Annotated in this window: 50 protein-coding genes and 2 tRNA genes (2 of these 52 running past the window's edge); 17 read left to right on the top strand and 35 right to left on the bottom strand. The window is 50.6% G+C overall.

What is annotated here, in order from left to right:
• Nucleotides 1-918, bottom strand: the 5' portion of a protein-coding gene (gene pheA, locus QP938_08295) for a prephenate dehydratase (protein ID WIO73306.1). It extends 162 nt beyond the left edge of the window; the window shows 918 of its 1,080 coding nt (coding positions 1-918); its start codon is at nt 916-918; its stop codon lies off the left edge, out of view.
• A 60-nt stretch (nt 919-978) separates the two neighbouring features.
• Nucleotides 979-3,540 carry a DNA gyrase subunit A gene (gene gyrA, locus QP938_08300; protein WIO73307.1) on the bottom strand — a complete coding sequence of 854 codons (2,562 nt, stop codon included), beginning with the start codon at nt 3,538-3,540 and terminating at the stop codon, nt 979-981.
• A gap of 247 nt (nt 3,541-3,787) precedes the next feature.
• Between gyrA and QP938_08305 the strand changes: the two genes are divergently transcribed.
• The 4 genes from QP938_08305 to QP938_08320 all read left to right on the top strand — a co-directional run bounded on the left by QP938_08305 (nt 3,788) and on the right by QP938_08320 (nt 7,641).
• A complete protein-coding gene (locus tag QP938_08305; protein WIO73308.1) occupies nt 3,788-5,107 on the top strand; it encodes a TRZ/ATZ family hydrolase in 1,320 nt (439 codons plus the stop codon).
• 310 nt (nt 5,108-5,417) lie between these two features.
• Entirely contained in the window at nt 5,418-6,131 is a 714-nt protein-coding gene (gene ubiG, locus QP938_08310; protein ID WIO73309.1) for a bifunctional 2-polyprenyl-6-hydroxyphenol methylase/3-demethylubiquinol 3-O-methyltransferase UbiG, read from the top strand.
• A gap of 98 nt (nt 6,132-6,229) precedes the next feature.
• Nucleotides 6,230-6,889, top strand: a complete 660-nt coding sequence (locus QP938_08315; GenBank protein ID WIO73310.1) for an HAD-IA family hydrolase — start codon at nt 6,230-6,232, stop codon at nt 6,887-6,889.
• Nucleotides 6,886-7,641, top strand: coding sequence for a YciK family oxidoreductase (locus tag QP938_08320; protein ID WIO73311.1), 756 nt, complete (start codon nt 6,886-6,888; stop codon nt 7,639-7,641). Before QP938_08315 ends, QP938_08320 begins: the two co-directional genes overlap by 4 nt.
• Nucleotides 7,642-7,704: 63 nt before the next feature.
• On the opposite strand, the gene QP938_08325 is transcribed toward QP938_08320, so the two are convergent.
• From QP938_08325 to QP938_08370, 10 genes are all read right to left on the bottom strand, one after another.
• Nucleotides 7,705-10,059, bottom strand: a complete 2,355-nt coding sequence (locus QP938_08325; GenBank protein WIO73312.1) for a TonB-dependent receptor — start codon at nt 10,057-10,059, stop codon at nt 7,705-7,707.
• A gap of 208 nt (nt 10,060-10,267) precedes the next feature.
• Nucleotides 10,268-11,086: a pseudouridine synthase gene (locus tag QP938_08330; GenBank protein ID WIO73313.1), complete on the bottom strand. Its 819-nt coding sequence runs from the start codon at nt 11,084-11,086 to the stop codon at nt 10,268-10,270.
• Nucleotides 11,086-11,895 (bottom strand): SMC-Scp complex subunit ScpB, encoded by an 810-nt coding sequence (gene scpB, locus QP938_08335; protein WIO73314.1) that lies wholly within the window; start codon nt 11,893-11,895, stop codon nt 11,086-11,088. The genes QP938_08330 and scpB overlap by 1 nt, the downstream gene beginning before the upstream one ends.
• Nucleotides 11,892-12,764, bottom strand: a complete 873-nt coding sequence (locus tag QP938_08340; GenBank protein ID WIO75641.1) for a ScpA family protein — start codon at nt 12,762-12,764, stop codon at nt 11,892-11,894. The genes scpB and QP938_08340 overlap by 4 nt, the downstream gene beginning before the upstream one ends.
• Nucleotides 12,765-12,867: 103 nt before the next feature.
• Nucleotides 12,868-13,491, bottom strand: coding sequence for an L-threonylcarbamoyladenylate synthase (locus tag QP938_08345; GenBank protein WIO73315.1), 624 nt, complete (start codon nt 13,489-13,491; stop codon nt 12,868-12,870).
• A gap of 88 nt (nt 13,492-13,579) precedes the next feature.
• Nucleotides 13,580-18,055 carry an EAL domain-containing protein gene (locus tag QP938_08350; protein WIO73316.1) on the bottom strand — a complete coding sequence of 1,492 codons (4,476 nt, stop codon included), beginning with the start codon at nt 18,053-18,055 and terminating at the stop codon, nt 13,580-13,582.
• Nucleotides 18,055-19,026 (bottom strand): hypothetical protein, encoded by a 972-nt coding sequence (locus tag QP938_08355; GenBank protein WIO73317.1) that lies wholly within the window; start codon nt 19,024-19,026, stop codon nt 18,055-18,057. Before QP938_08355 ends, QP938_08350 begins: the two co-directional genes overlap by 1 nt.
• Before the next feature lie 52 nt (nt 19,027-19,078).
• A complete protein-coding gene (locus QP938_08360; protein WIO73318.1) occupies nt 19,079-21,226 on the bottom strand; it encodes a TonB-dependent receptor in 2,148 nt (715 codons plus the stop codon).
• A gap of 51 nt (nt 21,227-21,277) precedes the next feature.
• Nucleotides 21,278-22,228: a 3-oxoacyl-[acyl-carrier-protein] synthase III C-terminal domain-containing protein gene (locus tag QP938_08365; GenBank protein WIO73319.1), complete on the bottom strand. Its 951-nt coding sequence runs from the start codon at nt 22,226-22,228 to the stop codon at nt 21,278-21,280.
• Nucleotides 22,229-22,250: 22 nt separating this feature from the next.
• Entirely contained in the window at nt 22,251-24,059 is a 1,809-nt protein-coding gene (locus QP938_08370; protein ID WIO73320.1) for a thiamine pyrophosphate-binding protein, read from the bottom strand.
• Nucleotides 24,060-24,292: 233 nt separating this feature from the next.
• Here QP938_08370 and QP938_08375 point away from each other — a divergent pair, with 233 nt between their 5' ends.
• Genes QP938_08375 through rlmB form a run of 8 tightly spaced genes read left to right on the top strand, consistent with a single transcriptional unit; the run spans nt 24,293 to nt 29,972 of the window.
• On the top strand, nt 24,293-25,051 hold the full coding sequence (locus QP938_08375; protein WIO73321.1) for a VC0807 family protein: 759 nt from the start codon (nt 24,293-24,295) through the stop codon (nt 25,049-25,051).
• Nucleotides 25,052-25,053: 2 nt separating this feature from the next.
• Nucleotides 25,054-25,353: a YciI family protein gene (locus tag QP938_08380; protein WIO73322.1), complete on the top strand. Its 300-nt coding sequence runs from the start codon at nt 25,054-25,056 to the stop codon at nt 25,351-25,353.
• Between the two features lie 44 nt (nt 25,354-25,397).
• Nucleotides 25,398-26,078, top strand: coding sequence for a TIGR04211 family SH3 domain-containing protein (locus QP938_08385; GenBank protein ID WIO73323.1), 681 nt, complete (start codon nt 25,398-25,400; stop codon nt 26,076-26,078).
• 5 nt (nt 26,079-26,083) lie between these two features.
• Entirely contained in the window at nt 26,084-26,662 is a 579-nt protein-coding gene (locus QP938_08390) for a peptidylprolyl isomerase (GenBank protein WIO73324.1), read from the top strand.
• Nucleotides 26,663-26,665: 3 nt separating this feature from the next.
• A complete protein-coding gene (locus tag QP938_08395) occupies nt 26,666-27,418 on the top strand; it encodes a pyridoxine 5'-phosphate synthase (protein WIO73325.1) in 753 nt (250 codons plus the stop codon).
• Between the two features lie 58 nt (nt 27,419-27,476).
• Nucleotides 27,477-28,274 (top strand): hypothetical protein, encoded by a 798-nt coding sequence (locus QP938_08400; GenBank protein WIO73326.1) that lies wholly within the window; start codon nt 27,477-27,479, stop codon nt 28,272-28,274.
• Complete coding sequence (locus QP938_08405; protein WIO73327.1) at nt 28,271-29,164, top strand: DUF2520 domain-containing protein; 894 nt, start codon at nt 28,271-28,273, stop codon at nt 29,162-29,164. The genes QP938_08400 and QP938_08405 overlap by 4 nt, the downstream gene beginning before the upstream one ends.
• Nucleotides 29,165-29,204: 40 nt before the next feature.
• Entirely contained in the window at nt 29,205-29,972 is a 768-nt protein-coding gene (gene rlmB / locus QP938_08410) for a 23S rRNA (guanosine(2251)-2'-O)-methyltransferase RlmB (GenBank protein WIO75642.1), read from the top strand.
• Nucleotides 29,973-29,982: 10 nt separating this feature from the next.
• Here the strand turns inward: rlmB and QP938_08415 are convergent, their stop codons facing one another.
• The 8 genes from QP938_08415 to QP938_08450 all read right to left on the bottom strand — a co-directional run bounded on the left by QP938_08415 (nt 29,983) and on the right by QP938_08450 (nt 40,535).
• Nucleotides 29,983-31,191: an MFS transporter gene (locus tag QP938_08415; GenBank protein WIO73328.1), complete on the bottom strand. Its 1,209-nt coding sequence runs from the start codon at nt 31,189-31,191 to the stop codon at nt 29,983-29,985.
• Between the two features lie 66 nt (nt 31,192-31,257).
• Entirely contained in the window at nt 31,258-31,476 is a 219-nt protein-coding gene (locus QP938_08420) for a hypothetical protein (GenBank protein ID WIO73329.1), read from the bottom strand.
• A gap of 100 nt (nt 31,477-31,576) precedes the next feature.
• Entirely contained in the window at nt 31,577-32,017 is a 441-nt protein-coding gene (locus QP938_08425) for a hypothetical protein (GenBank protein WIO73330.1), read from the bottom strand.
• A complete protein-coding gene (gene ligA / locus QP938_08430) occupies nt 32,014-34,083 on the bottom strand; it encodes an NAD-dependent DNA ligase LigA (GenBank protein ID WIO73331.1) in 2,070 nt (689 codons plus the stop codon). Before ligA ends, QP938_08425 begins: the two co-directional genes overlap by 4 nt.
• Nucleotides 34,083-35,057: a cell division protein ZipA gene (zipA, locus tag QP938_08435; GenBank protein ID WIO73332.1), complete on the bottom strand. Its 975-nt coding sequence runs from the start codon at nt 35,055-35,057 to the stop codon at nt 34,083-34,085. Before zipA ends, ligA begins: the two co-directional genes overlap by 1 nt.
• 150 nt (nt 35,058-35,207) lie before the next feature.
• Nucleotides 35,208-38,711 (bottom strand): chromosome segregation protein SMC, encoded by a 3,504-nt coding sequence (smc, locus tag QP938_08440; GenBank protein ID WIO73333.1) that lies wholly within the window; start codon nt 38,709-38,711, stop codon nt 35,208-35,210.
• 118 nt (nt 38,712-38,829) lie between these two features.
• The gene (gene ccmI / locus QP938_08445; protein WIO73334.1) at nt 38,830-40,056 is read right to left on the bottom strand and encodes a c-type cytochrome biogenesis protein CcmI; all 1,227 of its coding nucleotides are present in this window, start codon (nt 40,054-40,056) and stop codon (nt 38,830-38,832) included.
• A complete protein-coding gene (locus QP938_08450) occupies nt 40,053-40,535 on the bottom strand; it encodes a cytochrome c-type biogenesis protein CcmH (GenBank protein WIO73335.1) in 483 nt (160 codons plus the stop codon). The genes ccmI and QP938_08450 overlap by 4 nt, the downstream gene beginning before the upstream one ends.
• Before the next feature lie 181 nt (nt 40,536-40,716).
• On the opposite strand from QP938_08450, the gene QP938_08455 reads away from it, so the two are divergent.
• Nucleotides 40,717-40,792, top strand: a tRNA-Val gene (locus QP938_08455).
• An 85-nt stretch (nt 40,793-40,877) separates the two neighbouring features.
• Nucleotides 40,878-40,954 (top strand) — tRNA-Asp (locus QP938_08460).
• Between the two features lie 292 nt (nt 40,955-41,246).
• Here QP938_08460 and QP938_08465 read toward each other — a convergent pair.
• The 9 genes from QP938_08465 to QP938_08505 form a co-directional block, all read right to left on the bottom strand.
• Nucleotides 41,247-43,394: an EAL domain-containing protein gene (locus QP938_08465; GenBank protein WIO73336.1), complete on the bottom strand. Its 2,148-nt coding sequence runs from the start codon at nt 43,392-43,394 to the stop codon at nt 41,247-41,249.
• A 259-nt stretch (nt 43,395-43,653) separates the two neighbouring features.
• Nucleotides 43,654-44,196: a DsbE family thiol:disulfide interchange protein gene (locus QP938_08470; GenBank protein ID WIO73337.1), complete on the bottom strand. Its 543-nt coding sequence runs from the start codon at nt 44,194-44,196 to the stop codon at nt 43,654-43,656.
• Complete coding sequence (locus QP938_08475; GenBank protein WIO73338.1) at nt 44,183-46,177, bottom strand: heme lyase CcmF/NrfE family subunit; 1,995 nt, start codon at nt 46,175-46,177, stop codon at nt 44,183-44,185. The genes QP938_08470 and QP938_08475 overlap by 14 nt, the downstream gene beginning before the upstream one ends.
• Nucleotides 46,170-46,667 carry a cytochrome c maturation protein CcmE gene (ccmE, locus tag QP938_08480; GenBank protein WIO75643.1) on the bottom strand — a complete coding sequence of 166 codons (498 nt, stop codon included), beginning with the start codon at nt 46,665-46,667 and terminating at the stop codon, nt 46,170-46,172. Before ccmE ends, QP938_08475 begins: the two co-directional genes overlap by 8 nt.
• Nucleotides 46,668-46,670: 3 nt before the next feature.
• On the bottom strand, nt 46,671-46,871 hold the full coding sequence (gene ccmD, locus QP938_08485) for a heme exporter protein CcmD (protein ID WIO73339.1): 201 nt from the start codon (nt 46,869-46,871) through the stop codon (nt 46,671-46,673).
• Nucleotides 46,872-46,873: 2 nt separating this feature from the next.
• The gene (locus tag QP938_08490) at nt 46,874-47,650 is read right to left on the bottom strand and encodes a heme ABC transporter permease (protein ID WIO73340.1); all 777 of its coding nucleotides are present in this window, start codon (nt 47,648-47,650) and stop codon (nt 46,874-46,876) included.
• On the bottom strand, nt 47,643-48,341 hold the full coding sequence (gene ccmB, locus QP938_08495) for a heme exporter protein CcmB (protein WIO73341.1): 699 nt from the start codon (nt 48,339-48,341) through the stop codon (nt 47,643-47,645). The genes QP938_08490 and ccmB overlap by 8 nt, the downstream gene beginning before the upstream one ends.
• Nucleotides 48,341-48,964: a cytochrome c biogenesis heme-transporting ATPase CcmA gene (gene ccmA, locus QP938_08500; GenBank protein WIO73342.1), complete on the bottom strand. Its 624-nt coding sequence runs from the start codon at nt 48,962-48,964 to the stop codon at nt 48,341-48,343. Before ccmA ends, ccmB begins: the two co-directional genes overlap by 1 nt.
• A 198-nt stretch (nt 48,965-49,162) precedes the next feature.
• Entirely contained in the window at nt 49,163-49,348 is a 186-nt protein-coding gene (locus QP938_08505; protein ID WIO73343.1) for a hypothetical protein, read from the bottom strand.
• Nucleotides 49,349-49,653: 305 nt separating this feature from the next.
• On the opposite strand from QP938_08505, the gene cobB reads away from it, so the two are divergent.
• The 3 genes from cobB to fnr all read left to right on the top strand — a co-directional run bounded on the left by cobB (nt 49,654) and on the right by fnr (nt 52,445).
• Nucleotides 49,654-50,370: an NAD-dependent protein deacylase gene (gene cobB, locus QP938_08510; protein ID WIO73344.1), complete on the top strand. Its 717-nt coding sequence runs from the start codon at nt 49,654-49,656 to the stop codon at nt 50,368-50,370.
• Nucleotides 50,371-50,442: 72 nt separating this feature from the next.
• Nucleotides 50,443-51,672, top strand: a complete 1,230-nt coding sequence (locus QP938_08515) for a hypothetical protein (GenBank protein ID WIO73345.1) — start codon at nt 50,443-50,445, stop codon at nt 51,670-51,672.
• Nucleotides 51,673-51,716: 44 nt separating this feature from the next.
• Entirely contained in the window at nt 51,717-52,445 is a 729-nt protein-coding gene (fnr, locus tag QP938_08520; GenBank protein WIO75644.1) for a fumarate/nitrate reduction transcriptional regulator Fnr, read from the top strand.
• 60 nt (nt 52,446-52,505) lie between these two features.
• Here fnr and QP938_08525 read toward each other — a convergent pair whose 3' ends face one another.
• From QP938_08525 to QP938_08550, 6 genes are all read right to left on the bottom strand, one after another.
• Nucleotides 52,506-53,204 carry an OmpW family outer membrane protein gene (locus QP938_08525; protein WIO73346.1) on the bottom strand — a complete coding sequence of 233 codons (699 nt, stop codon included), beginning with the start codon at nt 53,202-53,204 and terminating at the stop codon, nt 52,506-52,508.
• Between the two features lie 283 nt (nt 53,205-53,487).
• On the bottom strand, nt 53,488-54,849 hold the full coding sequence (locus QP938_08530; protein WIO73347.1) for a DEAD/DEAH box helicase: 1,362 nt from the start codon (nt 54,847-54,849) through the stop codon (nt 53,488-53,490).
• The gene (locus tag QP938_08535; protein ID WIO73348.1) at nt 54,842-55,156 is read right to left on the bottom strand and encodes a BolA/IbaG family iron-sulfur metabolism protein; all 315 of its coding nucleotides are present in this window, start codon (nt 55,154-55,156) and stop codon (nt 54,842-54,844) included. The genes QP938_08530 and QP938_08535 overlap by 8 nt, the downstream gene beginning before the upstream one ends.
• Nucleotides 55,157-55,204: 48 nt before the next feature.
• Nucleotides 55,205-56,026, bottom strand: a complete 822-nt coding sequence (locus QP938_08540) for a class I SAM-dependent methyltransferase (GenBank protein WIO73349.1) — start codon at nt 56,024-56,026, stop codon at nt 55,205-55,207.
• 5 nt (nt 56,027-56,031) lie between these two features.
• Nucleotides 56,032-56,682 carry an OmpA family protein gene (locus QP938_08545; protein ID WIO73350.1) on the bottom strand — a complete coding sequence of 217 codons (651 nt, stop codon included), beginning with the start codon at nt 56,680-56,682 and terminating at the stop codon, nt 56,032-56,034.
• A gap of 458 nt (nt 56,683-57,140) precedes the next feature.
• A protein-coding gene (locus QP938_08550; protein ID WIO73351.1) for an MBL fold metallo-hydrolase crosses the window boundary here: on the bottom strand, nt 57,141-57,671 show its 3' portion. Its footprint extends 225 nt past the window's final position; only the last 531 of its 756 coding nucleotides appear in the window; its start codon lies off the right edge, out of view — the gene reads right to left on this strand; the stop codon is at nt 57,141-57,143.

Genomic DNA, 57,671 nt, shown 5'->3' on the forward strand with positions numbered 1-57,671 from the left:
GCGGGTTAAGTCAATCTGGGCATTATGAAAAGGCAGCAACAGATCGTGAAGCGCACCGGGCCTGTTTTGCATAGTCACAATAATGGATGTCTTGTCATCACCACTGGCAGGTACAGTCTGCCGACCGATGATAAAGAAGCGAGTGGAGTTATCCGGTCGATCTTCAATCTTTTCGCGAAGCTTGGTAAGCCCAAACATTTCCGCTGCCATATCACCGGCAATTGCCGCTGAGTTCCACTCACCCTTCACGAATTTAGCTGCTTCGGCATTACTGCTGACAGCAACCCTTTCGATATTTGGATAGTGGGAGTCCAGCCACAAACGACACTGGGCAAGTGATTGGGCATGCGAGTAGACCCGGGTAATATTGTCTGGCTTGGTGTTTGGCCCGATCAGGAAATTCTGGTGAATGCGTAGCTCAACTTCACCCGCAATACAGACATTGGAGTCCAGGAAACTGTCCAGGGTATTGTTCACAACACCTTCGGTGGAGTTCTCCACCGGAACCACACCAAAGTCAGCGGCACCGGCGATTACTTCACGGAAAACGTCATCAATTGCAGCCATGGAAACTGTTACTGCAGAGTGGCCGAAGTGCTTCAGCGCCGCTTGCTGGGTAAATGTTCCTTCAGGCCCCAGGAACGCAACCTTTACAGGCTCTTCAAGTGCCAGACAAGCCGACATGATCTCCCGGAACAATCTGGCCATCTCTTCGTTATTCAGCGGTCCCTGATTCTGCTCCAGAATTTTGCGAAGAACCTGTGCTTCACGCTCAGGGCGGTAGAACACTTCACCGCTTGCGGATTTAACTTCCGCCACCTGTTTTGCACAATCGGCTCGCTGACTGATCAACTCAAGCAACTGCTTGTCGAGGGTATCAATCTGTTGACGCAATTTACCCAATTTTTCGTCTGTCATAACTTTTGATTCGCTATCTTGTTTCTCCCCCCTAAAAAAGGGGGGAAACTCAACCTGTTTTTACTCTTCAGAATCTGCCAACTCAGACTCTTCCTCTTCCTGCTCTTCGATACGAGCAAGACCCACCAGGCGCTCACCCTCTTTAAGGCGAATAACGCGCACGCCCTGGGTATTACGGCCGGAGGTGGAAATCTCCTCGCAACGAGTGCGAACCAGAGTGCCCTGATCAGAGATCAGCATCACTTCGTCGCCTTCAAATACCTGCTCGGCACCTACCAGCTGACCATTGCGATCGGAGCACTGAATAGCTTTCACACCTTGACCGCCACGACCTTTGGTTGGGAAATCCTCAACCGGTGTCTGCTTGCCGTAGCCATGTTCTGAAACAGTAAGGACTCGACCACCTTCTTGCGGGATAATCAACGACAACACTCGTTCACCATCCTTCATACGAATACCGCGAACACCCTTGGCTGTACGCCCCATGGAACGCACATCACCCTCACGCAAACGCGCGGCCTTGCCGCCAGAACTGAACAGCATCACATCACAACTTCCATCAGTAATTGCAGTACCCACCAAGCGGTCATCTTCTACCAGATCCAGGGCAATCAGACCGACACTGCGCGGGCGAGAGAAGGCGCTGAGTGGTGTCTTTTTCACGGTCCCATTGGCAGTAGCCATAAAGATAAATTTGTCATCGCTGTACTCATCCACCGGCAGGATCGAGGTAACGCGTTCACCCTCTTCCAAAGGCAGCAGATTGACCATCGGACGACCGCGAGACTGACGACCGGCCACCGGGATCTGGTACACCTTGAGCCAGTAAACCTTGCCAGCGTTGGTAAAACAGAGAATAGTGCTGTGGGTGTTGGCCACCAGCAGGTGTTCGATAAAGTCTTCGTCTTTTACCTGGGTCGCCGACTTACCCATACCGCCGCGGCGCTGGGCCTGATAATCGGTCAGAGGCTGGGTTTTGGCGTAACCGCCGTGGGAGATTGTCACTACCCGATCCTCTTCGTTGATCAGGTCTTCCACGGTCAGGTCATGCTTGGATTCAATGATTTCGGTGCGACGGGCGTCGCCAAACTCGGCGCGAACCGCTTCCAGCTCCTCGCGAATCACTTCCATCAATCGTTCCGGGTTACCCAGAATCCCCAGGTACTCGGCAATCTCCTGCAGTTTTTCCTGGTACTCGGCCAGCAATTTGTCGTGCTCCATGCCCGTCAGTCGGTGCAGGCGCAACTCCAGAATGGCTTGAGCCTGTTCCGGAGACAGGTAGTACTGACCGTCGCGAACCCCAAACTGGGGTAACAACCCTTCCGGGCGGCAGGCATCGTCACCGGCGCGCTCCAGGAACTGGGTAATATCGGAGGTATCCCAGCCGCGGGAAATCAGTGCTTCTTTTGCTTCCGCCGGAGACGGTGAGGACTTGATCAGCTCAATCACCGGGTCGATATTTGCGATGGCTACCGCCAGACCTTCCAGGATATGACCGCGCTCGCGCGCCTTGCGCAACAGGTAAACCGTGCGACGAGTCACCACTTCCCGGCGGTGACGGATAAAGGCTTCCAGCAACTCTTTGAGGTTCAGCAGCTTCGGCTGGCCATCCACCAGCGCTACATTGTTAATACCGAAAACAGTTTCCAGCTGCGTCTGGGCGTAGAGGTTATTGAGCACCACCTCACCCATCTCGCCGCGCTTGATTTCGATAACCACGCGCATACCGTCCTTGTCGGACTCGTCGCGCAGCTCGCTGATCCCTTCAATCTTTTTCTCTTTTACCAGCTCGGCGATCCTTTCAATCAGGCGCGCCTTGTTGAGCTGATAGGGAATCTCGTGAATGATAATGCGCTCTTTGCCCTTGGCATCGGTTTCCACCTCTGCCTTGGCACGCATGTAAATGCGGCCGCGACCGGTGCGATAGGCCTGCAAAATACCGGCTTTACCATTGATGATGGCACCAGTGGGAAAATCGGGTCCCGGAAGGTGTTCCATCAGTTCATCAATGGTGATGCCTTCATTTTCAATCAGGGCCAGACAGGCAGAGATCACTTCGCTGAGGTTGTGCGGCGGAATATTGGTAGCCATACCAACCGCAATACCGGAGGAACCGTTAACCAGCAGGTTCGGTACTCGAGTCGGCAATACAGCCGGAATCTGCTCTGTGCCGTCGTAGTTATCGACAAAATCAACAGTCTCTTTATCGAGATCAGCCAGCAGCGAATGGGCAATCTTGTCCATGCGAATTTCGGTGTATCGCATGGCCGCCGCAGAGTCACCATCAATGGAGCCAAAGTTACCCTGGCCATCTACCAGTGGATAACGCAGGGAGAAATCCTGAGCCATCCGCACAATTGTGTCATAAACCGCCGAGTCACCGTGCGGGTGGTATTTACCAATTACATCCCCCACCACACGGGCGGACTTTTTGTACGGCTTGTTCCAATCGTTTTTCAGCTCGTTCATCGCAAACAAAACCCGGCGATGCACTGGCTTCAGACCGTCGCGCACATCCGGCAACGCTCGGCCAACAATTACGCTCATGGCATAGTCAAGGTACGACTGACGCAGCTCGTCTTCGATATTGACGGGCAGGATCTCTTTGGCAATTTCACCCATGATACTGCTGATTCCTTTATTCGATTTTAAGGCTCGCGATCATTATGATTCGACTTTTGCGATGCCTCTTTAAAGTCCCGTATCACTCCGCTGGACGCACGTGACACAAGCTTGGCAGTGTAACATAAAAACCACACAGAACGCCCTTTGAACGGTACTTTAAAGCCAGCGAATGCCCCCTTGCGAGCCGGGCTATGTACTGTATCCTTTAACACCTTTATAAAAACCAATTTTCAGGGAATTCCTCATGTCTGCCATATCTGTCGACCTGATCATCAAACCGCGCTGGCTGATCCCGGTGGTACCCCACAATCAGGTTCTGGAAAAGTGTGCTGTGGTCATTGACCGGGGGGAAATTGTCGCCGTGGTACCCAATAGCGAAGCTGACAATCGCTACAGCGCCAAGCAGGAAATCGAGCTGCTTGAGCACGCCCTTATTCCCGGATTGGTGAACGCCCACGGCCACTGCGCCATGACCCTGTTGCGTGGCTACGCTGATGACTACCCACTGCACACCTGGCTCAACGAGCACATATGGCCAGCAGAGAGCAAGTGGGTCAATACACGGTTTGTGCAGGATGGCACTGAACTGGCCATTGCCGAAATGATTCGAAGCGGAACCACCTGTTTTGCCGACATGTACTTCTACCCGGAAATCGCCGCCGAAGTGACCAGCAAGGTGGGCATGCGCGCCCAGATTGCATTCCCGGTAATGGACTTCCCTACCAACTGGGCCGGTTCAGCCGATGAATATATTCACAAGGGACTGGCTGTTCGCGACCAGGTAAAAGGCAATGATCTGGTGCACATTGCCTTCGGTCCACACGCGCCTTATACCGTGTCCGATAAACCACTGGAAAAGATCGCCACTTACTCCGAAGAGCTCGGTACTCCAGTGCATATCCACCTTCACGAGACCGCAGGCGAAGTGGCGGAGCAGATCGAAAAAACCGGTGTGCGCCCCACTCAACGTCTGCAGTCACTGGGGCTGATGTCACCGCTAACGCAATGTGTTCACATGACCCAGATTGACAATACTGACATTCAAGTGCTTCGCGACAGTGGCGCACATGTAGTGCACTGTCCGGAATCCAATTTAAAACTTGCCAGCGGCTTCTGTCCGGTTCAAAAGCTGCTGGACAATGGCATTAACGTGGCACTGGGCACAGACGGCGCCGCCAGCAATAATGACCTCAGTATGTTTGGGGAAATGCGCACAGCCGCAATGCTCGCCAAAGCGGTTGCCAGTGATGCCGCCGCACTGAATGCTCACCAGACTCTGAGAATGGCCACACTGAATGGTGCTAATGCACTAGGCCTGGGTGACAAAATCGGTAGCATTGAAGCCGGCAAAGCTGCTGACCTTGTTGCGGTACAACTGAGTGAGCTTGAAACTTTGCCAATGTACAATCCGGTTTCACAACTGGTTTACACGGACAATAGCCACCGGGTAAGCCATGTGTGGGTCAATGGCAAAGCCCTGCTTAGTGACAGAAAGCTGACGACGCTGGATCAGGTAGAAGTGATGCACAAGGCCCGGCAGTGGGCAGGGAAGATTGCTGGCTAATTCTATTTTAAAACCCTTCGCTATGCTCTGAATGACAATATTCTGATCCTGTCATCCTGAGCGCCGCGAAGGATCTCAGTAGCTTGTTATATATGTTCTGAACAGCTAGCCCGCCCTTTCCCTGGCCAGACAGGCCACTCCTCATAATACTGACAAATCGTCGTGACCTGTCTGGCCAGGGAAAGGGCTACTTTGGGTGGAAGTGTCATCCTGAGCGCAGCGAAAGGTTTCGATCATTCCTAATTTCTAGATTGCTATCCAAGCGTCCTGTATCCTATTCACCAACTTAAATGAACGACTGCAAATTTCAATGAGCGAACACAGCGATATAAACGTAGACAACGCCGAAGTAGCCAAATTCGATGCACTGGCAAGCCGTTGGTGGGACCCTAACAGTGAATTCAAACCGCTGCACGACATCAACCCCCTGCGCGCAAACTGGATTGACCAGCACTCTCCCGTGGCCGAAATAAAGCTACTGGACGTGGGTTGTGGCGGCGGTATTCTGGCTGAAGCCATGGCGCAGCGAGGTGCCAAGGTAACTGGCATCGATATGGCCGAGTCCCCCTTAAAAGTTGCGCAGTTGCACAGCCTGGAAAGCGGCGTCGAGGTGGAATACCTGCGCATTACTGCAGAAGAGCTGGCCGAGCAACGCGCCGGTCAATACGACGTAGTCACCTGCATGGAAATGCTGGAACATGTACCCGACCCAGGCTCAGTGATTCGCGCCTGTACCAAGTTGGTAAAACCCGGTGGCCACATCTACTTTTCGACCATTAACCGCAATCCAAAGTCTTACCTGTTTGCCATTGTCGGTGCCGAATACGTTTTGAAAATGCTGCCTAAAGGGACGCATGAATACAGCAAATTTATTCGACCGTCCGAGTTGGGCAGCTGGATTCGCGACGCCGAGTTAAAACTCGAGCACATGACAGGAATGGTTTACAACCCGTTTACCAAAACCTATCGCCTGGATCCCCGCGATGTTGATGTAAATTACCTGGTGCACTGCCACAAGCCGTAACAACCTTCCGTCATCCTGAGCTTAGCGAAAGATCTCTCGGCAAGATCAGCTCCGAGATCCTTCGCTATGCTCAGGATGACACTAGAGAGACACTACCAATGCCTGCATTAAAAGCTGTACTTTTTGATCTGGATGGCACCCTGCTGGATACTGCGCTCGATTTTACCGATGTTGTAAATCGCCTGCTCAGCCAGGAAGCCAGACCTGCAATGAGTTACCAGCAAGTGCGTGGCTCTGTCACCCACGGCTCGCGAGGCCTGATTGAAACTGCCTTTAATTTGCCTGTCGATCACCCGGATTTTGAACGACTGCGCCAACAATTACTGGATGATTACCTGCAGTGCCTGACCAACAAGACCCGGTTATTTGAGGGTCTGGATGATGTACTTAAACTGCTGGCAGAACGCAATATTGCCTGGGGCATTGTTACAAACAAACCCGAGCTCTACACCACACCAATTCTCGAAGGATTAGCGCTGACCCCGATGACGGCGATATGTCCGGATCATGTCAGCCAGACAAAACCTCACCCCGAATCAATTGAGTTAGCCTGTCGGCAAATTGGCTGCCAACCTGTTGAGTCTGTTGTCATTGGTGACCATCTTCGCGATATCCAGGCTGGAAAAAATGCTGGCGCAAAAACGATTGCCGCCGCTTACGGCTATCTGCACGCCGATGAACGCGCTGAAGACTGGCAGGCCGATTTTATCGCCCACGACTCCCGCGATTTGAAAAAAATTCTGGAAAACATGCTATGAACCCAAGAGATTATCAGGCACCGGCCAACTGCCTGGAAAACCGTATTATTGCAGTAACTGGTGCCGGAGCCGGCATTGGTCGACAGGCAGCATTAACCTTTGCTGCTCACGGCGCAGAAGTGGTTTTGATTGGTCGAACTGTTCCCAAGCTGGAGCAGGTTTACGACGAAATTGTCGCCGCTGGCGGCAAGCAACCCGCCATCTACCCAATAGATCTGGAAGGGGCAAATGAGGATCAATACATCGAAATGGCGGACGCTTTGAACGCTGAATTTGGTCATCTGGATGGATTGCTGCACAACGCCGGGCAATTGGGACAGCGTACGCCAATTGCCAATTTTACGCTCAACAGCTGGAATAAAGTGATGCAGGTAAATGTCACCGCACAATTCCTGATTACCAAAGCCCTCTTGCCGCTACTGGAACAATCCAAAGATGCTTCTATCGTTTTTACCAGTTCCGGTGTTGGCCGAAAAGGGCGCGCCTATTGGGGCGCTTATTCTGTATCCAAATTTGCTACTGAAGGCTTTGCACAGGTGTTGGCCGATGAACTGGAAGGCACCAGTCGTATTCGCGTGAACTGCATCAATCCGGGAGCAACACGCACTGCGATGCGCGCAGCCGCCTATCCCGCAGAAGATCCAGCCACCCTTCCCACCCCTGCCGACATCATGCCGACTTATCTCTACCTGATGGGGCCGGACAGCAAGGGAATTTCCGGGGAAAGTTTTGATGCCCAGGTAAAAAAATAAGGCCCCAAATGGAGCCTTATTTTTTGTCATAAATACAATCTTATAATTTGATTAAACCAGGATTTAAAAATTGTATTTTGCCTGAATAGCCACGCTACGATCGCGGTTAATAAAGGCATAATAGGCGTTACCAAACCCACTGGTCAGCAGTGATGCCAACGGTGCATCTCCACCGTAGTTGACCACATCCTGATTGGTGAGGTTTTTACCTACCAGCGCCAACTCCCATTTTCCATCATTGGGCGCCAGACTGATACGGGCATTTACCTCGGTGTAACTGTCTTGCTCAGTGCGCGGATCCAGAGTCGGGTTCCACAGATAGTCATCCACGTAGAGAAGATCCAGCGAGCTGTGCAGTCCATATTGCTCGCCTATTGGCATGCGGTGGTCAGCTACCAGTGTCCAGCGCCACTCAGGCGTGTATTCTTTTCGCTCGCCACTTACATCACAAAGTCGGTCACCATCCAGATCCGGTTGTCCGAAGTAGCACTGACTGTTTGGGAATTTATCGTACTCAAAATCGAGATAGGAAAGCGATCCGGCAAAGGAGAGCTGATTGGTAGCCTGCCAGCGACTCTCGACTTCAAAGCCTTTGATGCTGGCCTCCGCTGCGTTAGTGACGTTAAACCCGAGAATGCCATCAAACTGCGAGACTTGCAGGTCTTTGTAATCGGTAAAAAAGGCAGCAACATTCAGTTCAGCTGAGCCATCGAGAAGCAAAAACTTTCCACCCAACTCGAGATTAGTAGCTTCTTCTTCATCAAACTCAAAAGTACCCACTAGAGACGGTGAAGTTCCCAGTGCTACATAAGCCGGGTCCGGATGGGCATTGGAGCGTACATCAAAGCCACCGGATTTAAAGCCTTTGGTCCAGGTGCTATACAGCATCGCATCATCAGTGACATCCCACTGCATTGTCACTAGCGGCGTAAAGGCATTTTCATCACGTGAATCACGAATAGTGTCGTATGCCTCGATGTTTACCACACTGATAACTGCGTTCAAGAAAGGGTTAGATGCCCCCTGCTCATTGCCTGATGCATCAAAGTGCGACTGACGACGGGATGCATCTTTCTGCTCACTGGTAAAACGCCCCCCCAGAGTAAGGCGCCAATCATCATTGATATGCCAGGTTCCCTGGAAGTACGCCGCCCAAAGATCAGAGTCCTGGGTAAATATGCGCTCTGAAGATAAGCCCACCAGAGCAGATGCCGGTGTAGCAACCAGAATACTGTCTGTTGGTACCAGCAAGCGATCCATAAAATCCAATTCGCTACTCTGGTAAAATAGCCCGCCCACATAATCAAATACCCCTCCCACAGGAGAGGTCAGGCGTAACTCATGGCTGACCTGTTCAAAATCTTCCGAGCCATCGGCAATAAAAATTTTCGCGCCGGTAAAGTCACAGTCACACAACTCGGTATGATCATACTCAACCAAACCAGAAATCCAGCTAAGCGTATGCTCGCCAAGTTGATATTTAAGCTCTACCGTTAAATTATCAACGGTATCCCGGCTGTTATCGCCATTGGAATCACGAACCCTATCCAGATTGCCATCCACCGGATCACGCCCAAGTACTCCCTGAATTGTATTCAAAACAGTCAGGTAGTCAGGACCACCGGGCAGTGCAACACTGTTAAACATTTCGATATTGCGACCATCAACATCAAATTCAGTGCGCTCGGCTTTTGCGAACAACAACCAATTCTCACTGATATCCCACTCGATAGATCCACGAATGACGCGTTCGTCTTCTTGTTTTTCATCGCGTCCCAAAGTGGTATTTTCAACGTAACCTTCCATGGAACGATCCAGCACTGCCAAGCGACCACGAACGCTGTCTGACAACGGTCCGGAAAGCACCAGGCGGAGATCCTGTTCATCATCTCCCGGCTCATATAATGCGGTAATACTGCCTTCAAATTCACTGGTCGGACGTGCGGTATTCAAACTGACCGCGCCGGCAATACTGTTTTTACCAAACAGTGTTCCCTGTGGTCCGCGCAACACTTCAATTTGCGACAAGTCGAGGAATGGAATGCGGCTTAATTGAGCACGGCCGTAATAAATACCATCAACATATTGCCCCACCGACTGTTCAAAACCCGGGTTAATACCGGAACTGATTCCGCGAACGGTCAATGTCGAACCAATACCGGTTTGGTTCATGCTGAAATTGGGAATGTAGGTAGTCAGGGTTTCAAGATCATTAATCTGTGCATTATCGAGTTTCTCACCCGATACGTTACTTACTGAGATAGGTACATCCCTTAGACTTTGAGGGCGTTTCTGGGCAACGGTGATAATTTCCTCCAGCTCAGTGCCTTCTGCAAGAACTGGAAACGCTGAAGCCGATATAACCGAGGCAATCGACAGAGACAGCAATCGACGAGGAATGACCTTGAATTTTTGCACTTAAACTACCCTCTTTATATTTTTTAGTAATTTTAGAGGACAATTACACCACCGGCAAACACTGTATTACCGATAGATTCCAAGGATTATCAGGAATGTTGCCAGCACAAAGCTAAATAAATAGAAAATGCAAAGCAGGTAGAAATATTGTTTTGAAGCGGTGTTCAGGCAACAAGGTTTTTACTGCCTGAACACGCTATTTGAAAAATCAGGAACGCCCGCGAGAACGCAGTCGGCTCTCCTTACGCTCCCGCTCAACACGCTCTTCTTTGGTTGGATTACCGAGGTTGACCGGTTTAATGCCAGCCTGCTGGCAAAGCACCTTGATGTCTCTCGGTTCCAGGTCGATCCACTGCCCCTCACGCAGAAAAGACGGGAAGAAAATCGGCCCGAATCTAACCCGCTTCAGTCGGTTGACCTCCACGCCCTGGGACTCCCAAAGACGACGCACTTCACGGTTGCGCCCTTCCATCAAGGCAACAGTAAACCAACGGTTTGTACCACTCTCCTCGCCAGGCACAATGTCAGTAAACTTCGCCATGCCGTCTTCCAGCAAAACACCTTCTTTAAGGCGTTTCAGCATGGCTTCGTCGACCTCACCATGAACACGAACCAGATATTCACGGTCAATATTGGAGCTGGGGTGCATCAGCTTGTTGGCCAATTCACCATCATTGGTAAACAGCAACATTCCACTGGTATTAATATCCAGACGCCCCACCGATACCCAGCGTTCGCCTTTTAGCACCGGCAAACGTTCAAATACTGTCGGTCTGCCCTGAGGATCAGAGCGGGTACAAATTTCACCAGTTGGCTTGTTGTACAAAAGCACCCTGGTGCGGGTACGCTGCGCCGGGCGATTCAGCGGCCGGCCATCTACCTGGATACTGTCCTCCGGACCAACCCGATCCCCAAGCTTTGCCACCTGGCCATTTACTTTGATACGACCATCGGTAATCCACTGCTCCATACCACGGCGGGAACCGAGTCCGGCAGCAGCCAATACTTTCTGTAATTTTTCAGACATCAGCGCGGCTCCGTCCAGTCTTCAGATTCATCCTGAGATTCGCGGCTCTCCACTTGTGGAGTTTCTTCCGGGAATTCAGCTTCCATATCTTCTTCGTCAGCTTCTACCAGCAGGGAAGCCTGCTCTTCACTTACATCACCTTCATCAACCCCGGTGTCCGCCGAACCTTCTTCAACCACAACCTCTTCATCTTCATCAACCGATTGCTGTTGATCTGTGATCTCAGTGGCCTCTGCAGAATCATCACCTATATCCAGCTCCATCTCCGGATCAATCTCATCGATATCACGCAGCTCACCCAGGGGCGGCAATTCATCAAGGCTTGAAAGGTTGAAATAATCCAAAAATTGACGGGTCGTTGCGTAAAGAGATGGGCGCCCCGGTACATCGCGATGACCAACTACACGAACCCACTCCCGCTCAAGCAGCGTTTTGATAATTTGCGAACTGACGGATACACCACGAATCTCTTCGATATCACCACGGGTAATAGGCTGGCGATAGGCGATCAATGACAGGGTCTCCAGTACTGCCCGCGAATACCTCTGGGGCTTCTCTTCCCAAAGACGATTAATCCATTGGGAAAGCTCCTGGCGTACCTGAAAACGGTAGCCACTGCCTACCTTTTTCAATTCAAAACCACGTCCTGCGCAATCAACAGCAACTTCTTCCAGTGCCTGACGAATGTCATCTTTTTCAGGGCACTGATCCTCTTCAAATAGCGCCTCTATGTGCTGTATATCCAGTGGCCGACCAGCTGCCAACAAGGCACCCTCGACAATTTGTTTAAGTTGATTCAGGTCTGTCATATTGTTTCCGCTTCTGAGCCGTCACGCGCCTTGACGTGTATCGGGCCAAATATTTCTGTCTGAACGATTTCCACCAGGGACTCTTTAATCAATTCCATCACGGCCAGGAAGGTGGTCACCACACCCAGCTTGCCCTCTGTGGCAGTAAACAAGCTAACAAAAGGTACAAACTGACGTCCTTTAAGCTTCTCCAGAACCTGGGTCATTCGCTCGCGCGTGGAAAGCTTTTCACGCTGAACCTGGTGGCTTTCAAACATTTCCGCACGCCGCAGCACATCAGAAAGCGCCAACAGCAGTTCCTTCATGCTCACTTCCGGGTGGGGACGTTGATGATTACGATCCGGCTCTTTGGCACTGGCCACAAATATATCGCGACCTACGCGAGGCAACTCGTCCACCTCTTCCGCAGCGCGTTTGAAGCGTTCGTACTCCTGCAAGCGTCGAATCAACTCAGCGCGCGGGTCTTCCTCATCTTCAATCTCTTCCTGACGGGGCAGTAACATGCGCGATTTGATCTCTGCCAACATCGCCGCCATCAGCAGGTATTCAGCAGCTAGCTCAAACTGCATGGCCTCCATCATCTCGACGTAGTTCATGTACTGTCGAGTAATTTCCGCAACGTTAATCTCAAGGATGTCGAGGTTCTGGCGCTTGATGAGGTATAACAGCAGGTCAAGCGGTCCCTCAAAGGCCTCAAGAAACACTTCCAGTGCTTCAGGGGGAATGTACAGGTCTTTAGGGAGCTCAGTAATGGCCTTGCCGTGCACCATAGCAAACGGCATTTCCCCTTGGCTGGGGCGTTCAGGCGTAGACTCTTCGGCCTGTTCTGGCTCGGCAACCGCAATCTCTTCGGTCTGCTCTGCGGATATATCTGTCACTACTAACCCCGTCGGCCTGTTCTATAAACGGATGATTATACTGGCATTGGGGGTATGTGCCTATCGACATCGCCCACTGTATAGAGGCGCGTGGTCACGCTTCAAAGTCGCTGACATCACCCATGCCAACCCTGAGGATTTCAGGCAACTCCCCGGTCAGATCCAGCACCGATGTAGGCTCAAGACCGCAATAGCCACCGTCTATCACAAGATCAATTCTGGACTGTAGGGAGTCGCGAATATCATAAGGGTCGGTTAACGGGTACTCGTCGCCTGGCATGTGCAGGGTGACAGACATCATCGGCTCACCCAACTCTTCCAGCAGGGCCAAAGTTATTGGGTTATCAGGGACGCGCAGCCCAATCGTCTTCCTTTTCGGGTGCATCAGCCTGCGAGGCACTTCAGACGTCCCTTCCAATACAAAGGTATAAGGACCTGGTGTGTGACTCTTCAACATTCGATAGACCACATTATCCACCCTGGCATAAGTAGCCAGCTCGGAAAGGTCGCGACACATCAATGTGAAATTATGCTTTTTTTCCAATTGTCGAATAGTGCGAATGCGATCAAGAGCCGACTTGTCACCAATGTGGCAGCCAAGTGCATAAGCAGAATCGGTTGGGTAAGCGATTACCCCGCCTTTGTGGACAACCTCAACTGCCTGACGAATCAAACGCTGTTGGGGGTTATCCGGGTGAATGGTCAAAATCTGAGTCATTTAAATGCCTGAATGAACGCCTATATTGATAGAGACTATTCAGTAATACCGAAGATTAATCAACCTCCTAACCCCCGATAAAACTGATCTAGGAATCTATCTGTTCAGCCCCTTCCATGATTTTTAGGAAGCTCTCTTCAAATTCATCAGGGGGAATCGCCTGGCTAAACAGGAATCCCTGAAGCATATCGCACCCGAGCTCTGTCAAAATGGTGCGCTGCATCTCTGTTTCTACGCCTTCTGCCACCGTTTGCAAACCAAGATTTTTAGCAAGGCCAACTATACCGGCAACAATCGCCTGGCTGTCCTCATCGCCGTCCAGATCGTGAACAAATATTTGATCCAGTTTGAGAACATCTACAGGCAAGTGCTTCAGGTAATTCAGGGATGAGTATCCACTCCCAAAATCATCAATAGCAAGAGTAACACCCATTTCTTTGATGCGCCCCAGATCCTCAATGATTCGATCATGGTGCTCCAGCAGCATACTCTCAGTGATTTCGATCTCTAATAATTCCGGTGGAATATTATATTCCCGAATCAGGTTATTCAGCCTGTGTACCAAACCTTCCGCTTGCAACTCACGTCCTGAGAAATTCACAGCTAACCTGAATCGATAACCCAGCTTCACCCATTCACTGAGTTGACGGCATGCTTCCCGCAGCACCCAATTCCCCAGATCATTAATTAAACCGGACTCTTCTGCCATCGGAATAAATTTACCTGGATACAACAGACCTCGTTCCGGATGCTGCCATCTAATCAATGCTTCTGCAGAGACCACTTCACCGGTTTTAGGGTTAACCTGTGGCTGATAGAACAGTCGGAGCTGATTTTCTTCCAGGGCAACCCTGAGCTCACGCTCCAATTCCAATACGCTGTATATCTGGTCTTCCATTCCGTGTTCGTAGAACTGGATTCGATTACCTTTTTCCTTGGCAGTAAACATTGCCGAGTCAGCATGCTTGAGAAGTGTTCCGACATCGGTTCCATCATGGGGATAAACAGAAATACCGACACTGGTAGTAACAAACATCTTTTGCTGTAAAAACACAAAAGGTTTGCTGATACTGTCCCGAATTTTTTCTGCCACTTTAGCAGCAAGGGCCGGGCTACTCAGCCCCTCCAGCACGATAGTAAATTCATCACCACCAAGGCGAGCCACAATATCGTTTTCACGCAGACAGCGCCTGATACGCTCAGCTACAGCTTTTAACAGCAGGTCGCCCGTATCATGCCCCAAAGAGTCGTTCACAACCTTGAAACGATCCAGATCAAGGAAGAGCACTGCAACCATTTCATCATTTAAAGCAGCACGACTGATGATCACCCGCATCTGCTGCAACAGGTTGGCACGGTTAGGCAAGCCTGTTAACGGATCCTGATAAGCAAGCTTCTTCACATGTTTTTCGTTTCGACTTGCCTGCAACATGCGGGCAACTCTTTGTTGCATTACAGAAAAGTGGACCGGCTTGGGAATATAATCACTTGCTCCCGCCTTAAATGCACGGTTGATTGAGTCTTCGTCATCAAGAGCTGTGATCATCAAAATTGGCACTTCGGAGCCGTTAGGCAAATCCCTGATTTGTTGACAGGCAGTAAAGCCATCAACCTCTGGCATCATGGCATCCATTAAAATCAGATCAGGTATCTTGCGCTGACAGATGGCAACAGCATGGACACCATTTTGAACTTCTTCGATCAGGTATTCATCGCTTTCCAACGCATTGCGCAATGCCATCCTCATGGTGCGGTCGTCGTCCGCGATCAAAATCGTGTATGTAGCGCCGGTCTGTTTGCCCATCGCTCCTTGCACTACTTGTGTCAATTCACCTTCAAGATCTTTTCTTAACCGGTCGAAAGCCTTCATTAAGTTGCTGACAATTGCCCCGACACCTTCTACTTCGCCACGGCTTCCACAATCTTCCAGTTCCTTGCTGATTCGGACAACTTCTATCGCACCAAAATTCGAAGCACTACCCTTGATCAGGTGCGCCAACTCTCTGAGTTGTTTGGCATCCTGCTCAGCAGCAGCGTATTTAACAGACTGAAGATAAACCGGTGTATCCTCAAGAAACGCCTCAATCATTGAGTCAACGACTTCACCGACACTGCTTCGCAACTCTTCCAATATACGTTGATCAAATGTTGTTGTATTGATTACTTCATAAGTGTTTGCTACTTCATGAACAGCTTGCTGATCAGTAACCTGTTCTTCAGATGCAAACCATTTAGCAAGATTCTTTTTAAGGCTTTCAAGGCGTAGTGGCTTGGGTAGGAATCCATTCATTCCAGCCTGAAGGCAACGCTGCTCCTCTTCTTCTGAAGCATTAGCTGTCATGGCGATGATAGGCAGCAGGTGATCTTCACCCTCAAACTTTCTGATTCGCGTAGTTGCTTCGTAGCCATCCATAACCGGCATCTGGCAATCCATCAGAACCAGATCGAAAGCACCTCTCAACACATGGTTGAAGGCTTCTTCACCATTTTCGGCGATGACAACTTCACAACCAAGGCGCTCCAACATACCAATAGCGACCTGTTGATTGGCCCTGTTATCATCTGCAACCAGAATACGTTTACTAAACGAATTGAGCGGGCGGCTTGGGGCTATATCAGTATTTGCGCTGACACTAACACCGGCTATGGATTGTAAAATTTCAAATAATGAGCCATTCCGCAATGGCTTGGTTAGGCGAACAACATGCTCAGGATACAGAGACTGATACTCGCTCCAGGGGCTCATCAACACCAAAACATTAATCCCGGCCAAGTCCGGTTCCTGAGCAATCAATTTAACCGCATCAACTGCCTTCAGACCCTCAACATGCTCATCCAGAACAACCAGGTCAAAAGCATCATCAGATTTAGCTCTCTCCCTCAATAGTTTCATCGCCAGGAGAGAGTTATCAAGAAATTCACTTTCAACTCCCCATCGCAGCAAGTGCGAGGAGAGGTAATCCCTAACAATTTCGCTGCTGCCAACACAGAGCAGCTTCATTGCTACCACTTCTGATGGTGTGACCCTGCGTGAAATAGTCTTCGATACAATTTCACTTTCCTTCAATGGGATCGTAAACCAGAACGTACTGCCCTTTCCGAGGGTGCTGCTTACTCCGATGTCACCGCCGAGCATGCTGACTATTCGTCGACTGATAGCAAGCCCCAAACCTGTACCACCATACTGGCGAGTAGTCGACGAGTCCGCCTGTGTGAAGGGTTCAAATATTTTCTGTTGGGCTTCGGGCGAAATTCCTATTCCTGTATCTGTCACAGAAAAGCGTAAAACAACGGAACCTTCATCAGGCGATTCGACCATCAGACGAATAGCCACTTCGCCCTGGGAAGTGAATTTGATTGCATTACCCACCAGATTAATCAATACCTGCCGCACCCTGGCAGAATCAATACTGATCAATTGCGGTACATCGTCAGCACAAATATACCCAAGATCCACCTTGGTCTTTTGAGCGCTACCTGACATCAGGCTGACCACTTCATCCAGAAGGTCTTCTATATAGGTATCTTCCGAGTTGAGAACCATGGCACCAGATTCAACTTTCGAGAAGTTCAGAACTCCGTCAATCAGCTCAAGCAACACTTCTCCTGATGACTTGGCTGTTTCAACATACTCTTTCTGTTTCTGGCTCAGCCCCATTGTCATTAACAGATCGAGCATCCCCAGCACAGCATTCATGGGGGTTCTCAATTCATGACTGACGTTTGCTGCAAATTCTCCTTTTATTCGTGCAGATTCAAGGGCAGCGTCTTTTGCCTGCAACAATTCCAACTCGCGACGTTCCAACACCATCATCATGGTATTAAAAGCATGCTGCATATTGGTAATATCACATGGCCCCGAAATATCTGCCCGTAGCTTTTTCTCTCCCTGCTCGGCACGATGCATTATCTCTGATAGCTGACTTAGAGGCCTTGAAACCCTGTTGGATAACAACAGCAGCAAAAACAACAGCATCATCGATATGCCGATTGAGACAATGACATTGCCTCTTAAGATGGCTGCCTCCATTTGATGCAGGCTTGCCTTACTGACCACCACCAGAACCCAGCCCAACCGCTCGGGTCCGGTGTCATCTCCTTCTGTATCAAAGGGGGAATCAGTATCATCTCCTTTAGAGATTAGAGGTGCGGCAAACTGCCAGTAGAGATCAGTCTCATAAACAATTTCTGCTGATGAACCACTATGGATTGGCAAATTTTCAATCCGGCGTATTAAATCGATATCACCACTCTCCAGTCGGACTGTGCCGTCCTGAAAATAGATGCCTGTGGCAACAGCATCATCAAAACCCAACACATGATCTGATGCCTTTTGAGCCGTAATAGGATCACCACTCAGAACCGGGTATGCGCCTGCATTGGCAAAAATGGCAGTATTTTGCCTGCCATGCTCAATCATTTGCTCCCGAACAATACCTGAAGAAATCCGGGTAATAGCCGTTGTAGTCGCTACCGCCAAAAAAATCACACCAACGGCAAATACCGTTGTTAGCTGACGACGGAAGTCCCATTGATTCCAAATAGAGAAGATTGTTTTTTTCATCAGTTTGCCGGAAATTCCATTAGGATCTTATCCCTGATTTCCTTACTGGGATTCAACCCCAAGTGATCACTGGTTCGCCAATTAATTGCAATATGAACGTTAACTACCGGCTCCACCTTGCAACCTTCACTTGAATTCATAGCCAAATATGCCATTTCTCCCAACCTTTCGCCCATACCGGCATAGTCCGGATAGAGTGCAAATAAGGCTCCCCTCTGGACATGGGTAGCAACTGACGAGAAAACCACCACATTTTTGGCCCAGGCCTTTTTGAGAACATCGGTTAAGATATCCTGATCAATTACCGATTTATTGGAAATTAACCAGATAGATTGCGTCTCAGGGTTATCGCTATCAATAATGGATTGGTAAGCCCTGATGGCTTCACCCAAGTTGTCCACGGGATAGCCGTGGACCTCCAGATCATACAAAGCACCGACACTCTTCGCTTCAGAAAATATATCAGCCTGTTTTTCCTGATCGTAAACTATGTGAACATCATTAACCTTTGAGGTCATTGAGCGGAGCGTCTTTAACACAAGGCCTGCTGGAGGGACCATTGTAATGCCGCAAGCCTTGTTCTCATCCAATGAGTTTACCGCCCCGAACAATACCGGACTTAACGGAGGCATTCCCTCAACCACGTTCAAGCCTTTATTGCCCAAGGCTACGGTAACGTCAACTCGCTCTTTTTGAAGCCTGTCATGGAGCTGTTCACTACTCACCATCTCATCCAGTTCAAATCGAAGGACTATTGCGTCTTTGCCATCCGAGGCCTTTTTGAACCCTCTTTCAATGCCCTCAACTATAGTATTAAAGATAAGTTTATAGGACTGCTTGCTATATTCCGGATACAAGACAGCCAAACTCGGTGCTTTTTCACTACCCCAGGAAGGACAAGAAAAAACAAAAAGCGCCCAACAAAGTCCCTTGAACCAAGACCTATTCTCTTTCGAATTGATCTTATTCATTCATTCAATTCCATTTTTCGCCTGCACCACAATAGATACTTTCAAACCCGACTTATTGCAGTCGCATGCGAATTTCAGCCATAACTGATCTACCCGCCATAGGCAAGTCACCCGGGATAGACGGAACCGGCACCCCGGCAGGAGATGGCTCATATATCTCTTCATCCAGCAAATTTTTGGAAATCAGGGCAACCTGCCATTTGTTATCATTTGTCTTAAATCGTAAAGAAGAGTCAAGAGTGATGTAATCATCGACTTCAGGGCGCATATCGAAAACCATTCGATTACGATCCCTCACCCAATTAGATTGCAGGTTAAAACTCCAGTTTTCCGAAAGCTGCATATCGGCGCGCAAATAGAGCTGGCTTCCAGGAGAATTCGCAGAATCTGAATCACTTTGCTTATCGGTACTATCAACACTTGCATAGTTACCTGAGAAAGAGAGCACTTCTGAGGCTTTCCAGACCCCTTCCAACTCAAAACCATGGCCCGTTTGCTCTCCAGCATTCTGGGCGGTGCGAGTTGTCCCGGTCGTGTCGGCAACAAAAGAGATAATGTCACTCCATTCGTAATAAAACAGGTTCAATTTCAGATTCAAGTTATGGGCTGGCCTATAGTCAAAAGCCATCTCGTAACTTTTAATTTCCTCGGGCTCCAAGTCAGGATTCCCTAGAACTGCCGGGTTATTCTGGTTACGCATTTCAGCAAAGGATGGTGCTCGAAATGCTTTACCGAAAAGAAGCTTGCTGGTCAGTGTCTGGCTTGTGGACCAGACCACTGCCATACGCGGGTTAATCGTCGTACCAAAATCGGAGTAGTCATCCACACGAATACCGGCTGTCAGCTCCCAATCGTTGAACATCTGCCAGGCGTCCTGAATAAAGCCATAATAATTTGTACGATCGCCTTCTGTAATAAAGCTGTAAGGAGTATCAGAGACATCAATCAGAGGATCTCCCGGAAGAATTGGAAGACCGGTTTGTGGATTTATTCCAAAATTCCTCTCGTCTTTAACACGATATTGGTCACCACGATAGTATCCAAAACCGGTTCGAATTTCATTACCTGGTACACCGCTATATAAAGCTGAAACATCAAGTCGATAGTGTTTTTCATACACTTCGGGATTTCCGATCATACCATCCGGGTATGTCATGATATTGCCGCTACCATCTACAAATAGTGGCACATTTGTAATGGGGTCAAAATTTGGCCCTGTACTCCCGGGTGGGAATAAAACCAGATCCTCTTTCATCTCCTGGGTGGTAGAAAGATAGCTGCCAACAACAGAAAATGTCAGTGCACCTTCCGCCAGCTGGTCATTGATATAGGATACCGACGTATTAAACCGATCACTCTGCGAGATATTATTGGGGTCTAGAATCTGTGCTGCTCCTGCACCACTTTGAATCTCCCTATGCTGAAGTCCTGACTGAATGCGCCAGAAGCCGGACGCTACATCCGCCCGTAGCTCGTAGGATTCGCGGCCAGTATTTACACCTCCCGGCGCATAACTTGTAGAAGTACCGGTCAGTGAGTCAAAAAAGCTCTGCAGATCACTTGCTATGATTTCGTCCTGACCATCCGTATCCTCGTACTCCAGGGAAAAGCCATATGTGAAGTTATCAGTCTCCCCACCATACTGGGCCCAACCCTGCACGGTGTTAAAGCTACCATAGCGAACACCTGAGTTAAGGCCATTCATCTCTTTACCATCTTTAGTAATGACATTGATTACGCCCGCGAATGCATCAGCACCGTACACGGCCGACCCTGGGCCTCGAATAATCTCAATACGGGAAATTGCTTCAACTGGCATGCCGCCCCATACCAAGCTTCGATTACCAAGGTAAATATTGGTAATAGGCACACCATTCACCAACATCAACACCTGGGGATTAAAATCCGAGTAAATTCCACGAAAAGTATAAATTGGACCATAACTTATAGGATTGATAGCGACATGCAAGCCAGGCACCGTCTCCAACACCTGATCCAAATCTGTCGCCCCCAACTTTTTAATGTCATCAGATGTAATTACCGATGCTACCGCTGGTGCTTTAGAAATAGGCTTTTTATAACCCGTGGCAATACTCACCAGCTCTTCATCACCAAAAACCGAGAGTAAATCCTCTTCCTCATCTGCAAATGCATTAAAACTTGTTATCAAAAGCAGGCTACTCAATGACAGGCATCTCATACCAACCCCCATTCAGATTTCAAATATTTGTTATTAAATCAGTTAATTACGTTAGTATTTCCACAACATGGAAATATAGTGACCACCCGCAGCAGGGGAGAAAAACAACACGGTTTCCCCTCGCTTCAACTCGCGCCTTTTCACCCAGTAGTCTAATGAGACTGGTATATTTGCCATTGTCATATTGGCATACAGAGGTAATGTATGCCGCACGATTGACATTGGCAGCCCCAATTTATCCATCCACATGGACATCATTTTTTCACCAGATTGATGCATGAAAACTTTATCAATCCTGATATCCGGGTTTCGTGCCAGCAGTTTTTTGCCAACTTTTATTGGGCCAAGGATCAAATCTTTTGCAGTTGAAACTCCCTCTGGCTCACTTATCTGGAAATACTCTTTCTGGCCAGAAAGTACGGGATTTTTCATTACCATGGAAGTAAAGACAGGCGGAATGGAATTATTGACTTCACAAACATCAATCAAGGATTGTGATTTATCATCAACAATTACAGCAGCAGCACCATCGCCGGCAAAGCCATAGTTAGGTTTTGATACATCTAGGATATTATTTACCCAGTTCACAGCAACAACTATCAATATCCGCGATTTCTTCCCTGATGCTATAAGCGAGTCCGCGAGATTGAGCGCTGACAGGAATGTTGAGCATGTTGTATTGATTGGCAGAACAGACGCATTAACAGCACCAATTTCATGCTGAAGCAGGTTGAGATCTTCACCATAAAGATATTCGTTCGGGACCACAACGCCGATAATTCCGTCTATATCGTCCGGGGTGTACTGACTGCTCTCAAAAGCATTTTTTGCAGCGGCGACAGCCATGGATAAACCGCTTTCTCCTGGAGCAGCATGTCGTCTTTGTTCGTATCCATCCAAAAATTCCGCGATAGATTCAAATATCGCGGAATCCTTGTCGAAAGCATCATTACTTACAACTTTCTCAGGTAAATAACTACCGGTGGCTTCTATCCGGGCCATCGTTTATCCCCACTTTTAATTATTAGTTGGCATCACTTTTTAAGGCGTCTGTACGCATACCAATAGGTGGTACCTCGGCTGGATCTATTCTTACATCCAAAAGCGTAGGTCCAGAACGCCGCCCCAGTGCTCGGCCGTCAATTTTCATCAATTCTTCTGGCGATTCAATCACATAACTTTCGACACCCATAGCTTTGGCCATGGCAGCAAAGTCCACTACCGGCAAATCCACACCAATTTGCTCAGCTCCTGTCAGTCGCTGGCCATGGCGGACCATGCCGTATCCCGAATCGTTCAAAATAATATATATAACGGGCAGCTGCTCCTGAATCGCCACCGTAATTTCCTGGCCACTCATCAACATACTGCCATCCCCGGTCAAGCAAACCACCGGGGTACCAGGCTCAGCCAACGCCACACCGACAGCACTGCCAATAGCCCATCCCATGGAAGCAAACTCCAGGCAGGCCCTAAACAAGCCTCCCTTGGCATCACGTTTACCCGCGATACGACGGTCAAACGGGTGCAGATAGTGTGTAGCCCAGGCAAAACTGGCCCCTGTATCGGCTAAATAACGTGTATGGGGCGGAAACAACTTTGGCAATTCCTCCATCAAGCGTTGAGGCTTTATTGGGGTCGCGTTAGAAGTGATTTTATCCGGCTCCAGAACTGTAAAATGACGCTTCAGCTCGGGAGACTCAACAGGAGTTTCAACACCCTCACTGCAACTCCCTTCAATCAAGGAAATGCGAGCAGACTTCTCCAGATTGGTTAATATGCGATCAAACACTGTTGATAAGCGCCCACGCACATGCAGCTTCGCCATGGGGGAATGAGTCAAATTACTCTCAACCGATTCAACATGAACCAGGCGATTATTCAACAGAGACACCGTATCCCAACCACCTGAGGCCCATTCGCTGAGACTGGTACCAAGTGCCACCACCAGATCAACCTCGGGATCCTGCAACACCTGCCTTGCACTGTAATGCCCAGCAAAACCAACAACCCCCCTGAAGAGCGGATGGTATGGGCTGACAAGCCCCTTTCCGTGAGGAGTTGTCAAAATCTGGGCATTCAACTTCATTGCCAGAGTCAAAACACTTCCGATAGCTTCACCCGCCTCTTCGCCAATAAGAAATATTGGCTTTTGTGCCTTGATCAGCTGTTCGTAAAGTTCATTAACAGCCTCATCATCTATATATGAAGGCCGTGCCAACAGGCGACTCATGTCAAAACTGGGGGATTTCACCGGGCTTATGGAGCGCATCACATCGAGAGGAACACTGAGATGTACCGGCCCCGCAGGTGACTGGAAAGCCGTCATAATTGCAGCAGCGAGCTTATGCTCAAACTGGTCCACATGGGAAACCAGCGAATTGTAGCGTGTGCAGTGGCTAAATAAGCCGACCGTATTAACGCCTGTACAGGAGGACTCCTGGAAAGCACCTCGCCCAAACGTGGAAAGAGCCGTCTGGGCGGTAATTACCAGCATTGGGACATTGTTTTCGTAGGCGGAAGCCACACCGGTGATCAGATTGGTCGCTCCCGGTCCTGTGGTTGCGCAACAGACGCCGAGTTTGCCACTGATCCGTGTATAGCCCTCTGCCATAAAGGCGGCGCCAGTTTCGTGTCTCGCCACTATTGATCGAATCGTACCTTTGCGCTCACTCCTGGCAAGGGCGTTGTACATGGGCTCGATTGCACCACCGGGAATCCCGAACACATACTCAACACCGAGCTGCTCGAGATACATCATCAAAAGATCACCAAGCTCCGGACTCTCCAGAGCCTTCTTTTGGCGGTGAAAGTTTAAATCCGCAAGATCCATCCATATCCCCAAATTGTTTTATTTTTCAACCAATTGGCGCACCTTTTTTAACAATTGGTTGTATTTCGTTCATTATCAGCCTATTTTGCCAGCATGTACAACAATTTCATACTTAGGGACTAGGCAATTTTGTCATAGCTCTCAACACCCCATATTGATACTCGACTATACAGGGCAAGCGGATACAATAGCCACTCCGACAATATTCTTACTAGTAGTGGCTGCGCTTATTCATGTCATCCGTAAAAACCCCAGCTAAATCACAGCATCATAGCTTACTCGCCAACCTGGCATTCAACATCATCATTCCCACCCTGATCCTCACCAAGCTGAGTGGCGATGAGTGGCTGGGAGTACAGTGGGCGCTGGTCGTCGCACTATCTTTTCCATTGATTTTTGGTCTTCGCGACCTGCTCAAGGCAGGTAAAGTAAACTACTTCTCCATTCTCGGGGTGTTGGGCGTTCTGATCAATGGCGGTGTCGGGCTGCTTAAACTACCCGCAGAGATCATTGCCATTAAGGAAGCAGCCATTCCCGGCCTTATAGGGCTTGCGGTACTCATCTCCATGCGCACCAAATACCCCTTGGTCAAAACCTTTCTGTTTCATGAACAAATCATCAACCTTGAACGTGTGAACCAGGCATTGAAAGAGCATCATGCTGAACAGGCCTTTGAGCGCCGCCTGGACGTTGCCAGCTACATGCTTGCCGGGGCCATGCTGCTTTCAGCAGTTCTCAACTACGGGCTGGCAGAATGGATTATTGTTGCCGAAACCGGCACTCCTGAATTTAATGAACAGCTGGGCAAGATGAATGCCCTCTCATTTCCGGTTATCGCATTGCCAGTCACAATTGTCATGATGAGCGCCCTGTTCTATCTGTTCAGAGGCATTACCCAGCTTACTGGCTTGCCGCTGGAAAAAATCATGAACATAGAAGAAAAGCCATCTCCTGACTCACCCTCTACTGATCACTCGACGACAGGGAAATAATTATGTGGTACGCCATTATCAGCCAGGACAAAGAAAACAGCTTGCAGCAACGTCTGGCAGCACGCCCTGCCCACCTTGAGCGTTTGGAAGCACTAAAGAATGAAGGCCGACTACTTATTGCCGGCCCCCACCCCGCCATAGACAGCAATGATCCGGGCGAAGCTGGTTTCACCGGCAGCCTGGTAGTGGCAGAGTTTGCCTCCCTGGAAGAAGCCCAAGGGTGGGCAGATGCTGACCCCTATATTGAAGCGGGTGTTTACCAAAACGTTATTGTTAAGCCGTTCAAAAAAGTACTTCCATAACGAACCACTGTTTTACCAGTTTAAACGTGCAGATAGAGAGACACATGAAAAAAACCATTGTTAGCCTTCTGCTGGTTGTAGCCAGCCAACTTTCCATTACTGAATTCGCTTTTGCACAAGAGGTTCGCTATATCTCTGACGAACTGCGTGTACCTCTGCGCACCACTCCAAGCAACAGAGGTAAGATTATTCATTTCGGTTTACCAGCAGGGACCAAGCTGAATGTAATTGAAGAAAATGAGGATGGCTGGAGTCACGTTACAACTGGTAACGATCTCGAAGGCTGGCTGCCGAGTCAGTACCTGGTACAACAACAGGTTGCTCGCATGCGCATTGGCAATGTTGAAAAAGAAGTTGCCAACCTGAAGACCAAAGCTTCAGAACTTAACCAATCACTCTCGGTAAAAGAGGCTGAAGTTACTGAGCTTCAACAACAACTGAACCAGCTTACCGAAGAAAATGGCACTGTTCGCCAGGAGTTGACCGAGATAAAACAGATCTCATCTGATGCAGTAAATATCCATGAGCAAAACATGGAATTGGCCAAAGAAAATAAACTCCTGCAAGGCGAAGTGAATCGATTAACCGCCGCCAATGACCAACTTAAAAGTGATGAAAGATTCACCTGGTTTATGTATGGCTCCCTGGCCGTGCTGTTGGGTGTACTGCTGGCGATTGTCGTACCACGCCTGAGACCCAAGCGTCGCTATACTGAATGGGGCTAATGCACATGCGCTTTCGGGTAGTCAAACTGATTTTGACATTGATGGTGGCCTTATCCACAAGAGTATTTGCGGAAGACGCCAGCAATGAACCTCAAGTCACTTTGCATACTGACCTGGGTGAAATAGTGATTGAGTTAAACCCGAAAGCCGCTCCGGAAACAGTAAAAAACTATCTTGCCTATGCAAAGGCCTACCATTACGACGGGCTGATTTTTCACAGGGTGATTGACGGCTTCATGATCCAGACAGGTTCATACTGCTTTGATTACGGTCGCAAGGAGCCGAAATTTGACCCGGTGGTAAATGAGTCAAATAACGGACTGAAAAATCGGCGTGGCTCTGTAGCTATGGCTCGCAATGATGACCCTGACAGTGCGCAGGCCCAGTTCTATATTAACTTGAGGGACAACCCTCACCTTGACTACAGCGAAGAGCAACCGGGATATACCGTATTTGGAGTCGTAATCAAAGGTATGGATATTGCCGATCAAATTGGCAAAGTCCCAACCCATCAGGTCAATAAATCTCTAACCGACGCTCCGATAGAGATTATTCAAATTCAACGGGTTTCGGTAAAGGAATAAAAAATGACTACTGCATTAAGCGTAAACCTGAACAAAGTCGCCCTGATTCGCAACTCCCGCGAGGGCAACTATCCAAGTGTGGTCACCCACGCCGAAATCTGTATCGATGCTGGTGCTGATGGCATTACAGTTCACCCGAGGCCAGACCAACGCCACATTCGCCCGGATGATGTCTATCAGCTGGCCGAATTGATGAAAAAACACCCTTCCCTTGAGTTTAATATTGAAGGAAATCCGTTCGCCGGACACATGGGTAGTTACCCCGGCTTTATGGCACTGGTGGAAAAAACCCTCCCCCATCAGGCCACTCTGGTTCCCGACACGGACGAGCAACTGACTTCGGATCACGGCTTTGATTTAAAACAGTCTGGCGACAAACTGAAGCCGATTATCGACCGGCTGAAAAAACTCGGCATTCGTGTCAGCTTGTTTATGGATCCGGATATCGAACAGATTGAACTGGCCAAACAGGTCGGCGCAGACCGCATCGAACTCTATACCGGTCCCTACGCTGCTGCATGGGGTACTGACAAACTGGATGGCATTTACCAGCAGCATTTTGAAGCAGCACAATTTGCCACAAGTATTGGCCTTGGTGTCAACGCAGGCCATGATCTAAACCTCGACAACCTTGGCAAGTTCGCTCAAATTCCCGGGCTTTTGGAAGTCTCTATCGGTCACGCTATGACTGTTGACGCCCTGTCGATGGGCTTCAGTGTGGCGGTAAAGGCATATAAAGACCTTCTAAACACGTAACCGTCAAAAAATTTTATAACGACAATAACAACTTCTAATAAATTAAGTGGTAATCAATATGGATAGAGTTCACTTGCTGGAGATTGAAGATCAATCTTGGTGTCCAAAAGTTCTTCGCTATGGCATTACTGACTTGCTGCGCTTCTATCTGAATGTGGGCAAGTTTTATCAGCCAATTACCCCTATATTAAACAGTGCCATTCAGGATTCAAAAGCAGACCAGATCATAGATCTTTGTTCTGGTGGCGGTGGCCCATGGTTAAGTATGTTGCCGCAACTCAACCAACACAGAAAAGTGCCAATCAAATTGCACCTAACTGATAAATACCCAAATCTAGAAGCCCTTGAAAGTATTCACGAACGATGGGGAGATAACGCAATCATCCATCAAGAAAGCTGTGATGCCACCCAAATGCCCGAGAACTTAAACGGTTTCCGCACCCTGTTTACCTCGTTCCACCATTTTCGACCGGAGCAATGCCAACAGATCCTTCAGGACGCAGTGAATAAAAACCAAGGTATTGCTATCTTCGAATTTACCCAAAGAAGCTTTCTATCTATATTTATGATGCTGTTTGCACCCATCATGACACTGCTGGTTATTCCTTTCACCAAGCCATTCCGGTGGTCCAACTTACTGTTTACCTACCTGATTCCCATCCTTCCATTAATTGCAATGTTTGATGGCCTCGTCTCATGCATCAGAACTTACTCTCCAAGAGAACTTCAAAAATTGGTTGATGCCCTTGAAAACAATAATCACGAATGGAAGATTGGAATAAAAAAAGGTGGTTTACTGCCTAACCCGATCACCTATCTAGTTGGCACCCCTCCAACTATTAAGAAACCTGAATGATGAAACCCAAATTGAGCCTAAATCTCATTGGCTGTGGCAAACTCGGGCGCACTCTCGCCAAACTGTGGTTGGATAATGGCGGGGTTGAAATTGGCGGTATTGTCACGCGCCATATGGAGTCTGCGCAGCAGGCAATAGGGTTTGTTGGCTCAGGGACGTATGCTCAATCCATTCAGGAGCTGCCAAAAGCGGATATATGGCTGATTGCGACGCCCGATAGTGAGATTGCCAATGCAGCCCAACAGTTGGCCGACGCGGCTGTGGTAACTAAAGGCAATGTGGTTTTTCATTGCAGTGGCGCGCTGCCTTCATCGATTCTGGCACCATTGGGTAACGCTGGCGCAAAAATAGCGAGTGCACACCCGATACACAGCTTTGCCGATCCACAGAGGTCATTAGGTACTTTTAAAGGCACTTTTTGCGCCGTTGAAGGAGATCAATCCGCACAGGATATTTTGATTCCCCTGTTTGAAAAAGTCGGCGCCCGCACGTTTAGCCTCAGTAGTGAAAATAAACCGCTTTACCACGCGGCTACTGCGGTAGCTTCCAATTATCTGGTAACACTACTGCACACCGCTGCATCCATGCTTGAAAAAGCAGGGATGCAACGAAAACAGGCACTGGAAATGTTAGAGCCAATCGTGTTGCAGACAGCCAGCAATACTTGCCAAAAAGACAGTGTCGATGCCCTGACCGGCCCGATTGCCCGAGGCGATGTTGGCACTATTGAACAACACCTCAAAGCCATTGCGAGCCAGTCCCCTGAGTTTGACTCACTCTATCGCCTGCTGGGTGAACACACCCTGCCACTGGCCGAAATACAGGGTGCTGCCAGTAAATTGGCTCTGACACAACTGGCAGAACTGTTATCATCGCCGCCCAAATCCTGATTCACCCTGCAGAGAACTTATAATGTCAGCCATGTCCACCATGTCCGATAGCCCCGAATACCAGGCCCGCAAGCGCTTTTTTGACAGCCTGCTTACCATCTATGGCCGTAAACCGGTATTAGAGGCTCTCCAGAATCCTGCAATCAGCGTTTATCGACTGCATCTGGCAGAGTCGAATCGCGCTGGAGGAATCATGGACGACATTCTCAAGCTCGCCGGCAGGAAAGGGATTGAGGTTCAGTACCACGACCGCAAGGCCCTGTCGCGCATATCCCGCAACAGCAAACAGGACCAGGGCGTTGCTGCCGACCTGCAGCTCAACAACTACCAGCATTTTCAGGATTTTCTATCTGAAAAAGGCAATAAACCATACTCCTTGATTGCCCTGGATGGCATAACCAATCCGCAGAATCTCGGCATGATCATTCGCTCTGTGGCCGCCAGTGGCTGTGACGGCCTGCTGCTTCCGCAAAAAGGCAGCGCAGATATTTCCCCACTGGTGATCAAGGCCAGTGCCGGCACCCTGTTTAATTGCCCGATCATTCGCTGCTCCACCCTAAGCGAAGCACTTAATGCCATGCAATCCACCGGCGCACAGGTTTGCACCCTGTCATCCCACAGCAAACAGAGCCTCAATGAGTTTCAACCCGAAGGCTCAGTAATTTATGTGTTGGGGAACGAGACCGAAGGTGTATCAAAATCGGTAATGGAACGCAGCGATGTGCAGGTCAAAATTCCGATGCACAATGGCGTGGAATCTCTTAATGTGGCAGTAACCGCTGCATTGGTAGCGTTTAAAAATAGCTGAAGAATATCAGTTAAACGTTGCGCAACTCGCTACGCCACAACATCCACAGCGCGGTGATCACCGTCAACCCACCAAACAGGGCAATAGCGGGCAATAAGTCTATCCAGTGCACCACCTGACCACATACCCAGGCGCCAACAGGTGCTCCGCCAAATAGCGCCAACTGATATACCGATACCACCCTGCCACGATGGGAACGGGGCGACATTTCGTGAGTCATGGTTCGACCTAACACCATTGACCAGCCCGACAGGACACCCCACAGCAACACTGCTGGAAATAGCGCCCACAAAGGCAATGCTGTGGCAATAATTGCCAAAAGAAATCCGCGTATCAGCAAACTGATCAGCATCAAACGCCCCGGAGCCCAATGCCCGCCAACACCCCTAATTACCAGTATATTGGCGATTATTACCCCGATAGTGAATGTAAGCTGCAGGAACGCATAGAAACCGGCATTGCCCTGGTACACCTCACGGGCAAGAAGAGGCATTGCAACCAGATAGACACCCAACCCAAGAAAGCCGGTAGCTGCTACCAGTCCGGTCAAATGACGAAGACGGGAATCACGCCACACCAGCGCCAATCCGTCTCGAATGCGGCTGCGTTCTCCCGGTTCAGCGCTCGTCTCCAACATCTGACTGGCCGGATAACTGCGTAGCAACAGATAACCCGTCGCCAATGCCAATATCAACTGACAACTGAGCAATGCCATTAAGCCAAATTGATCCATACGCCCGGCAAACAGAATACCGACACTCTGGCAGGCAAACTGTACCAGGCTGGAGCGGGCCACCGCTTGCTGTAGCTGCTCACTGGCAACGCGGGGCAACAGGGATTCACGGGCAGGTTGCACAAACGAGGTAATAAGGCCGTAACTGAATCCAAACAGAACCACGAGGCCGTAATTGAGACTGCCCTGAACCACCAACATCATCAGTAGTCCGTAGGGCAGAATGTAGAGTAGATACAAGCTGAGTAGCAGTTTGCCAGGATGACGACGTTCCGATACCGCCCCACCGATCAGGATAAATAACAGTGCTGGCAGCAGCGCCATCATCTGGGCAAAACCAACCCGGGTAGGACTTTCGCCAAGAACCCCGGTCACCAACCAGGGATAAAGAACCACCTGCAACCCACCCAACAGCGACCCGGTTCCGACACCTCCGAGAAAAAACCGAAAGCGGCGCGACGAATCACTGTCAGCAGGTGTTATCAAAACAGAATCACCCCAGAGTTGTATGAAAAATTGTGTGAAAAACTGGTTAAAAAGATATTAAGAAATTTAGCGACGACCAAGCAGGCGCTTTATACCCACCCAGGCGCTGGCCAGCAAAAAACCCAACACGACAAACGCCAGTAATCCGCCAACCAGCCTAATCAAAACCCCGGTAAGTGTATCGCTCGGTATTTCAAAAATAGACAACACGCCAATGACCAGAGCCAAACCGGCCACCATCCCCAAAATCAGGGTAATGCGGGATCTTTTAAAAAGTTTAGCCATTAATTTATTCCAGGGTCACAGTGAATGACCGGGTTAACAGAGTAACTGCCGCCGGGGTAAACCGGGGTTAACAACAACGCCATTAAGGCATGAGGGATTATTATCCCGCCGACAACCAGCCCTCGTGTGTCCATTCGCAGCGAATTTGAATATCGTCGCTGTTGGGACTGTGGTAATCGCCAGAAGCTTCCCAGATAAACGAGTGGGTACCGGACAATTCGGTTTCCAGATGCACTGTTGCTGAAACCCAATACATTTTACGCAGTAATTCTTCAAACTGCTGCATCCAGTGAGTCCACTCATATTCAATGCCAAGGTAGGATGCGCCAAAATGCATCACCTGGGTCTGCTGACCACCCGCCCCTACTTCCAGAGCCGGTACCGCAAACATTTCCCGACTCAGAATGGGCCAGCCTTCCTGATCCGGAAGGGCCAATATCGCCTCACGATTTATTCGCCGTCTCAGGGAGGCATCACCGGCGGCAATATCCTTGATACAACCGTAAACAACAGACTCCTGCCCTTGATCTACGCTGCTCATGATATCCCCTTCTCGTTCAGAAATTCCAAAAATTGCGCTTCGTCCATAACCTCAACACCAAGGTTCTGCGCCTTGGTAAGCTTGGAGCCTGCACCCGGCCCGGCAACGACACAAGTGGATTTGGCCGAAACACTGCCCGCCACTTTAGCACCCAATTGCTGTAACTTTTCCTTGGCTTCAGATCGACTCATCGACTCCAGCGTGCCGGTCAGCACCCAGGTCTGGCCAGCAAGAGGCAGTTCACTCTCGGCCCGAGGCGTAATATCGGGCCAATGCACACCGGTCTCCTGCAGTTGGTCAATTACCTCGATATTCCGAGTGTCAGCAAAAAATTCTTCGATAAAGTGCGCCACTACCGGACCAACATCATCCACTTCCTGCAAAGTATTCGCATCCGCCTGACGAATAGCATCCAGCGACCCGAAGTGCATGGCGAGTGTTTGCGCAGTGGCTTCACCTACTTCGCGAATACCCAGGGCGTACAAAAATTTGGGCAGTGTTGTTTCCCGGCTATTCTTGATCGCCTCAACCAGTTTGGTGGCAGACTTTTCGGCCATTCGCTCCAGATCGGCGAGTTGCTCCACAGTCAAACTGAACAGATCTGCAGGCGTATGCACCATATCGCGATCAACAAGCTGTTCAACCAGTTTGTCGCCAAGACCATCCACATCAAGCGCTTTACGAGATGCAAAATGCTTGATGGCTTCTTTGCGTTGAGCCGCGCAGATTAGACCACCACTACAGCGGGCGACTGCTTCACCCGGAACGCGCTCAACAGGAGAATCACAAACCGGGCAATGATCCGGAAATTCGACTGGCCGCGCATCGCTCGAACGACGCTCCTGAATCACACTCACCACTTGAGGAATCACATCCCCGGCGCGTCGAATTACTACAGTATCACCGATCATCAAACCAAGGCGTTCGACTTCATCACGATTGTGCAGCGTCGCATTACTCACCGTCACACCACCGACAAAAACCGGCTCCAGACGCGCTACAGGGGTTACCGCTCCGGTTCGCCCCACCTGGAATTCCACATCCAGCAATTTGGTCGCCTCTTCCTGCGCCGGGAATTTTCGGGCAATAGCCCAGCGCGGCGCACGGGCGACAAACCCCAGGCGCTTCTGCAAGCCGAGGTCGTTGACCTTGTAAACGATGCCGTCGATATCGTAATTGAGTTGATCACGCTGATCAGCAAGGCGTAAATAGTAGTCGAGACAACCGTCAATATTGGCTACCACTTCCGCCAGCGGGTTAATCAAAAAGCCCCAGGTGTTTAGCTGCTTCAAAACTCCCATATGGGTTTCCGGCAGTTCACCGCCTTCCACAACGCCAACGCTATAGGCACACATTTCAAGGCGGCGACTTGCTGTAATTTTTGAATCCAGCTGGCGCAGGCTTCCCGAGGCAGCGTTGCGCGGATTAACAAAAACCTTCTCACCCGCTTTTCGGGCCGCTTCATTCAGGGCTTCAAAACTGGCGCGAGGCATATAAATCTCGCCACGCACTTCCAGCAGTTCCGGATGACCATCGCCCTGGAGTTTTAACGGAATAGAAGAAATGGTGCGCACATTTTGGGAGATATCCTCACCGGTTGTGCCATCCCCGCGAGTTGCGCCCCGCTCAAGAACGCCATTTCGGTACAGCAGACTGATCGCGATGCCATCCAGCTTTGGTTCACAGGCGTACTCAACATCACCTTTAAAATTCAGGCGATCGCTGACCCGGCGATTAAATTCCAGCACCTCGTCATCGCTGAATGCATTATCCAACGACAGCATCGGCATCAGGTGCTCTACGCTCTCAAACGATTGTAAGGGCGCAGCGCCTACCCGTTGCGTTGGAGAATCCGGGGTTTTCAGTTCGGGAAATTGCGACTCAAGCTCCTGCAAACGGCGTAGCAGTCGGTCGTATTCAATATCGGGAACGGTAGGATCGTCGAGCACATAGTACCTGTAGTTGTGCTCGTTTAACTGGTCGCGCAGGGATTGAGCTTCAGCACTGGCGGCATTCACATCAGACGGCTGCTCTCCAGCGCCAAAATCAAATTCCTGTGGCTGCATCAGTAACTCTCAGACAGCGCTCTGCGTTCAAATTCACGCACCCGCTGCCAGTAGTGGTCAACAGTCTGCTTGGTTACTGCACTTCGAGTATCGTCTTTTAATTCACCGCCAACGCGTTTCATTACTTCGCCGATAGACTCCAGCATCAGGCCAAAGGCCTCTGATGGGTTACTGACCTGATCCAGTGCGATAAAAAAGCTCACGCCCGGAGTGGTGATAGTACCCATTGTATTCAGATCAAAAGTGCCCGGCTCAACACTGTTGGCCATGCTGAACATTACCGGCCCGGAGCCATCTGATTCGGTGTGGCGATGGAAAATTTTCATTGAGCCAAAGCGCATATTGGCCGCCATCAAGCCATCCAGCAGTCGCTCACCACAAAATGGTTTGTCCTGGGGGGCTCTCAGATGCATAACAATCACCGCACCTGGATCGGCCATCTTGCCATCTGACCCTGCTGTGTCACGACTCTGCGGAGAAGTTACTGGTGTTTCCGGCTGCTCGGATTCCGGCTCCAGCTGATCAATGGTGTTCATTAACACCGGCACTGGCTCATCAAGACCCAGGCTGTTCTGCTGAGGCTCAGCAACAGACTCGACAGCCTCATTTTCCTGTTCAGGCTCCAGCTGTTGTTCCGGCTCTTCACTTTGCTCTACAGCTGGCTGTTGAGAATTCAACGCCTCGCGGCTCGGAATATTTAATTTCGGTTTTTTCTTCTCGGCAGCCTGCAAAATTGCGGCGTGAACTTCTTCCACATCCTCATCTTCACGGCGCCCGATAACACGAGCACCCCCATTGGGCAGTTCACTGGGAAAATCATCACTGTCGGCATCGTCAAAAATCGGCTGTTTTCGACGGGACATACGAATGCGGTCGTGGCGGGAGCTGCGCACGCGGCGCACTCCGTCAAATAAAATGGCGACAATGATCAATACGCCGAGCGCTATCAAAATTACGTGTGTGCCAAATTCCATGATTTTGCGTCAACTGCTGCTGAAGATTGCTTGTTATTTTAGGGTCTGTTTAAGGAGACCCGGACAGCCGAACTGCTGCCCCTCTGGTTATGAGACCACATTGTAATGCATGGTTCCCTGTACCACTAGCGATAGAGGGAACCACAGTATTTATGCCTCCGCCAACTCCACTGCTTCGTTGACGTCCACGGTCACCAGTCGCGATACACCTGGCTCGTGCATGGTTACACCCATCAGCTGGTCTGCCAGCTCCATGGCAATCTTGTTGTGTGTGATATAGATGAACTGCACATGCTCGGACATCTCTTTCACCATGCGGATATAACGGCCAACGTTGGCGTCATCCAAAGGTGCATCTACCTCATCGAGCATACAGAACGGTGCCGGGTTGAGGCGGAAGATGGAGAATACCAGCGAAATGGCCGTCAGCGCCTTCTCACCACCGGAGAGCAGGTGGATGGTGGAGTTTTTCTTGCCCGGTGGACGCGCCATGATAGCCACACCGGTGTCGAGCAAGTCTTCGCCGGTGAGTTCCAGATAGGCGTGACCGCCACCGAACACTTTCGGGAACAATTCCTGAATACCGCTGTTAACCTGATCAAAGGTCTCTTTAAAGCGGGTACGTGTTTCCCGGTCGATCTTGAGAATGGCATTTTCCAGCGCCTGCAACGCGTCCACCAGATCCTGGTTTTGGGTATCCAGGTAGGTTTTGCGTTCCGACTCGATCTTGTACTCGTCAATGGCCGCCAGGTTGATCGGCCCCAGACGGGAGATGCGTGCCTCAATTCGCTGCAATGAATCCTGCAGTTGCGGCTCACCGGTGCCCTCTGGAAGCCCTTCGATCAACGCGTCGATATCAAAGCCCTGCTCCAGGATCTGCTCCTGAATAGTACCGCTGCGAGTCGCCAGCTCCTGAGCAGCCAATCGCTCCTGCTCCAGTTTGCTGCGCAACACCTGAATCTGCTGCTCCAGCTCGCCGCGACGACGCTCGTACTCACGCATCTCATGCTCAACTTCTTCGAGCTTACTACGTGCTTCACCCAGCTCGCGCTCGACCTTGAGGCGCTCTTCCAGTTTCTCTTCCAACTGAATACGCAGCTCTTCGCCGGGATTATCGATCTCTTCAAAGCTTGCCAGCAACTGTTCACGGCGCTCCTGCAAACGGGCCGCCTGTACTTCCAGTCGACCGATGCCCTCGCGAATGGACTGCAGCTGGGTGCGAATAGACTGCTCGCGCATTGCCAGTTCGTGCTGACGATCGCGATCATGGCGGGCCTGCTGTCTGGCCTGATCCAGTTTGGCGCGCAGTTCGTCGCGCTGACGCATCAACTCTTCACGGCGGTTGGTGTCGTCTTCCATCGATTCGATGGCTTGCTCCAGCAGATGACGCGCCTCTGAAAGGTGCTCTTGTTCCTGTTGCTGCTGATTGCGCACTTCTGCCAGATCGCTTTCGGAGCGCTCACGGCGGGCTGTGTACTGCTCAACCTGAACTTCGCTGGCGCTCAGTTTCGAACGCAGCTCACCGTATTGGCGCTGCTGTTCGTTGCGATCACGGTTGAGCTCTTCGCGGCGACGTTCCAGATCGGCCAGTTGCTCACTGTGTTGACGGCGCTGCTCTTCCAGCCCGGCAATGGTCTGTTCCTGCTCAGCAATTGCCGCAGTCAGCTCATCCAGCTCCTGCTTGCGCGCCAGCATGCCGACAGAGGCATCGCCTGCACGGCTGACTCGCAGCCAGTTGGCACCCAACCAGAGGCCATCGCGAGTAATGACCGACTCACTGCCGGAAAGCTTGCCGCGCAGCGCCAGCGCTGCCGGCAGATCGTCAACGGCATAAATTCCGGAAAGCAGCGAAGCGACTTTCTCGCCACTGGTAACCTTGCCAAATAAGGTGTCGGCTTTGCCGCCATCGCTGGCTTGCGCGGCAGCGCCGTCCATCAGGATCAGCTCACCCTGATCAAAACTTTTTGCAAGATCCGCAACCGCGTCAATCTGGTCAATGTAAGCTGCCTGCAGATAGCTACCCAACACGGTTTCGACGGCAGTTTCCCAGCCTTCTGCTACCTGCAGATCATCCGCCAGACGCGGGCGGTCGGCCAGGTCGTTGTTGGCCAGCCAGCGCTGGGCGCCCTCTTCGCCAGCCATCGCTGCCTGCTGTAAGGCATCCAACGAAGCGTGGCGACCGCGCATGGTTTGCAGCTTGCTGCGCGCCTCGTCAAGCTCTTTGACGCTGTCGTTACCGGCACTGCGGCTGACATCAATTTGTTCGACCAGTTCGTCTACCTGAACCTGTTGTTGCTCAAGCTCGGTCTCTTTTTCCAGCAGCTGCTCTTTCAGCAACTCAATCTCTTCCAGCATCGGACTGACACTGAAATCGCTGGATTCGTCGCGAAGTTTGCCCATGCGCTCGTCAAGACGGCGCAGCACTTGCTCCAAATGCTGTATGCGGGATTGCTGTACCTCTGCCTGCTGGCGAGGTGCTGCAGCAGACTGGTTGAATTCGTCCCAGGTAGCCTGCCACTCGTGCATGGCCTCCTCGGCTTCCTGCAAGGTTGCACCGGTGACCTCTTCGGTCTGGCGAATGGTTTCCAGCTGCGGCTGGATATCTTCCAGCTCCGCCTCCCAGGTGACCACTTTCTCACGATCCTGACTGAGGTGCTCGTCGGTTTCAGCAAAGTTGCGCTCGGTCTGTTCCAGATCCTGTTGCAGCTCCCGGGCACGGCTTTCGGCGTGGTGAATAGTCTGCTCGATACGTGCCACTTCGGCACCAATACCGTAGTAGCGCCCCTGAACCTCACCAAACGCATCGCCCAGGTCGGTGTAGCTACCGCGCAGTTTTTCGATGGAGGTGTCACAGCTCAGGCGCTCGGTGACCATTGCCTCAACACCCAGCTCGAACTCGCTGATGGCCTTTTTGCGGGTTTCGTTCTGCTCGTGCAGTTTGTGCCAACGCACCGCATTGAGTTGCGCTTTCTGCAGGCGCTCTTCTTTCTTGAATTCAGCGTACTGTTCGGCGGCCTTGGCCTGACGCTCCAGTCGACTGAGCTGGCGACCCAACTCATCGCGAATATCGGTGAGTCGCTCAAGGTTTTCCATGGTGCGACGCATGCGGTTTTCAGTGTCGCGGCGACGCTCTTTGTACTTGGAAATACCCGCTGCTTCTTCAATGTAAACACGCAACTCATCGGGCTTGGCTTCGATCAGCTTGGAGATCATGCCCTGTTCGATAATCGCATAGCTGCGCGGGCCCAAACCGGTGCCGAGGAAGATATCGGTAATGTCGCGACGACGGCATTTATTGCCGTTCAGGTAGTAGCTGTTCTGGCCATCGCGGGTCACTTTACGCTTAACAGAAATCTCCGCATAACTAGCGTACTCACCACCCAGTGAACCGTCACTGTTGTCGAATACCAGCTCAATAGAAGCCTGCCCTACCGGCTTGCGCCCACCAGATCCATTGAAGATAACGTCGGTCATTGATTCGCCACGCAGGTGCTTGGCGGAGGACTCGCCCATCACCCAGCGAACGGCGTCAATCACATTGGATTTACCACAGCCATTGGGGCCGACAACGGAGCACATATTGCTGGGGAAACTAACGGTGGTGGGATCTACAAAAGATTTAAACCCGGCCAGTTTGATACATTTAAGCCGCATGCTGTTCTCTATATCCGGTTTAGGGATTCATCGTTATTTTATGGCCGCCACCGGTATGCCAACCGATGGCGCAATAGAGCGATTCTACACACTCTGCCCAAAGGGGCAATCGCTAGGTTCAGTCAATTTGCTGATCTATCAGGATATCAGTGACCGCATCCTCGGCAATCACTACTCCGGCACGGGTTCCCTGGCGATCTCCAAGCTGAGCCTGCGGACTTCCGGTGCTGGATAACCGCACGATAATATCCACAGATTCCATATCGCCCAGCGAACTGCCGGGCAGCATCAGGTTGCTGTCATTAAGCTCAATCTCAATCGGCAATTTATCGACGGTGACTTTTTTAACCGCCAATGGAGGGCCGGCTGTAACACCGGGGCGGCGGGCTATGACAAACAATACATCGCCGTCATTCAAGGACAATGTATTGGCCAGAACTATCTTCAACTTGATAGTAGCCTGAACGTCACTTTTCCCGGATTCCGCCAATTTGGCACGAGCAGTTTCAACACCACTGGTAATCAAGCCCGACAGCTCATGATCTTTTGGCAACAGGGTCAGCGCCCTTTCCCAGCGAGCCAGCGCGCGCGGGTAATCACCCTCATCAAAGGCAAACCGACCACTCAATACCAATACCTGTAAATCATTGGGAGAAATCGTGGCCAAACGCTCCAGCAAAGAAACAATCTCGGGAGTTGGCAGGCCACCCGCTACCTGAAAAGCAACTTCAAAGTATTCTTTCAGTAGTGTTTCGTCGTTGGGAGAGAGCTTTTCCGCTTTGCGGTAAGCATCCAGCGACTTTTCCAGTTTACCTTCGTCACTGCTGAGTCTGGCGCTCAACACCCAGTAATAGAAGTTATCCGGATCCTGCTTCAATCGCTGGTCAATATTGGCAATCATCCGTTTACGCAGCACAGGCAGCTGTTCCGCATCCTGGCCCTCGAGCAGTTGATTAGCCTGCTGCAAGTCTTCGACAATGGCCAGATCACGACTGGCACCCAGCTGGTTGTAAGTCAACACGGCCGCCACCGGCAGCAAAATAGCCAGCACCCAGATCAACCAGTTGCCTCCAGCCACTTTGACTCCAATGAGCTCGGAGCCCCCTTTTTCCTCTTTCAATAGATTGCGCTGCAATTCGGCCTGCAGCGACTCAAACTGGCTGTTATCCAGTTCGCCACGCTGCACTTGCTGCTCCAGCTCTGCCAAATGCTCCCTGTACAGATTCAGGTTGGCTTTGTGGTGGGAGAGACCAGCGCCTTGTGCAGAGCGCCACAATAGCGGCACAACCAAAAACAGCAGCGAGATTGAAATCAGTGCCGCAAAAGTCCACCAGAGTATTGTCATGAGCGGGAGTTATCCTTGGTTTCGCCATTTAGGAGGGCATTCAAACGCTGCTGTTCCTGCTCGCTCAGCTGGCCATCACTATGTCGGCTGCGCTGACGGCGAACTACCAGAATCACCACAACAAGAGCTATAAGAAGCAACACTGCAGGCGAAAGCCACAGCAGATAGGTGGATTTCTTGAATCGAGGCAGATAGGTGATGAAATCACCGTAGCGATCAATCAGGTAGTCAGTGATTTCTTTATCTGTTTTTCCGGCTTCCAGCATTCGCACTACAGTACGACGCAGATCCTGGGCAATGGGGGAATCGGAGTCGTGGAGATTCTGATTCTGGCACTGGGGGCAGCGCAATTCATCCAGCAATTCAAGATAGCGCTCACGCAGCTCTTCAGAAGAAAATGTCTGAATTTCTACTGCGCTGGCCACTGAAGTAGCCATCAATCCTGTCACCAGCAAAAAAATTCGCAACAACGCTGTCACCAGCCATCACCTCTTAGGAAATAAGCTGCGGATTATAGCCAAATTCCCTTTCAGACTCCTCTTTTAGCCCTCTATTGACTAAAAAATCAGCACAAAACTGCGCCTGACCAAGATATTGCAAAAAAATTTCGAAAGACGATTGACCCGACGTCTGCGATATGTAGAATACGCAGCTCCCAAGGGGTGGTTAGCTCAGCTGGGAGAGCAACGGCCTTACAAGCCGTAGGTCACAGGTTCGATCCCTGTACCACCCACCAATTTCTGAAGCATTGCTTCTGAATAGAGTTGGCGCAAAGACATCAGTGAATGACAGGCCACTGATCGAGCTCCACTCAAAACTGCGGCCCGGTAGTTCAGTTGGTTAGAATGCCGGCCTGTCACGCCGGAGGTCGAGGGTTCGAGTCCCTTCCGGGTCGCCATATACGAAAAAGGGCTATCTCTTTGGAGATAGCCCTTTTTCGTATATGTGTCCCAATCCTCCACACACACCACCCATTTATCGAAACTGCCAAGTTTACTTGCTAGTTTCCTGTACGCATAACGCTTTAGTTTTGTGCCTCAAACCCAGAACTCCCCAGCTCTGTTTTCAGAACACGCTGCAAGCACATCCCTGTGAGCTCGACGACAGCATCCATGCTGTCGACGGTTCTGAAAACAAAGCTGGGGAGTTCTTCATTTCGTGCCGGAACAAGCCTTGACGCCACAGAAAGCTCAAGCCTTTATCGCCTCACTCTCACTGACAATACTGCTCCCCATCAAAAACTCTGTACAAGCCATACCATCCATTGGTTTTGCCAGGAAATACCCCTGCACAAAGTCACAACGATAAGCCTCAACCAAATCCAACTCCTCTTGTTCCTCAACCCCTTCCGCTACCACAGGAAGATTCAACGAGTGAGCCAGCTCGATGGTTGTGCGGGTAAGAACCCTGTTTTGCGAGTTATGGGGAGCATTGCGTATCAGGCTGCGATCAATTTTCAGGAAATCTATCGGCAAGTTTCGCAAATGAGTAATAGAGGCAAAGCCAGATCCGTAATCATCCAGTGCAATGGTCACACCCAGCTGCTTCAGCGCCTGAATGGTTCCCTGGCAAGCCTGCAAATCCTGGATCAGCTGCCCCTCGGTGATTTCCAGGGTGATATCTTCCGCCGGAATACAGTATTCAAGCAGGCAGCGGCGGATTGTGTGCACCAGCGTATCCGTATAAAGCTGCCTGACAGAAACATTAACCCCAATGGCAAGCTTCAGGCCTTTTTGGCGCCAGGCGCTTAACTGCCGGCAAGCCTGCTCAAACACCCAGATACCCAGGTTATTTATAAACGTACTTTTCTCGGCAATGGGAATAAATTTCCCTGGGGATATCGCCCCCTTTTCAGGGTGATTCCATCGCACCAGAGCTTCCACCCCCATCGGAGTACGACTTCCGGAAATGAAAATCGGCTGATAAACCAGGGATAACTCCCCCGCCCCCAAAGCCTCCGGCAACTCACGTTGCAACTCCAGGTTTTCCGCATGCTGAATGCTGAGCTCCCGGGTATAAAGCTGGTAGCGGGATGTTTCGTTGGATTTCGCTTCGTACATCGCCACATCGGCGTATTTCACAAGATCCGCCACACTCTGCGAATGGGGAAATGAAGAGATACCAATACTGATCGGTACATCCAGCTCGCCTTTACTGGTGTGCACCGGTGGCTGCAGCACCTCCATAATTTTCTCAGCTACAGAGCCCAGCTCTTCAGATTGACCAACATTTTCAACCATCAACACAAATTCATCGCCACCCACACGAGCCAGGCAATCCTCTGTGCGTGTCACCCCTCTAATTCGCTCGGTGACGCAACAGAGAACTTCATCGCCAACACTGTGCCCGTAGGTATCATTAACCTGCTTGAACTTGTCGAGATCAATATAGAAAAAGCCGACGCTGTGGTTGTTCCTCTGTGCTCGAGCAATAGCCCTTTCCGCTTCCTCAAAGAAAAACTCGCGATTGGCGACCCCGGTCAAATGGTCATGACTGTTTGCATGACGCAAACGCTCATTGGATCTGGTCAGGGTTTCCAGCGCCACATCCAGTTTTTTCTGGTTAATTACCAATTCACGTTTTGCCCCTTCAACAGCGTGATAGGTTTTAATGAATTGAATAATCAGTGCAGCCATCGGCACCAGTACCGCACCAGACTGAAGCACAGAGACCACCAAATAATCTGAAATCAATAACTGGCCAGACCCAAATAAAAGGTTTGTCTCTATAAGCAACAAAGGCAACAGCATCAATACAACTGCAGCCGAAATTTGCGTCTGCGCACGCAAAGCTGTAACAACCAGCAACGGGGATGAAAGCAGTAAACAAGTGAACGGGAAAATCAGTTGCAATGTCTCTGGCAAAGCCAAAATAATTCGGGGAATGGTCGAAAGTACGGAGAAAAAAACGGCCAGAAGCACCATATAAATGACGACCACAGAGCCAGGCTCACGATCACTCAACCAAGCCTGCCCCCATAGCATCATTACTACACTGTGAACCCCTATCAATAACAGGGTCGCTGGCAATAAATACCGACATGCCATCCAGCAATTCACCATAAACTGGCCATCACTTCCTGCAATAGAGTTTTGGAGTACGGCAAAGCCTTCAACAACACAAAATGCCAAAAGACCGATACCAATTAATGGCGTTACGTAGTCATCGGGATCTATGCCGAAGTGAGTCAGCGCAAGAATTGAGGTTAGAGCTACCGCCATCACGCCAGACCAGGCAATCAAGGTATGTACGATGTCAGCATCAACATCCAAAGAGATACTGGCAGCCTGCAGTAACAAAGGAGATATGCATACAAAAAGAGTCATGACTGCCAACATCAGGAAGCACCTGAAACTGCAGATTCCCTGACTCTTAAAACTGTCGGCTACCCGGCTGTGGAAAGCGAGAGCTAATGCGGCTTCTTTCATAGTTTTTAATCGTGACCGCCCAGGTTTGAAGCACTTTACCCGCCCCAACCTTGGTTATTATTCTGAAGTCGAGAGCCTACCCACACTCGATCCATGCTCGACAAAGATTCAAGCATAGACATATATCGACCAGGTCACAAAAAACTTAAGGGCACTTTTAGAAGTGCCCTTAATGATTTTCTGAAAGTAACTTTTTATAGAGGGGTTCAATTTCTGCCGCCCACAGCTCAGGCGTGAGTTGGCCGACGTGTTTGTAGCGAATAATGCCCTGTTTATCGACCAGAAAGGTTTCCGGCGCTCCATACACGCCCAGATCAATTACAAACTGCCCGCTACGTTCCGCCATAACATTACTGTATGGATTTCCGCGCTGCTCCAGCCAGGCAAGTGCATCGCTATCTGTATCGTCGTAATTTACGCCGATAATATTGATGCCACGCCCGGCCAGATCATTGAGAAAAGGATGCTCATCAATACAGACCACACACCAGCTTCCCCAAAAGTTGAGCAGGCTGACACGCCCCTCAAAGACGCTGTTATTGAGCTTAGCCTCAGAAGTCTGCAAGGATGGCAGCTCAAACGACGGGACCGGTTTACCAATCAGCGGCGAAGGTATTGCCTGAATATCCCGCTCAGAGGTGAGTGCCCACCACAACAATAGGCCAAAAGCGGAAAACGCAATGAGTGGAATAAAGCGTTTAAACTGCTGCACCTGTCACCCCGTCAATGACTTCATTTTTTGCTTTGGCGCGACGGTAACGCTTATCGAGCGCCGCCAACATTGCACCAAGCGCTACCAGAATGGCTCCAAGCCAGATCCAACGCACAAAGGGTTTTACCTGAAAACTCATCTGCCAACCCCGGCCTTCAGTCGGTGTCGCCATGGTCGCCATCAGATCACGCCAGAAACCGGCTTGCAGCCCAGCCTCAGTCATCCACTGATCCCGAGCCGAATAAAGCCGTTTTTCCGGCTTCAGCAAGGCAACAGTTTCACCGTCTTTTTCCACTCTGGTGAGAGCCCGGTAGCCGCTGTAGTTAGAACCTTCCACCGGCTCCAGTCGTACGAATTCAAAGTGGTAACCGGAAAGCTCAGCACTTTCTCCCGGCTCCAGGTTAACGTCGATTCGGGTTTCATAAATAGACGTCAGCGCCACGCCTAATAAAGCCACGGCCAAGCCACTGTGGGCCAGGGTCATGCCGTAGTAGCTGCCTTTTAAACGCCGCAGACCTTGCCAACGTGATTTACTGTTAGCACTTTTGCGCCACAAGTCGTCGACAGTTACAGCCAACACCCAAACACCAACCGCTACCGAAAGCGCCGCCAGCCAGGAGTACTTATCGCCATACAGCAGCGGGAACAGACCACCCACTACAACACTGAACGGCAGAGGCCAGCGAATTTGTGCCATCAAGCTGGCTAAATCGTGCCGCTTCCAACGCAATACTGCACCAATTGGCAACAGCGTCATCAACAGAAGAAATACCGGGCTGAACACCAGGTTAAACCATGGCGCTCCAACAGATGCCCTACCCAATCCCATCCACTCGTACACGAGCGGGAACAAGGTGCCGATAAAAACAATGGAGAGGGCAATCATCAACAGAATGTTGTTGAGCAGTAAAAACATTTCCCGGGAAAGCCACTCAAATTTGGCAACCCCTTCAATCACATGGCTGCGCAGGGCAAACAGCAGCAGCGAGCCGCCGATCACCACACCCAGAATGGCGAGAATGAAAATACCGCGTTCGCTGTCAAGGGCAAAGGCGTGAACCGAAGTCAGCACTCCTGAACGCACCAGGAAGGTACCCAGCAAACTCAGCGAGAATGCCAGAATTGCCAATAACAGTGTCCAGGTCCGGAAGATCCCGCGCTTTTCCGATACCGCCAGACTGTGCACAAGGCCAGCGCCAGCAAGCCAGGGCATAAAGGAGGCGTTCTCCACCGGATCCCAGAACCACCAACCACCCCAGCCGAGTTCGTAATAAGCCCACCAACTGCCAAGGGCAATACCGATGGTCAAAAACGCCCAGGCAGTGTTGGTCCAGGGTCTCACCCAACGAGTCCATGCAGTATCAAGGCGGCCACCAATGAGTGCCGCCATAGCAAAGGCAAACGCCACAGAGAATCCCACATAACCCATATAGAGAACCGGTGGGTGAATAATCATCCCCACATCCTGCAGCAATGGGTTTAGATCGTTGCCGTCGCCGGGGAAAACCGGAAGGATTCGCTCAAACGGGTTGGAGGCAATCAGTAAAAACAGCAGGAAACAGACATTGATGCCGCCCATCACCGACAGCACTCGCGCCATAAGGGTTTGCGATAAATTGCGACTGAACAGCGCCACTGCAAGCGTCCACCCTGCCTGCATCAATTCCCACAGTAAAAACGAACCTTCGTGAGAACCCCATACAGCGGTGAATTTGTAGATGTCCGGCAACTGGCTATTGGAGTTGGCAGCTACATAGGCAACCGAAAAGTCATCGTGCAGAAAAGCGTATGCGAGGCACAGAAAACCGAGGCTCACAAACACCATCTGGCCCAACGCCAGCGGACGCGCCATAGCCATCCAGCGCTGATTACCCAGCGCTGCACCCCAGATTGGCACAACCGTCAGAACGGCGGCCAGCAACAGGGCAAGGATAAGTGCAAAGTGCCCTAGTTCGGGGACCAGCAGCAGACTATCACTCATAAACTTGTTCCAATTCCTTCAAGCTAGGCTGCTGCTTTTGAGGACGGTGTTTTTCGTGCGCCTCTTCCATGGCACCTTCCATCGCTTCAGCGACTTCCGGTGGCGTGTAGTTTTCGTCGTGTTTGGCCAGCACTTCGTCAGCCTGGAATACACCGTTGTTATCCATGCGCCCCGCCACTACAGCGGCCTCACCTTCGGCAAACAGGTCCGGCAGAATACCGGTGTAATTCGCCTCCAACTGGGCTTCGCCATCGGTAATTTTAAAGCGTACAAACAGCGATTCGCTGTCGCGCTCAACACTGCCTCGCACCACCATTCCGCCAGCGCGGATTCGGGCATCACTCGGCGCCAGGCCGGCAAAGATTTCTTTCGGGGTAAAAAACAGGTTCAGGTTAGTACTCAGAGAGGACATGATCAGCGCCACACCAGCTGAGGCCACCGCAACGATAAACAAAACCAAAATCAGGCGTTGCTTGCGTACTGGATTCATCACTTACACCTCTTTACCGGTATGCATAACCGCTTCTTCGCGGCGCACCTGACGGTCTATCTGTTGCAACAGTGCTCGCTTGCGACGCAAAGGTGCTACCACCAGAAAAACCATTAACAGCAGTGAAATAACTACCGCCGACCACACATAGGGGCCGTGGCCGCCCATGTTCAAAAAGGCACTGAAACTGTCGAACTGAAACAACCTTATTCCCCTCTCTTCAATCGTGCAGCTGATGGCAACAACTCGCGAACCCATTTGGTGCGTCGCTCGCGGAACAGGATTTCACTGCGAGTAGCCAATATCAGCGTCAGCGCATAAAAACCGTAGAATCCCAGAATACAGACAATCAGCGGGTGAAACATATCCGGATGCATGGATGGCGCTTCGGTCAACTTGATGGTGGCGGGCTGGTGCAGGGTATTCCACCACTCAACCGACATATAGATGATCGGTATGTTAACCGTGCCCACCAGCGACAACACTGCACTGGCCTTGTTGGCCGAGTCCGGGTTGTCAAAAGCTTCCTGCAGGGCAATCACCCCCAGGTATAGGAAAAACAACACCAGCATCGAGGTAATACGCGCATCCCAGACCCAATATGTACCCCAAGTCGGTTTACCCCAGATCGCACCGGTAATCAGGGCGATGGCGGTCAGCACTGCGCCGATAGGGGCAGCTGATTTCATTACCATATCTGCCAGCTTCATCTTCCAGATCAGTCCAACCGCTCCAGAGATGGCCATGATGTAATAACCGGCCAGCGCCAGAAATGCTGCCGGCACATGAATATAGATAATGCGGAAGCTGTTGCCCTGCTTGGCGTCCATCGGTGCAAATGCCAGCCCCCAGGTCAGCCCCACCAGCAGCAGCAGCGCAGTGATAACGGCAATCCAGGGCAGCCATTTGCCGCTGTTCTGATAAAACCATTTGGGCGAACCGAGTTTATGAAACCACGCCCAATTTCTAGCATTACTAGCCATGCATACTCACCTTAAGCGCACCCGATGTGGCAAACGGAGAAATCAAAAGAGACAGAGCCAACAGCGCGCCAACAACACTCAGTGTGCCACCAACTGCAAAGCCATCAACCGCGCGCTGAACACTGCCAGCGCCAAAAATCAGAATCGGTAGATAAAGAGGCGTTACTACCAGCGATAACAACAAGCCACCTCGACGCAGGGAAACCGTCAGCGCCGCACCTATGGCACCGATCAGACTCAATGCCGCAGTTCCCATTAACAGACTGACAATCATCGGCAAATAACCAGCCTCAGGCAACGACATCATCACCCCCAGCAGCGGGGAAAGAATGGTAAGTGGCAGACCGGTCACCAACCAGTGCGCCAGAACTTTCGCCAGCACCAATAACCACACCGGCTGAGGGCTAATCAACAATTGCTCCAGCGAACCATCCTGATAATCGCTTTGAAACAGGCCATCAATCGAGAGCAGCGTCGCGAGCAGCGCCATCACCCAGATTATGCCAGGAGCGATCTTGGCTAACTGCTCTGGTGACGGGCTGATTGCCAGCGGAATCATGGTCAGAACGATTAGAAAAAACACCAGTGGATTAGCCAGCTCTCCACGGCGCCGAAACGCCATCAGCAGGTCTCTTTTGAGCACCGCCGTGAAGCCACTGTGCAGCGGGCGAACCGGTAGATCGAAATTCATCAGGCAGCCAGCTCCAGAGTTCGAACCGAGTCGATATTGAGTGGCTGGTGAGTGGTTAACACCACTGCCCCGCCCCGCTCAGCGTGCTGGCGAATCAACTGCTCCAATTCGACCACCCCCTGCTTATCAATGGCGGTAAAGGGCTCATCCAGAATCCACAGCGCGGCACCACTCAAGTGCAACCTCGCGAGTGCCACTCGACGCTGCTGACCGGCAGAAAGGCTGTAACAAGGCACATCCTCGTAACCAGCCAAACCCACCTGCTTGAGAGCTTGGGAGATTGTGCAGTCTGTACGGGTAAGACCGGTTTGAGTCATCCAACCCAGATTCTCTTCCGGCGTCAGTACCGCCTTGATGCCTGACTGGTGCCCCAAATACAACAGGTTACTGGCGTATTCAGTGGCGCACTGTCGAACCGGCTTGCCGCACCAGCGCAGCTCGCCACGGTTTGGCACCAATGATCGGGTAAGAATTCTCAGCAGCGTAGTCTTACCGGCACCATTTGGCCCCGCCACCTGGACAATATCGCCTGATCGCACACTCAGGCTGAGGTTTTCAAACAGCACGCGATCATCCCGCTCAAAGGCGAGTTGTTCGGCAGACAGCAAAGTTTGATTGCTCAACGGTGTGCACCATTTCAGGAATAAAAACAGCGCACATTATACAGAAGCAGCACGCCTGTTACAGACTGTTACAGTGCGTCAAATCAACTGGTGAATGGTTTGTGAGAAACGGATACAGGCCCCACGATCCAGCTGTCACTGGAGTGAAAGTAGATGGATACAAAAAAACCGCCTCTTAAGACGGTTTTTCAGGATCAACTAGTCGTCGAAGTCGTAATCGTAGTCGCCCAATTCGCGCTGCAAGCGGCGCTGCTCGAGTCGCTCTTCCAAGCGACGCCGGGCGTCAATTTCCATACCGGCAGTGATATTGGTGACTACATCATCATCACTGACTTCTTCACTTTCAACTTCTTCGAAGTCGTCATCCAATTGTTCGCGGCCCATATTCAGACACCTATATAGACAACAAAGTCAGATAACCCGCCTGCCCACACACCTTTTGAGGCTTAGATGCAGACCCCAAACTGACGACGAAAATCGCCTCCAATTTGTCGCAAAATTATTATGAAAACGGCATTTCGGCAAGAAAAATAAACCTTTATTTTTCAATGACTTGAAAAATAATTCACACCATGAGACGGTCAACGCTTCCTACAAAGAGAAAATCGGCCTTTGTGGCGATAAAAAATGTGCACTTCGTCACTATTGGCGGTTACCCTTAACAACAGCCATTTCTTTCGGATATAAGCATGCTGAAACGCTATCAATCCATAGTCGTTCTGACAGGCGCTGGCATCTCAGCCGAGTCGGGCATTCGCACATTCAGAGCCGCCGATGGATTGTGGGAAAACCACCGAATTGAGGATGTCGCCACCCCGGAGGGATTTGATTGCAATCCCGCGCTGGTTCACGACTTCTACAATCAACGTCGCCAACAACTGCTGAGCGAATCGGTACAGCCCAACGCCGCCCATAACGCCCTGGCTGAATTCGAGCAGCTTTGGGGTGGAGAGTTCTTGCTGGTTACCCAGAATATCGACGATCTGCATGAACGCGCCGGCAGCCGCAACCTGATTCATATGCACGGTGAACTGCTTAAACTGCGTTGCCAGCACAGTGGAGAAATCCACTCCTGGGATTCCAACGCATCAATCGAGGACCACTGCCCTTGCTGCCGCTTACCCGGAAACCTACGACCCCACGTGGTCTGGTTTGGCGAAATGCCGCTAGAAATGGAAGGAATCTACGCTGCACTGGCAAATTGCGATCTGTTTGTAGCCATTGGCACCTCGGGCAATGTCTACCCGGCGGCAGGATTTGTCCAAATGGCCCGTGAAGCCCGCGCCCACACCGTGGAAATCAATCTGGAAGCTTCCAACACAGCCTCATGGTTTGCAGAGAAGATTCAGGGTACTGCCACCGAGCAAGTACCACTATTTTTCCAGAAGATCCTGACTACCAGTTGACCCAAGTCATCCCCTAACTCCCGGCACCGTCCTACCATGCAAGCATCCGGTATATTTTATAAACAGGATGCCATGAGCCATACAACGATTGAAAACGCGGCAATTATTCCAGCGGCCTTTGAACACCTTTACCATCCAGGGCCAAAATGGGTTGATCAGCGCTTCACCAAAGATATCCATCTGCCCAGCATATCTCCGCTCGGGTTATCCATCACTGTGGATGATCACTGGAGCAGTGATCTATTTGACGGACTTCTAAGGGAACTGTCCCTGTACAGCACCCTGATTGGAAAGTACCGCTCCGTAGAGCAAATTCGCTTCCGTGGTGCCGGCATAAATCAGCTCAGCGCTGCCGAATTAACTGAATTGGTTCACCGTATTGGCAGCCTGTTTCCCATGCGTGACAGCGAGAATGGTGAATTCGGTATTGATCTGTGCCACGCAAGTGTTAATCCAAACACCCTGGCGCTACTGAAAGGGTTACGCTTCAAACAACTGCGTTTACATTTTGGTGATTGCGCTGAATTATCTCAAAATGACTGGATGAATAAGGTTGCCGACAATATCGACCTGTTCAGCAATTTTGGCTTCAAGGAACTGCAATGCCAGATCCACCTCAAGCATTTCCGCGATCCAGCCAGACTGAAGCAATTACTACTTAGCCTGCTACTGTACAGTCCACAGCAAATTGAGTTGTCGGGAATTGAGGATCATTCCCGATCAGAACCCAACCGTGAAGACCGCAACTACTATCTTGGTATCATTAAATTACTGACCGAGCGTGGCTATACACTCTTGGGCAATCATGTTTTTATCAGCCGGGACAACCACCTGTTTAAAAATTTGACCGAGCAAAACCTGCAATTCACCCCATGGGGGTTCAGCTCGCCAAACATCAAAAACTGGTTTGGCACCGGTATTGGCGCCCACGGTCAGCTGGGTAACTACCTCTACCGAAACACCAGATCTCCCGAGCAGTATTTGCAGCTACTGAGTGAAGAAAAGCTACCCTACCAGCAGCTCGCTACCAATGAGATCCCCAATGAACTGCAAGCCTTGCTTCAGTCACTGTTTTGCTACGGAAAAATCGAAAATCACACGGTTAAAAGCCTGCCGACATCTTTGCAATCCGGGGTTACTCAAGAGATTTCAAGGGCTGCCGAGCAACTGTGGCTGGAGCATGACAGCCAACAGTGGCACCTGACTCTGTCCGGAATGGTATTTCTGCGCCAATTCTACCGACACCTGCTGGAGGCAATGCCCGCGAATAGCGGTGTGTCTCAACAACAGAAATGCTTATAATGCTGACTACTGCGATAGCCCGCATTCCAGAGGCAGAGAATTCCATGACAGCCAACCCACAAGAAAAGAAGTGTCCCCACACACAGGTTAGTTGCGGCGACTGCCGCATGAATGCACTGTGCCTTCCGCTGGCACTGCAGAACGACGAAATTGACCAACTCGATAAAATCGTTCAACGGGGCCGTCCGTTCCATAAAGACGACAACGTTTACCATGCCGGAACAGAGTTTAAATCCGTGTATGCGGTACGTAGTGGCTGTATTAAATCGTTTTACGTAAACGATGACGGTCAGGAACAGGTCACCGGATTTTTCCTGCCGGGTGAAATTTTCGGGATGGACGGCATTGGCCACAACAAATACGTCAATTCCGCCGTTGCCCTGGAAACCTCAGCCGTTTGCGAAATTCCCTTCTCTCGACTGGAAGAACTGAGCTCAAATATTCCTTCGCTTCAACGCCACTTTTTCCAACTGATGAGCCGTGAAATTACCAACGATCAACAGTTGATTACCCTGCTCAGCAAAAACAGCGCTGAAGAACGTGTTGCCACTCTGATTTTGAGCATTTCCAGCCGCAACGCTCGCCGCAAACTTTCCGGCACCCAATTGCGCTTGCCAATGTCCCGTGCCGATATCGGCAACTATCTCGGCCTAACCGTTGAGACTGTTAGCCGTGTTTTCAGTCGCTTCCAAAAACAGGGCATTCTGGACGTCGATAAAAAAGAGATTACCATTCTTGATCTCGACGGTTTGCGCGCACTGGCCAACACTTAAAATTTTATTTTTCCCAAACAAAAAAGGCCGGGCAATGCCCGGCCTAAATACAAGTCCCAATCAGAACTTGTAGCTCAGAGAGATCATCGATACCAGCGGATCGATGGATACATCAGTTTTTATTGTATTACCCCCATCGAATTTGAAAGTTGCTTCAGTATCAATGTCGGCATACCAAATTGATGCGTTCAATTGCCACTTGTCGTTGATGGCATAATCAATACCAGCTTCAAAAGCGAGACCAATAGAGTCATCCAACTTCAACGAGCCATTACCCAGCACCCCTTCCAGATCACTTGCGACATCTTCCGAGAAGAACTTGGTGTAGTTCAATCCAATCCCAAAGTAAGGCTGAATATTGGAAGCTCCATCCATTGGGTAATATTGCAGTGAGAAAGTCGGCGGCAGATGCTTGGTAGAACCGGCATTAACTGTTCCCAGACCCAGTGCCCCTGTATTGGCAACAATATCGTGCTCAAACGGAGTAGCTGCCAGCACTTCAACACCCCAGTCGGAACTGAGCATGTAGGTGAAAGTTATACCCAACTGTTCGTTGCTTTTAACACCAGCCTCGGAACCACTGATTGCAGTACCATCCAGTGCCAGCTCGGAGCTACTGTCGTTGGGCTGTACGGATGCCACACCAACGCGAAGTATTTTATCTCCTGCGTCGTATGCGGAAGCGGCAGACGCTCCCAAAATCAGGGCACCGCCCAGCAGAGTGTTAATAACAATTGAGAGTGGTTTGCGCTTGCTCATCTGACTATCTCCAGATACTTGTTGAATCATCTGGGGCCATTAAAACGCGTTTGGATTTTTGGGTAATTGATCTGGATTAACTAGAGCGTCGAGTTTTAATACTCGCTGTACCACCGAAAGTGAAAGACATGGATAGGGTACGGCTTGCTGTGACCGTGGCCAGCATGGATGCTGGCCCCGAGTCCCCATGGATGACTCTTTATCTATGGGGAGTACGACGTGTCACAGCAAGCCGTACCCTATCCATGTCCGCACCGAAACAATCGGCTGTATATATTAAAATTCAGCGCTTTTTACGCAGAGGTGTAAAACCTTCCTGCTCAGTGCTGTCAAAACTCCTGCGGGGAGCGGGCTTTTTCTCTGCCGCCGCTTTACGTTTTGGTGCAGGCTTTTTAGCGGCAGTTTTCCCAGTCGCTTTTTTGGTTTGCTTTTTCTTTTTGGTGCCCGCGGCCTTACCTGATGATTTCAGTTTTTTCGGGCCCTTGTATTTACCTTCCAGGCCGGCAACCTTGCGGCGCTCAAAACTGATGTTCAGGTAACGCTCAATGGAATTCATCAGATTCCATTCGGTGGCAATAATAAAGGAGATCGCTACACCCTCTTCTCCGGCGCGACCTGTTCTTCCGATTCGGTGAATGTAATCATCACCACTGCGAGCCATATCAAAATTCACCACCAGCTCGACACCCTGGATATCCAGGCCACGAGCAGCAACGTCGGTAGCCACCAGCACATCCAAATGGCCACGACGCATCTGGTCCATCACAAAATTGCGCTCGTCCTGAAGCATATCGCCGTGCAGCACACCAGCGCGGACTTCGCTGTTTCTTAAAAACTCGGCCACTTTATCCGCCTGCACAATAGTGTTGGTAAACACTACCGCTTTACCCGCCTCTTCCTGCTGCAACAATTTCAACAGCAGTTTTTTCTTGTGCTCAACATCGTCTGCCAACACGATTTGCTGGCGAATACTGCTGTGTTTATTGCGAACACTGTGAACAGTAACGGACTCCGGATCACGCAACACGGTATCTGCCACTTTGCGTATTCCACGATGCTTCAGGGTAGCCGACAACAACAGCGTTTGGCGATTGGGCTGGCAGGTACTGGCAATGGCCAGTACGTCTTCGCTAAAGCCCATATCGAGCATGCGATCGGCTTCGTCGAGAACCAGCATCTCCAAGTCGGTAAAATCCGCTGTGCCTTTTTCAATGTGTTCCAGAATACGGCCAGGGGTGCCGATAATAATCTCCGGGTTTTTGCGAAGAATGGCGCTCTGGTATTTGAACTGGGCTCCACCGGTAATTACATCTGCTTTCAGGTGGGTAAATTTTTTCAACTTCAAACAGTGCGCCAGCACCTGGCGAGCCAACTCACGGGTTGGGGTCAACACCAGTGCTCGAGTACTGGTGTTGGGGGAATCGGTTTCCAGAAATTTTTGCAGCATCGGCAACAGAAAAGCTGCGGTTTTACCACTGCCCGTTTCAGCAGTGATCAACAAATCCTTGCCTTCCAGAGCCAGGGGAATTACCTGCTTCTGAACATCAGTAGGCTCACTAAATCCCTCTTTGCCAAGCGCCATTTCCAGTCGCTCGTGAAGGTCAAAGTCCTCAAACATCACAACCTGGTCGTTGGTATCAGTCACGCTTGCTACCCCCCATACAATTTGGCGATTGCGGAGCAGAAACGCGCTCCCCCCACTCTTCTGGCGTGTAAGTGTGCAGAGCCAGCGCATGCACACCACCGGCCAATTCATCAGAGAGAAGCGAATAAACTGTCTGGTGACGTTTTACTTTTCGTGTCTCGGAGAATTGCTCGCTGACAATCACCACCTTGAAGTGGGTTTCCGAGTTGGCGGGCACCGAGTGCATATGACTTTCGTTGTGAACTTCCAGATGGCTGGGGTTTAACGCCGCTGCCAGCTTCTGCTCAATCTGAGACTGGGTATTCATGGAATCTCGTTAGGATCTAAATGAGTAAAGGGAGATTATAACCCAGTATCAACGAGCGTCGGTGGTTAAGGAGTGCTTGGTGTAGATATCAAAACGGGTTGATTTACCGGTCAAGCTGTAGCTGGGAGCCAGCCCAGCCAGAAAAGGCGCCGGTGTCGGGCGTTTAACCACTACCCGGTAATAGGTTTTTTGAATCGCCAGAGACAACAGGTTGTCCGAGTCTTCATCCGCACCCACCAGGGCATGAAAGGCCTGCATCTCTTTTTTGACCTTGGCACTTTTCTGCCGACCAGGGAACATCGGGTCGAGATAGATTACATCGGCGCTGTCATCTGCCATCGCCTCAAGCTGACTCCGGGCATTACCCTGTTGCAGGTGCATTCGCCCGGCGATGGTCACCAGCTCACCATCATCGCTTAACCTGGCCCTCTCAATGCCGTCGGCCAGTAACGCGTGAACAACAGGGTTGCGCTCCACAAGGCTCACAGTGGCCCCGAGAGATGCCAGCACGAACGCATCACGACCCAGCCCGGCCGTGAGATCAAACACCTGCAGGTTTGCGCGCTTATCCAAGCCAACCGCACGAGACAAGTCCTGCTTTTTGCCACCGCCAAATTTACGCCGATGAGCATTGGCCCCTTCGACAAAATCGCAGTAGATAGCACCCGGCGCTTTTGGGCCGGTAAGTTGCAAACCGAGACCACGCTCGGATAAAACCAACACACAGCAAAAAGCCGCCGATGATGGCGGCTCTTGCGGGATATTGTCGAGAAAGCTTAGCGACAGCTGGTCAGCGAGTTGCCGCGCCGGGACTTCATATCCCTGCGCGGCTACAACTGCACAGCGCTGTGCTGCTGTAAATTCAGACAATTAGATCAATTTCCGGTAGGTTGCAGCTCGATCTCAACGCGACGGTTTTGCTGACGACCGGTTTCAGTGTCATTGCTGGCCACTGGATAGCGCTCACCGTAACCGGTGGAGAACAGACGTCCGGCAACTACACCCTGGGACTGCAGATACTGACTAACACCAGCAGCACGGCGCTCACTCAGGGTCTGGTTGTACTCGGAAGCACCGGTAGAGTCAGTGTGGCCGTAAATTCTGACGTTGGTTTCGTTAAACTCTTTGATCACGATGGCTACAGACTCAAGCGTCGGGTAAAACTCCGGGCGCACTTCGTAACGATCAGATCCAAAAGTAATATTGCTCGGCATTACCAGGCGAATATTGTCACCTTCGCGCTGAACTCGAACACCAGTACCCTCAAGCTTTTGACGCAGCTGAGCTTCCTGGCGATCCATGTAGTAACCGATACCGGCACCAGCGGCTGCACCTGCAGCAGCGCCATACAGCGCCCCTTTCTTGCGGTCACCATCACGGGCAGCGGCACCGACAACAGCACCTGCCAACGCACCGATTCCTGCACCCTTGGCGGTATTACTGGTTTTTTGTTCGCCAGTGTAAGGATCGATAGAGGCACATCCAGCCATCAGGACTACAGCGCCGATTGCAATCAATTTCTTCATAAAAAAATCCCTCTTGCATTCTAATTTGGCCGCCGGAACAGGGCGTTCCAGGAAAAACGGAATCACATGATGCCAGCGAGTTTAACGCTTTTCCAGTAGAGTTATGAGATCTGCCTATCCGAGCACACTTTCCTTTTTGACCCCAAGGCTTATGACCACAAATTGCTCAATTTGCGCCTTCTTTTACAACAAATCCAGTTACCCACATCTTCTGTGGATAACTTTGTGAATAGCTTTTTTGTAACCATCGCAAACGCCCATATTACGCGACTGCCAGCAAACTGATGACTTTTTAAACAAAATAAAATATCAATTAAAATCAACAAGTTAGATAGGTTACAAAAAGTACAGGGAGAACTATTGACGTTTGATGACAGTTTAGATAGGTCATTTACGCACTGTGGACATAAATGATTAATTGGAGACTGGATTTGTCAAAATGGTCCGTAAGAAACAGTCTAAACCAGTTGCAACCAGCCAAACCCCTCGTCCTGACAGGCATAGTGAACCTCTTTGATTTCACTCACCAGGGAGGACACTGCCTCCTGCACTTTCTCGATAGCGTTATTTTTCAGGCTGATATGCCCTAACACCAGGTGCTGAAGACGATCTCGCTCAACCTGACTGAGTAGATCAGCGCACTGAATATTATTCAGGTGCCCCCAATGGCTGCTAACCCTGCGTTTCAACGATTGGGGATATGGGCCTGAAGCCAGCATTTGAAGGTCGTGGTTCGCCTCCAGTAAAAGTGCATCACAACTGCGGTAAGACTCAACAACATGGGGAGTAACACTACCTAGATCCGTCAACACCCCAAGGCAATGGCGATCACTTCTAAACAGGTATTGAACGGGCTCCCGGGCATCGTGGGGTACTGCTACAGGCTGCACTTCAAGCTCACCAATATTCAGTGCCTGCTCACCTTCGATAAGGTTTACAGCCTGTTCATCAACTTTGCCGGCCCTGGCCGTGCCTGCTGTGAGGTATAC

Source organism: Porticoccaceae bacterium LTM1, assembly GCA_030252795.1.
In the GTDB taxonomy this organism is placed as follows: Bacteria; Pseudomonadota; Gammaproteobacteria; order Pseudomonadales; family Porticoccaceae; genus SCSIO-12696.

Coding starts and splice junctions, on each gene's coding strand:
- gyrA (WIO73307.1), bottom strand. CDS start 3,540: ATGGGTGAAATTGCCAAAGAGATCCTGCCCGTCAATATCGAAGACGAG.
- QP938_08305 (WIO73308.1), top strand. CDS start 3,788: ATGTCTGCCATATCTGTCGACCTGATCATCAAACCGCGCTGGCTGATC.
- ubiG (WIO73309.1), top strand. CDS start 5,418: ATGAGCGAACACAGCGATATAAACGTAGACAACGCCGAAGTAGCCAAA.
- QP938_08315 (WIO73310.1), top strand. CDS start 6,230: ATGCCTGCATTAAAAGCTGTACTTTTTGATCTGGATGGCACCCTGCTG.
- QP938_08320 (WIO73311.1), top strand. CDS start 6,886: ATGAACCCAAGAGATTATCAGGCACCGGCCAACTGCCTGGAAAACCGT.
- QP938_08330 (WIO73313.1), bottom strand. CDS start 11,086: ATGTCTGAAAAATTACAGAAAGTATTGGCTGCTGCCGGACTCGGTTCC.
- scpB (WIO73314.1), bottom strand. CDS start 11,895: ATGACAGACCTGAATCAACTTAAACAAATTGTCGAGGGTGCCTTGTTG.
- QP938_08345 (WIO73315.1), bottom strand. CDS start 13,491: ATGACTCAGATTTTGACCATTCACCCGGATAACCCCCAACAGCGTTTG.
- QP938_08350 (WIO73316.1), bottom strand. CDS start 18,055: ATGAAAAAAACAATCTTCTCTATTTGGAATCAATGGGACTTCCGTCGT.
- QP938_08355 (WIO73317.1), bottom strand. CDS start 19,026: ATGAATAAGATCAATTCGAAAGAGAATAGGTCTTGGTTCAAGGGACTT.
- QP938_08360 (WIO73318.1), bottom strand. CDS start 21,226: ATGAGATGCCTGTCATTGAGTAGCCTGCTTTTGATAACAAGTTTTAAT.
- QP938_08365 (WIO73319.1), bottom strand. CDS start 22,228: ATGGCCCGGATAGAAGCCACCGGTAGTTATTTACCTGAGAAAGTTGTA.
- QP938_08370 (WIO73320.1), bottom strand. CDS start 24,059: ATGGATCTTGCGGATTTAAACTTTCACCGCCAAAAGAAGGCTCTGGAG.
- QP938_08375 (WIO73321.1), top strand. CDS start 24,293: ATGTCATCCGTAAAAACCCCAGCTAAATCACAGCATCATAGCTTACTC.
- QP938_08380 (WIO73322.1), top strand. CDS start 25,054: ATGTGGTACGCCATTATCAGCCAGGACAAAGAAAACAGCTTGCAGCAA.
- QP938_08385 (WIO73323.1), top strand. CDS start 25,398: ATGAAAAAAACCATTGTTAGCCTTCTGCTGGTTGTAGCCAGCCAACTT.
- QP938_08390 (WIO73324.1), top strand. CDS start 26,084: ATGCGCTTTCGGGTAGTCAAACTGATTTTGACATTGATGGTGGCCTTA.
- QP938_08395 (WIO73325.1), top strand. CDS start 26,666: ATGACTACTGCATTAAGCGTAAACCTGAACAAAGTCGCCCTGATTCGC.
- QP938_08400 (WIO73326.1), top strand. CDS start 27,477: ATGGATAGAGTTCACTTGCTGGAGATTGAAGATCAATCTTGGTGTCCA.
- QP938_08405 (WIO73327.1), top strand. CDS start 28,271: ATGATGAAACCCAAATTGAGCCTAAATCTCATTGGCTGTGGCAAACTC.
- rlmB (WIO75642.1), top strand. CDS start 29,205: ATGTCCGATAGCCCCGAATACCAGGCCCGCAAGCGCTTTTTTGACAGC.
- QP938_08420 (WIO73329.1), bottom strand. CDS start 31,476: ATGGCTAAACTTTTTAAAAGATCCCGCATTACCCTGATTTTGGGGATG.
- QP938_08425 (WIO73330.1), bottom strand. CDS start 32,017: ATGAGCAGCGTAGATCAAGGGCAGGAGTCTGTTGTTTACGGTTGTATC.
- ligA (WIO73331.1), bottom strand. CDS start 34,083: ATGCAGCCACAGGAATTTGATTTTGGCGCTGGAGAGCAGCCGTCTGAT.
- zipA (WIO73332.1), bottom strand. CDS start 35,057: ATGGAATTTGGCACACACGTAATTTTGATAGCGCTCGGCGTATTGATC.
- smc (WIO73333.1), bottom strand. CDS start 38,711: ATGCGGCTTAAATGTATCAAACTGGCCGGGTTTAAATCTTTTGTAGAT.
- ccmI (WIO73334.1), bottom strand. CDS start 40,056: ATGACAATACTCTGGTGGACTTTTGCGGCACTGATTTCAATCTCGCTG.
- QP938_08465 (WIO73336.1), bottom strand. CDS start 43,394: ATGTTGGCAGTCATGACTCTTTTTGTATGCATATCTCCTTTGTTACTG.
- QP938_08475 (WIO73338.1), bottom strand. CDS start 46,177: ATGAGTGATAGTCTGCTGCTGGTCCCCGAACTAGGGCACTTTGCACTT.
- ccmE (WIO75643.1), bottom strand. CDS start 46,667: ATGAATCCAGTACGCAAGCAACGCCTGATTTTGGTTTTGTTTATCGTT.
- QP938_08490 (WIO73340.1), bottom strand. CDS start 47,650: ATGGCTAGTAATGCTAGAAATTGGGCGTGGTTTCATAAACTCGGTTCG.
- ccmB (WIO73341.1), bottom strand. CDS start 48,341: ATGAATTTCGATCTACCGGTTCGCCCGCTGCACAGTGGCTTCACGGCG.
- QP938_08505 (WIO73343.1), bottom strand. CDS start 49,348: ATGGGCCGCGAACAATTGGATGACGACTTCGAAGAAGTTGAAAGTGAA.
- cobB (WIO73344.1), top strand. CDS start 49,654: ATGCTGAAACGCTATCAATCCATAGTCGTTCTGACAGGCGCTGGCATC.
- QP938_08515 (WIO73345.1), top strand. CDS start 50,443: ATGAGCCATACAACGATTGAAAACGCGGCAATTATTCCAGCGGCCTTT.
- fnr (WIO75644.1), top strand. CDS start 51,717: ATGACAGCCAACCCACAAGAAAAGAAGTGTCCCCACACACAGGTTAGT.
- QP938_08525 (WIO73346.1), bottom strand. CDS start 53,204: ATGAGCAAGCGCAAACCACTCTCAATTGTTATTAACACTCTGCTGGGC.
- QP938_08535 (WIO73348.1), bottom strand. CDS start 55,156: ATGAATACCCAGTCTCAGATTGAGCAGAAGCTGGCAGCGGCGTTAAAC.
- QP938_08545 (WIO73350.1), bottom strand. CDS start 56,682: ATGAAGAAATTGATTGCAATCGGCGCTGTAGTCCTGATGGCTGGATGT.